The organism is Acrocarpospora corrugata (assembly GCF_009687845.1).
Classification (GTDB): Bacteria; Actinomycetota; Actinomycetes; order Streptosporangiales; family Streptosporangiaceae; genus Acrocarpospora; species Acrocarpospora corrugata.
This window is the reverse complement of the sequence record NZ_BLAD01000093.1, coordinates 1-53,060: the sequence shown is the minus strand read 5'-3', so window position 1 is coordinate 53,060 and position 53,060 is coordinate 1. Positions and strand designations below refer to the sequence as shown.

Here is a 53,060-nt window from a genome sequence, read left to right as displayed (position 1 = left end):
TGCGGATCGCGGTGACCACCGAGCCCTGGTCGGGGGTGGGCGTGGACGGCGAAGTGGCCGCCGCGACCATCCAGGCCGCGGGCACGCTGGAGCGGCTCGGCCACACCGTCACCACCTCCCGGCCCGAACTCGACTGGGAGGACGTGCTGGCGAGCACGGTCATGGAGGGAGTCGCGATCGGCTCGCTGATGTTAAGGGCGCCCCGGCAACCCGACCCGGCCGCGCTGGAGGCGGTCTCCCGGGAGCTGCTGCGGGTGGCGGGCGAGTACACCGCGCTCGACATGATGGCCGGATTCGACGCCCAGAACCGGGTGACCCGCTCGGTGGCCGGATTCTTCACCGGACACGACCTGCTGGTCACCCCGACCCTCGGGCAGCTGCCCGCGCCGCACGGCACGCTGCGCTACGACGACCCCGGCCACACCCTGCGTTCGTGGCTGGACTCGCTGTTCGAGTACGGCCCGTTCACCATGGTGTTCAACGTCTCCGGCCACCCGGCGATCAGCCTGCCGCTGGGCCACAGCCAGAGCGGACTCCCGATCGGCGTGCAGCTCATCGCCGGGTACGGCCGTGAGGACCTGCTCTTCCAGGTCGCCGCCCAACTGGAACAGGCGACGCCCTGGAAGCAGCGGACCCCCGGGTTCTTCGTCGGCTAGGCCTTGATCGGGAGAGCCTTCTGATGCTCTGCCAGCGCCAGGCCGGTCGCGGTGGCGGCCGTGGCGCTGCCCAGGGCGATCAGCCAGCCCAGCGGCCCGATGGGCCGGCAGCCGAACACGGTGCTCACCCCGGGAATGGAGACGATCAGCCCGAGACCGGCCAGCGAGACGGCGGCCGCGGCCAGGACGGTGCGGTCGCCGCGGCTCACCGCCATCGTCTGCATCAGCTGCGCCGACACCAGCGCGACCAGGGCGATCGTGCTGGTGTTCCAGCGCGGGCCGGTCATGCCGTCCAGCAGGGCGGCGAGGGTGGCCGCCGCGGCGGTGACGCCCGCGCGGAGCACGATGTCGCGGCCCAGCGGCTCGCCCAGGGACGACTCGGGGCCTTCGGCGAGCAGCTGCTCGGCGCTGGTCCCGGCCGGGGGCCGCACCGCCACCGCCAGCGCGGGCAGCATGTCGGTGAGCAGGTTGATCAGCAGCAGCTGGCGGGCGTTCAGGGCCGCCGCGCCGCCCAGGGCGCCCGCTCCGACGGTGTAGGCGACCTCGCCGAGGTTCCCGCCGAGCAGGATGGCCAGGGCGTCGCGCACCGAGGTCCACATGGCGCGGCCCTCGGCGATCGCGTCGGTGATGGTCTCGATCCGGTCGTCGGTCACCACCACGTCGGCCGCGCCGCGGGCGGCCGGCGTCGCGTCCGCGCCCAGGGCGATGCCCACGTCGGCGAGGCGGATGGCCGGGGCGTCGTTGGCGCCGTCGCCGGTGACCGCGACCACCCGGCCGCTGTCGCGGAACGCCTTGACGATGCGTGCCTTCTGGGCGGGGGTGGTCCGGGCGAACACCGCGACGTGCGGCAGCACCGCGGCCAGCTCCCGGTCCTGGAGCGCGTCGAGTTCGGCGCCGGTCAGGATCCGCCCGCCGTTGAGCGCGTTGAGCTCGGCGGCGATCGCCTCGGCGGTGCTGGGGTGGTCCCCGGTGACGATGACGTGCCGTACCCCGGCCTGCTGCAGGCGGGCGACCCCCAGCGCGGCGGTGGCCCGGACCGGATCGGCCAGGGCGACCAGGCCGAGCATGGTCAGGCCGTCGATGCGCGCCTCGTCCAGGTCGCGGCGGTCGGAGGCGGGCCGCTCGGCGACGGCGAGCACCCGGTAGCCCTGGCGGGCCAGGCGATCCACCTGCTGGTAGAGCTCTTCGCGGGTCTTGTCCTCCAGCGGCTGCTCGGCGCCGTCGATCAGCCAGCGCGCGCACCGCTCCAGCACGATCTCGGGCGCGCCCTTCACGCTCAGCAGCTGGCCGCCGGGGGCCTGGCCGAGCGCGGCGTGGTAGCCGCGTCCGGGTTCGAACGGCAGCTCGTCTACCAGCCGCCAGTCGCCGGTGCCGACGTCGGCGCGGGCCGCGCCGTCCACCACGGCCCGGTCGGTCGGGTGCGGCAGCGCCTCCCCGGGCGTCGGGCAGGCCCGTACGGCCGTGACCAGCACGCGGAGCAGCTCAGGGGAGAGCCGGCTGACCGGGCACTCGACCCGCCCGTCACTGACCCTGCGCAACCGGATGCGCCCCTCGGTGAGGGTGCCGGTCTTGTCGAAGCACAGCACGTCCACCCGGCCCAGCGTCTCGATCGTGCCGGGATTGCGTACCAGCACCCCGCGCTTGGACAGCCGTTTCGCCGACGCCAGCTCGGCCACCGAGGCGACGAACGGCAGCCCCTCCGGCACCGCGGCCACCGCCAGGCTCACCGCCTGCCCCAGCGCCGGGCCGAGTGTCTGCCCGCGCAGCAGGTTCAGCAGGATCAGCACGCCCCCCGCGCCGACCGACAACGGCAGGATGCGCTGGGTGAGCTCGCGCAGCCGGGCCTCCACCCCGCCGGTCGGCGGGCCCTCCGCGGCCGTCCGGGCGCTGCGTCCCGCCTCGGTCGCCGCCCCGACGGCCACGACCACGCAGATCGCGGATCCGGCGGCGACGGTCGTCCCCTGGTACACCATGGACCGCCGGTCGGCCACGGACTGGGCGGCCACCGGCTGGGCGGTCTTGAGCACCGGCAGCGACTCCCCGGTCAGGGAGGATTCGTCCACCTCCAGGTTGTCGGCCTGAATCAGGCGGCAGTCGGCCGGTACGGCGTCGCCCGCCACCAGTTCGATCACGTCCCCGGGGACCAGGTTCTCCGCCTCGGTCTCCAGCATCCTGTCCTCGCGGCGGAGCCGGGTCCGTACGGCGGTGGCGGCCAGCAGGTCGTCCAGCGCGCGATCGGCGCCCTGCCGCTGCATGCCGCCGATCAGCGCGTTCACGCCGAGCACGCCCCCGATGAGCGCGGCGTCCGCCACCGAGCCCACCACGGCAGACACGCCCGCCCCGGCCGCCAGGACCGGCGTGAGCGGATTGGCCAGCTCCTCGCAGAACGCCCGGAACAGCCCCGGACGGGCCTCGGTGGCCGGGGCGGCGACCCGGCGGCGTTCGGCCTCGCCCTCGGCGAGCCCCTGCGGGGTGGTGCGCAGGCGGTCGAGCACGGCCCGTACGGGCATGGCGTGCCAGGCGGTGGGGTCCTCCGGGATCGGCGCGGGACGGCGCAGCGTGGTCCGGGCCGTCCACAGGCCCACCCCGAGGGCGATTCCGGCCGCCAGGTTGACCGTCGCGTAGGCCGAGCGCCCGTCGACGGGCGTCGCCAGCGCCAGCAGCACCGCGCAGCAGGAGCCGGCGAACGCGAGCTGGGCGCTGCGCCTGCTGGTGGTCCTGGCCGCGCCGGCCGCGCCGACCAGCAGCACCGCTCCGGCCAGGTCGCAGCTCACATCGGCGGTCCAGCGGCGGCGCTGCCCCGACTCGATGCCGATGCCCAGGTCCGCGGCGGCCAGGGCCGCCTTGCCCGCGGCGGAGACGACCGCGACGCCGTGCCCGGCCACCTGGAGCGCGCGCACCTCCGCGGCGAGCCGCCGGCCGCCGGCCACGGCGCCGGCCACGCCGAGGCGGCGCCCCACGTCCTGCGGCCCGCCGGCCAGCAGGACGGTGCCCGCCGATTCGGCCGCCTCGATCAGCGGCCTGGCCAGCGGATGCAGCTCGGCGATCATGGTCACCTGGGCGACGGGGCGCCCGTCCCGGGTGAGGGTGAGCGTGCCGTCGGCCTTGCCGTCCGGCTCGACGGTCCAGGCCGCCTGCTCGCGCCGCTGCCATGGATCGGCCGGGTCGACCAGTTCGTGGGCGACCGCGTGCACTTCGGCGGCGTCGAGGTCCGGCCTCTCGGCCGCCTCGATGTGGTGGATCGTCCAGCGTCCGGACATCAGCGCGTCCGCGTCGACGACCACGGTGTCGATCCGGTCCAGGCGGCGCAGCGCGCGGTGGTTGAGCACCAGCACGTCCCGCCCGGCCAGGCCGCGGCCGAGTTCGGCGCCGAAGGCGTCTCGGCCCAGCCGCGCGGCCTTCGGCGCGGCAGCCGCCAGCAGGGCCAGTTCGCGGCCCCGGAAGCGGCCGAGGGCGGCGGTCAGTCCGTAGGCCCCCAGCCCGAGGGGTACGGCCCGGTCGCAGTAGCGCTCGATCGGGCCGGGCGGGAGCGGGACCGGGCGCTGGAGCCGTACGCATGGCTGGGACCGGTGTGAGCCGGTGCCGGCCGCCCTGGTCCAGGCGTGGTGGTGGGCACGGGACTCGGCCAGCAGCAGGCCGGCGCCGGCGGTGTCGATGAGCTGGCCCAGGGGGCGGAACGACAGCACATTGGCGAGGGTGGTCGAGATCCCGAACAGGGCGTCGGCGGAGGGCTCGTCGAGCCGCTCGGCCACCAGGTTCCGCAGCCACGGGTAGGAGTCGGCCAGCGAGACCAGCAGGGGTACGGCCGGCGGCAGCCCCCGTAGCCCGGTCACCCGGCCGGCCGCCGACACGCCGAGCCCGGCCAGCCGTACCCCGAATCCGAGCTTGGCCGCGGGCACGTCCGGCAGGGTCACCCCGCTGGCGTACGGCGCGGAGCCAAGATCGTGCTCGCTCTCGGTCTCCTCGATCAACGAGATCAGATCGTCCTCGTCGAGCGCCTCGCCCGCCAGGTAGACGTATCCGAGCGACCGGTTGACCTCGGTCCGCGTCACTCCGTGGATCTTCGCGAGACGTCGTTCGAGGGTCTCGGCCGCGGCCTCCATGCCGGGCAGGTGCAATCCCCGCACCTCGACGCAGAGACCGCTCGTCCCGGCCGGCCAGGTACGCCGCCGGGATCGTCGGCTTGGCGCCGCGAGAGTCTCCGCGATCTTGCCGGTTTCGCCCCGGACCAGCCCAGGAACCGGGAAAGATCTAATCATTCCGGTGGCCAGAGTCAGTATCTGCCCGAACATGCCGTGATCCCCCAATAGACGCCAGACGCCGTTTCGGGGGGAGGATTCAGGCTCTGATGTTAGCCGTGTGGTGATCAGCGGGGCGGTCGACCCGGCACGAAACCGTCAGAGTTAACGCAATGATGACACTTGTCACCCATGGCCTTGAAGCGGACATCAGGCGGTGGCGAATCCACCCTGGGGGGTGAGCCGCCGTACGGCGACCTGGATCACGACCCTGATCAGGTGGGCGACGAGCGCCTCGACGGCGAGGACGGCCGCCTTGGTGAGCAACGAACTGAGAAAAGCGGGCATTGGTACCTCCACAGATGATTTACCATTTTCTACCATAATCCACCCTTACCAGCACAAACTTCACGCTTTGTACATCCGGTGAACTTTCAGTGACCTCTGGGTTGATGGCCTGGCCGGGCCGTCAGAGTCATTGAACCCTGACATTTCGGCATATATGGCATCAAAAACCATGATGATCATGCTTCTGCCTGGTTGGGCGGGGAATGATCGAAAAGATCGAAGTTCCTGTGGGGGCACGCCCGAACATGGACGGGGAGTCCCCCGCACGTGTCCCCGTCCCTGAATAGATGGGGGAGGAAGGGATCTATGACTGTCACCGAAACCAAGAAGACCTTGGACAAGCAGTCCCAGGACGACCTGTTCGAGGTGAACCTGCCGATGATGAGCCTTCAGGTGCACCGGCCGCACATGCAGCTGCCGCACCCGGGCAAGGCGGAGGCCCAGCAGGCGATGCGTACGGCGAAGTCGATGATGCCCACGTCGGAGCGGATCGTCTACTACGGCGGACTGGGCGCGCTCGCCGTCCTCGGCGTGATCGAATGGCCCATCGCGGCCGCGATCGGGATTGGAACGATGGTCGCATCCCACGCCAGAGCCGCCGTCAAGACCACCAAGCCGACCCCGGCCGCCGACGCGAAGCCGGCCCGAGCCGCCGCCGCCAAGACGGCCAGGGCCCAGGCGGCCGACGCCAAGATGGCCAGGCCGGCCCCGAAGCGGGCACCCACCAGGCCGAGGGCCGGCGCGGCTCGCGGCCGCAAGCAGGCCTGACCCGAAACCGGGTCAGCCTCGGCCACGAGTGCCGACTGCCAGATACAACGCGGCGGCGATGATCGTCCACGCCGTGCCGGCGATCGCCAGGACGAGCGGAGCGGGCAGTCGGCCGGCCAGCGCCCAGACGCACCCGGCGAAGGCGATCATCCCCGCCGCGCCCAGCATCGCGCCCCGGGCGTCCTGGGCGGCCGGACCACGCCGGTGCTCCTCCTTCTCGATGAGGGTCAGCGTGGCGGCCAGGATGGCGGGAAAGGCCAGGAACACGGTCGCCGTCGTGCAGCACCGTGACGGTCATCCCGGCGATGGCCACAGCGGGAGCGGCGGCGAAAATACCGGCGAACCGCTTCGGCGTCACCGTTTCCCCGATCAAGGCGAAGGCCATCACGAGTAGTCCCCCCCAGCAGCCCCCGACCCAAATGACCCACACTTGGCTCATCGGCGTCCTCCCGCGGCGTGAATACGGGGGAATGCGGCGTCGTCCAGCGCCTTTCGGAAGGTCGATCGACAACTCATCATGTGACTGCCCTTCAGCGCGGATCAGGCAAACCCCGCAGCAGGGCAGGGACCGGCAAAGGTCCCGCTGTCGGGCCAACCCAACCCTTCTGCTCGCCTGCGGCGTTGTAACGGGCGAGAGGAGACAGGGTGAATCGCAATGACAGCTTTCGTGAGTTCGTGGACAAGCATCAGCAGTCGCTGATGCGTACGGCCTACCTGCTCACGGGCGATGCCCACCTGGCCGAGGACCTGCTGCAGAGCGTCCTGGCCAGGCTGGTCGGGCGATGGCCGAAGGTGGTCCGGCTGGACCACCCGGAGGCGTACGCGCGGAAGGCGCTGCTCAACCAGCACATCTCCTGGCGGCGACGGCTGAGGACGGGCGAGTTACCGAGCGCGGACCCGCCTCAGGACGGCACGTACTGGGTCGAGGATCGCACCGTCGCGCGGATCGTCGTACGGCAGGCGCTGATGCGGCTCGCGCCCCGGCAACGCGCGGTGATCGTCCTGCGCTTCTACGAGGACCGTACCGAACGGGAGACCGCCGACCTGCTCGGCTGCTCCCTGGGAACGGTCAAGAGCCAGACCCACGACGCGCTCGCGCGGCTGCGCGAACTCGCCCCCGAGTTGGCGCCCAAGTTCGCCGAGCTGGAGAGCCGGACCGAGATTGAGGAGGCACGCCGATGACCTGGCTGCGGGGGGTACTCGATGACATCGCGGGTGAGGCCCCTCGGGTGGATCTCGCCGAGGAGGCGCTCAGAATGCACGAACGCCGGCGCCGGACCAGCGCCGCGCTCATCGCGGCGGCCACGGTCGTCGTCGTGGTGGTCGGCGCGACGGCGACGGTCCGGCTGCTGCCGGTCGAGACCGAGCGGCCCGCCGCGCCGAACAAGCCGGAGAAGGTGTCCGAGTTACCCGCGAAGGGGGTCGGGCCGTTGAGTCACGCGTACCGGACCTTCTGCCATCCGGTCAGCGGGAAGACCCCGGACGACTGCCGGGACGGGCGGTGGCGGGTGGTCACGCAGGACGGGCAGACCTACCACCTCAGCGCGGCGGCGGGGAACGGCACGGTGGCCATCACCACGGACGGGCGCAAGATCGCCTACTATCTGACGAAATCGCGGACCTTCCAGGTCAGGGATCTGGCCTCCGGGGCGGAGACGGTGGCGCCGGTCAGGATTCCGCCGGCCTGGCTGGGCTCGGTCCCGCGCCTGCTGCTGTCCGACGACGGCCGATTCCTGGCCTTCACCAAGAAGCCCGCCCTGGACGACCCGGCCATGCTCATCGACCTGCGGGAGCAGATGACACGCCCGCTGCCCAACGGCTGGGTCCCGGTGGGCCTGTCCGCGGACGGCAGCGCCATCACCTTGATGGACTACTCGCCGAAGTCGCGGCTGCGGACGATGACCCGGCTGTGGACGACCGCCACCGCGGGCAACAGCTCCACGGTCGACATCCGCGGGAGCTATCTTCTGGGTCCGCCGGCGCCCGGCCGGACGATGATCGCGGCGCTGGAGAACCGGCTCACGATGACCGACAGTTGCGTGCCGGCGCCGCTGGTCCAGTTCGACGTGACGACCGGGAAGGTTCTGCGCAAGGTCGCCCTGCGGGGCGTGCCGATGAATACCCACAGAGTCTTCCTGCGCGGCTGGCTGAGCCCGACTGAGATCACCGCTGTCGCGATGCCCCTCCCGGCGTGTACGAAACCGGGGCCGGACGTTCCCAACGACGACATCGGGCCCTCAGAGGATCCGCCGTACCAGACGATCACCTCCTATGCGGTGGATGTGCAGACCGGCAAGGCGCGCAAACTACCCGCCACCTATTCGGCCCAGGGCACCTTCGACCTGGTCCTCCCCGGGCCGCCCGGCTCGATCTGAAACAGGGGCCGGCCCCGGACTTCCGTCCGGGGCCGTCAGGTTCAGACCTTCACGCAGATGACGTACGCGTGGATTTCGGATGAGGTGTACAGCGGCCTGGCGGTGATCCACCACGCGTCGGCCTGGTCTCCCTCGGACGCGACGCGCTGGCCGCCGTCGTGGGAGATGGCCGGGGAGGACATGTTGAAGACCCACTCGGTCGCGACGACTCCGTTGAAACCGCCACCGGTGGCGACCTCGCCGGGCTTGCAGCGGGCCACCGCGTCACCGGTGTGGCCGGTGTCGCTCGGTTCGATCCGCACCGTTTCGCCCTTCCGTACGACGGGCACGCCCGCCGCCGCACCGGCCGGGCCCCGCGGCCCCTCGGGACCCGCCGGGCCGGTCGGACCCTGGGCGCCCGCCGGGCCGGACTGATTCCAGGTGATCGGGTTCTCCAGGGCCAGGCAGCGCTGGTTCCTGGCGGGGTCGATCATCCGCAGGCTCCCGGTCAGCTTGCCGACGCAGCCGTGGAACTCGCCGGCCACCACTGCCGCGTACGCGGCTCCGCCGCCGAGAATGAGGGTGGTCGTGGCGGCCAGCACACCCAGAGTCATCTTTGATGGCATTTATCCTCCAGAAGTCTTCTAGAGGATCTATCTCCCATCGGTGCGGCACATGAGTACCCGGCTACTCATTCAGCAGGTGCTGGAGGTGAGCTGTTCGGGCACGGGCGTGCCCAGGTATTCCAGCAGCGCGGCGACCTCCCGGTCCAGTTCGACCCCGACGGCGGAGATCTCGGCGCGGCCGAAGCCGCCGAAGTGGGTGCTGGGCTGGTCGATGATGAAACGGGTAACCCCGTCCCCGTCCTCGCAGATCGTGGTGCGCAGCGGCGCGTAGAGCATGACGGCCGGGTCGTGGCGGAACATGCGCTCGGCGATCGTGTGGTTGCCCATCAGGTACTGCACGCTGCGCCAGCGGTCGCCGGCCAGGCGGAGCAGGGCGGTGTTGTCGAAGCTCCAGTAGATGATGAAGCCATGCGGGGCATTCGCGGCGGTGGCGCCGAGCACGGTCCCCCAGTCGGCCTCGTCCCGCATCAGCCGCTCGAACAGCGCCGTGTCCAGGGCCGGGACCGCGCGTTCGTATCTCTCCCGGAACTCGTCGAACGACGCGCCCGTGTCGACGATCAGCCGATGGACCTCGTACGCGACGTCGGCGACGTGGTCGGTCTGCACAGCCATCGGGATACTCCCTCCGGTGAGCGAGCCGGTTCCTATTCACGTTACCGGACATATCGGACATGGTTCAGGTGGGCAGCGGCCGGTCGTGCACCACGTGTTTCATCACCAGGGTGGAGTTCAGCCGCTGCACGCCCGGCAGCGCGGACAGGACGTCGTCCTCCAGTTCCTGGTAGGCGGTGAGATCGGCGGTGACGATGCGAAGCAGGTAGTCCGGATCGCCGAACAGCCGCTGCGCCTGGACCACCTCCGGCACCCGGGCCACCTGCTCCTCGAACCCCAGCAGCGTCTCGCGGTCCTCCTGGCGCATGGTGACGAACACCAGCGCCTGGAAGGTCAGGCCGACCGCCGTGGCGTCCACGATCGCCCGGTAGCCGCGGATCGTCCCGTTGCGCTCCAGTTCCCGCAGGCGGCGGTGGCACGGCGAGACGCTCAGGCCCACCCGCGCCGCCAGTTCGGTGATGGTCAGGCGGCCGTCCTCCTGGAGGACAGCAAGAATCTTCCGGTCGATCGAGTCCATGTGGAAGATTCTTCCATCCTGGCGCTCTGGCGGGGTGAAAGTTGGAAGCACTTTTGGGCTGATCGACCCTATTGTTCCGTTCATGGCCGTCAGTTCCGTACTCGCCTTCTGGGTGGTCGCCCTCCTGCTCATCGTGGTGCCGGGCGCCGACTGGGCGTTCACCATCAGCGCGGGGCTGCGCGGCCGGTCGGTGTATCCGGCGGTGAGCGGGCTGGTCGCCGGGTACGCCGCGGTCACCCTCGTCGTCGCGGCCGGCGTCGGCGCGCTGGTCGCCGCGAATCCGGCCGTCCTGACCGGTCTCACGTTGATCGGGGGGCTCTATCTGATCTGGCACGGCGTGACGACCTTCGCCCGCCTCGCCGTACCCGCCGCCACGGCCGAAGACCCGGCCGGCACCGACTGGAACATCTTCCTGCGCGGGGTCGGCGTCAGCGGCCTCAACCCCAAAGGGCTGCTGATCTTCCTGGCCCTGCTCCCCCAGTTCACCGACCCGCGCGCCGCCTGGCCGATCGCCGCCCAGATCGGCGTGCTGGGCCTGGCGTTCATGGCCACCTGCGGCCTGTTCTACGCCGGCGTCGGCCAGCTGACCCGAACCCTCCTGCACGGGCGCCCCGCCGCCGCCCGCCTGATCGGCCGCCTGTCCGGCGCCGCCATGATCGGCATCGGCGCCTGGTTGCTGCTGACCAACCAGGGTTAGCGCCCGGCTGCGCGTGCCTCCCGGGTTCCGGGGTGGTTGGCCCGGATGTTCTGGGCCAGCCAGGCCCGCCAGTCGGTGACGGTGCTCGCGAAGAAGGTGTTCACGATTCGACGACCTCCAGGTAGTGCTTGTTGTACATGACGCCGAGGATGTTGCCGAAGGGGTCGACCACGGAGGCGGTGACGAAGCCGGGGCCGTGCTCGGTCGGCTTCTGGTGCTCGGCCGCGCCCATGGACAGCAGGTGGTCGAAGGTGGCCTGCAGGTCGTCGACGTGCCAGTAGATCATCGCGCCGCCCGCGCCGGACCGGCCGGGCGGGGCGAAGCGGCTGTCGATGATGCCGAGTTCGTGCTGGTAGTCGCCGATGCGGAACTCGATATAGACGGGTGTGCCCTCGGCTGGGCGGGCGAAGTACGGCTCCAGGCCGAGCAGTTCGGTGTACCAGCGCCGGGCGGCGGTGATGTCGTCGGCGAAGAAGTTGACGGTGGTGAGTCCTCGCAGCATCGCGCTGTTCCTTTCTTCGGTCAGTGACAGTTCCATCCTCTGACCTAAAGTGCTCATCAACTGAGCACTTTTCCAGGGAGACTTGGCACATGCGCGCTGACCGTCTTGTCGCCGCCCTGCTGCTCATGCAGAACCGCGGGCGGGTGACCGCCGCCGAGCTGGCCGAGGAGCTGGAGGTGTCCGTCGCCACCGCCCGCCGCGACCTGGAGGCGATGTCCGCCGCCGGGATTGCGGTGTATCCGCAGCCAGGACGTGGCGGCGGCTGGTCGCTGGTCGGAGGTGCCCGTACCGATCTCAGTGGTCTGTCGGCGACCGAGGCGCAGGCGTTGTTCCTGCTCGTCGGCCCGGCCGCGGCCGTCTCCGGTGAGGCCAGGGCGGCGCTGCGCAAGCTCGTCCGGGCGCTGCCGCAGACCTTCCGGGCCGACGCCGAGGCCGCGGCCGGCGCCACCATGGTCGATCCCACCCGCTGGGGTGAGCGTGATCGTGACCGGCCCGGGCTCGTCGACCTGCTGCAGGCCGCCGTGGTCCGCCGCGGAAAGGTACGCCTGACCTACACCAGCGGCGCCAGGGAGCGGACCGAACGCCTGGTCGACCCGTGGGGCTTGGTCGACAAGGACGACATCTGGTATCTGATCGCCGGGACCGAACGCGGGCAGCGGACCTTCCGGGTCGACCGGATCGCCGAAGCCGAGCTGACCGATGAGCCTGCCGAGCGGCCGGACGACTTCGCCCTCGCGGCCGCGTGGGAACGGGTCGTCGGCGAGGTCGAGGAGAAGCGGTCGCGGACGTGGGCGATCGTGCTCATCGAGGCCCGGTTCGTGCCGGTGCTGCGGAACCAGTTCGGGCGGCACTGCCACGTCGAGGGTGAGCTCGACGATGGGCGGGCCCGGGTCCGGCTCGCGTCGCCGACTCCGCTGGACGTCGCCAGGAACCTGGCAGGCTGGGGGGCGATGGTCGAGGTGGTGGAGCCACGATCCGTACAGGCCGAGCTGGCCAGGATCGGCGCCGAACTGGCCGGCCGCTATGCGGCCGTCACGGCCGGCCCCGCCACTCGATGACCAGGACTGTGGCGTCGTCCTCCAGCTGTCCGTCGTGGTAGGCCAGAACGTTGTGGATCAGGCGGCGGAGCGTCTCCGCGACGGGCAGGCCGTCCGCGTTGTGCCGGATGACGAACTCGACGAAGCGGGCCAGACCGAACTCGCGGCCACGGGGGCTGCCCGCCTCGGGGATGCCGTCGGTGTAGAGGAGCAGGCGGTCGCCAGGTTCCAGTTGCTCGCGGCACAGCGTGACCGGCAGGCCGAGATCCATGGCGAGCGGATGCGAAGGCGGGCAGGCCAGCATCCCGATCCAGCGGCCGCCGCGGATCAGCACCGGCGGGTGATGCCCCCGGTTGACCCAGGTGAGCAGGCCCGACTCCAGGTGCAGCTCGGCCAGGATCGCGGTGACATACCGGGTGCCCGGCCCGAACTCCTCGATCAGCACCCGCTCGGCTCCCTCACTGGTCGCCACCAGGTCGGCGCCCTGCCTGCGGAAGTTGCGGCAGGCGGCCACCGCCAGGTTGGCGGTCAGCCCGGCCGCCGTGTCATGACCCATCGCATCAAATATCCCCAGATGTACGGATCCTCCGGCGAGGGCGTAGTCGAAGGCGTCGCCACCCACCTCGTACGCCGGTTCGAGCGCCGCGCCGATCACCACCTGGGGGTTGGCGAAGTTGAGCGGCGGCATCAGGTTCCACTGCATCTCGGCGGCGACGTTCATCGGGCGGGTCCGGATCAGGCGGGCGTAGATGTCGCTGTGCGAACGCTTGCTGACGATCAGCAGCGAGACGAGCGCGGCCAGGTCGCGCAGGTCGCCCGGGGCGACGTCGATGGCGAGGGGCGCGCTGGCCCGCAGGACCCCGAAACGTTCTGTTCCGTTCAGCAGCGGCACCCACCAGTGGGTCTGTTCGGCGTCGGCGCAGCTCAGGGTGCGCGTCTCGCGGAAGGAGCGGCCGGCCAGGGTCGAGTCGACACCGAATTCGGCGATCTTCTCGTCGGGTTCTTCGCCCGGCGTGGGCAGGAGTCGCAGCACGGTCTGCTGGAGGTCGGCGATGTAGATCAGGATCTCGGTCATCCCGGCGTGGGCGGCCTGCTCGGCGACCAGGGCCGGCAGCTGGTCCATCGAGGCCAGGTGGCCGGCTTCCAGGAGGCCGGTCAGCACCCGTACGGATCCGGCGGTCATCGTCCTGCGGCTGTCTGCATGTGGATCGCTCACTTTCGACTCCCCCGGTTCGTACCCCCGGCCACCTGCCGCAACGTCCACGCCGGGGAAAGATCGCTACAATGCAGTCATGAAGGCCGCTGTTCGCACCAGATATGGCCCGCCGGAAGTGGTCGGTGTCGCGGACGTGCCGAAACCGGCGGTCAAAGAGAACGAACTGCTCGTCAAAGTCCACGCGACCACCGTCAATCGCACCGACTGCGCGTTACGCGCCGCCAAGCCTTTCCTGTGGAGACTCCTCACCGGGCTGATCAGACCGAGAATACGAATCCTCGGCAATGAGTTCGCGGGCGAAGTCGCGGCGGTCGGCGGCGGCGTCACGTCCTTCAAAGTCGGCGACCGGGTGTTCGGCTACAACGACGGCAAATTCGGAGCCCAGGCCGAATACATGCCGATCCCGCAGACCGGCACACTCGCGCTCATGCCCGAGGGCTCCACCTACCACGGTCGGCAAGAGCACGTTCGGCCGCTGCAAACACCTGCTGAAACCACGCGGAATCTACATCTCGACGGACCTGGGCCCCTGGTCGCAGAATATCCTCCTGGCCCTCACCACCCCGCTCCTGGGCGGCAGGAAGGTCCTGTTCCCGATCCCGAAGAATGACGCGGCGACGGCGCGCTATTTCAAGGAACTGATCGCGTCCGGCGAATTCAAGCCGGTCATCGACCGGCGATACCCCCTGGACGACATCGTCGACGCCTTCCGCTACGTCGAGACGGGCCAGAAAACAGGAAACGTCGTCATCACCGTCGAACATTCAAACTAGCCCCAGGAAGGTCACACGATGCGGGCAACCACGGACGCCGACGTCCGCCGGGTGTTCGACCGGATCGCCGATCGGTACGACGACCAGATGCGGATCTGGGAGCGGCGCCTGTTTCCGGGAAGCCGGGAGTGGGCCGTCGGCCAGGCGCGCGGCCACACCGTCGAGATCGCCGTCGGCACCGGACTCAACCTGCCCCTGTACGGCCCCGACGTCACGGTCGTCGGAATCGAGCTGTCCGAGCGCATGCTGGAACTGGCGCGGCGGCGGGTCGCGCGGACCGGCCTCGGTGAGCGGGTGGAACTACGGCAGGGCGACGTACAGCACCTGGAGTTGCCCGACGCCGGCGCCGACACCGTCCTGTCCACGTTCACCATGTGCACCATCCCGGACCCGGCCGCCGCCGCCCGCGAGGCCTACCGCGTGCTCAAACCCGGCGGCCGGTTCGTCCTGGCCGAGCACGGCCCGTCCAGCAACCCGATCATCCGGGCCGCGATGCGGCTGGCGGAACCGGCGTTCGTCCGCTTCGAAGCCGACTACCTCACCCGCGATCCCCGGCCATACCTGGAACAGGCCGGCTTCCAGATCGAGTCGGTGGCCAGGACGACCCGCGGCATCAGCTTCCGGGTGCTGGCCGTCCGGCCCTGACCGCTACTCGGTGCGCAGCCCGTCCGGGCGCATCATCCGCCACAGCGCGGGCAGGCTCAGCGCCGTGACCAGCACCACCACCCCGGCCGCCACCGCGCCGATCAGGCCGATGCTCCCCCAGTCCACCCGGACCGGCCGGTTCACCATCGCCATCAGCACCGCGCCGAGCCCGATCCCGGTGCCGACGGCCAGCGCCAGCCCGAGCCCCACCGGAACGGCGGTCTGAAACAGCACCGACCAGCTCAACGTGCTCCGCCGGGCGCCGAACGCGACCAGGATGGCGAGCAGCCGTTTCCGGTCCCGCAACTGCTCCAGCGTGGACACCAGAATGCTGGCCCCGATGAGCAGCATGGTCAGGATCGCCCCGAGGTAGAGCCCGCGCCGGATGGTCGTGAACCGGGTCGATTCCTGCCGGTCCGTCAACTGGTAGATCGACATGCTCGTGCTGATCCCGGCGGCGGTGTTGCGCGCGTACTCGATGGCGTCCGGCCGCGCCGGGTCGAGCCCGACATAGATCTCGGTACGGCCGGCCCGCAGGTCACCGGCGGGCAACGCCCCCGGGGTCGCCAGGATCGCCGGCATGTTGCCCATCGGGTCAGGCCGCACGGCGACCGTCGGCGCCGTCGCCGGCACAGTCCACCGGCGCGCGTCCGGATCCTCGGAGTCCCCGAACAAGACCTCCTCGCCGGGACCGGGCCACTCGCCCGGCTCCCCGGACGGCTGCCTGACGAAGACGTCGCCGTCGGCGCACCGGCCGAGGTCGGCCAGTTCCAGCAGTGCGGCGCAGCCGGCGATCAGCACGGTGCCGGCGGCCGGTGGGACATCGGGGCCGGCCGGTGTGGTGGTGCCGGTCGCGTAGACGGTGGTGTAGCTGGTCACCGACCGGACTCCGGCGGTGTCCCGGAATCGGGCGGCGATCGCCTCGGAGGCGGCGTGGCCGGCCGGGTTGCGGAGCGAGAACTGGAGGTCGGCCCGGTTCGGGTCCTGGCCGGTGCTGGTGGTGTATCCGGCGCCGATGCCGGCGAAGACCATCTGCAGGGCGATCGCGCCGGCCGAGGCCACCGCGATCCCGCTGACCACCCGGGCCGAGGTGCCGCTGCTCAGCTGGAGCCGGCGGGTGGCGAGCTGCCAGGGCACGGCTCCGCCGCGCAGCCGGGCGACGACCGCCTCGACCAGCCAGGGCAGCAGCGCGGCCACGCCGAGCAGCAGCAGGACCACACCCCCGGCGACCTGGTATTCGTTGGCGGCCGGACCGGTCTGGCTGACTCCGCCGATCAGTGGCGTGAGCAGGGCGAGCCCCAGGGCCGAGGGCGCGAGCCGCCACCACAGCCGTCGCCGGGTGGCGCCGGCGTGCCGTACCACGCCCAGCGGTTCGATGACGACCCGGCGCAGGGCGAGCAGCGTGACGGCCACCGCGGCGGCCGGCACGGTGAGCGCGATGAGCAGGGCGAGCCCGAGCGTCGGCTGGACGTCGGCGGCGAACACGGTCATGTCGGAGATGGTGAACAGTTCGACGAGCTGCCGGCCGGCCAGGAAGACGACCGCGCCGACGCCCAGCCCGAGCAGCGTGCCCAGCAGCGTCTCGCCGGCGGCGATCCTGCGCGTCATGGCCCCGTCGGCGCCGACCAGTCGCAGTGCGGCCAGCCGCCGGTCCCGCCGGTCGCCGCCGAACCGGACCGCCGCGCCGATGAACACCGCCACGGGCAGCAGCAGGACGACGAAAATGATCACGATGAGTATCAGCAGGACGGGATCGAATCCCTCACGCTCGTACTGCGACCCGAAGCCGTCGATCCGCCGGGCGCCGCCGTCCCCGGCCGTGATCGTGTCGCTGCCGAGGTAGAAGGCGTACTCCAGCGGCCCGCCCAGACCCTGGTCGCCGATCGTGCCGACGATCGTGCCGCCCAGCCGCTCGCGCAGCAGCGCTCCTTCCGGGGCGGCCAGCAGTTTCCCGAGCTCTGGCGAGACCACCAGTTCGCCCGATCCGGGCAGCTTCGCGACGCCCGGCGGCCGGGGCGCGGCCGGCCCCTCAGCTCGCAGGACCCGCCCGCGGATGCCGCGGTCGTGGTAGGTGGTGTCGAAATCCGAGACCAGCAGAGTACGGTCGCCAGGCTTGATCTCGCTTTGGCTGAGACGCAGATCGTCGCGAGCCGAGATGCGCTCGGTCCGGGACGCCAGGATGTTCGGCACGGCCGCGGAAAGCAGCAGCAGCGCCACGCCCAGCCCGACGCCGACGGCGGTCAGCGTGGTCCGCGTCCAACTCTCCCGGCCACCCGACAGCGCCAGCCGACCCCCGAGCGCCAGATCCGCGAACCACCGCCGGACACCGACCCGTCCCGGGGCCGTCAAGCCACGGCCCAACTCATCGGCTCCCCCGAGGTTCTTCGGGCCAATGCCCGGTTCGTCGGTGTCCCCGAGGCTCTCCGGGCCGGTCATCGGTTCATCAGCTCTACCTCGCGGGTGCGCCCGTCGCGCACCACGACCTCCCGGTCGGAGTACGCCGCGACGCGCGCCTCGTGCGTCACCAGGACCACGGCGGCGCCGGTGTCCCGGGCGGCCTCGGTGAGCAGCTTCATGACGCGTTCGCCGTTGAGCGAGTCGAGCGCGCCGGTCGGTTCGTCGGCGAACACCACCCGGGGGGCGGTGACCAGCGCCCGGGCCACCGCGACCCGCTGCCCCTGCCCGCCGGAGATCTCGCCGGGCCGCTTGTGCGCGACGTCGCCGACCTCCAGCCGGTCCAGCCAGGAGGCAGCCCTCCGCTCGGCCTCGCGCCGTTTGTGCCCGTCCAGCCGCAACGGCAGCGCGACGTTCTCCAGGCAGCTCAGTTCAGGCACGAGCTGGCCGAACTGGAACACGAACCCGAATTCGCCGCGCCGCAGCGCGCTGCGCGTGGCGTCGGACATGCCGGACAGCTCCCGGCCGCGGTAGACGATCCGGCCGGAGTCCGGCGTGGTGATCCCGGCGATGCAGTGCAACAGGGTTGATTTGCCGGAGCCGGAGGGTCCCATGATGGCGACGACCTCACCGGCGGCGATCTCCAGGGACGCCCCGTCGAGCGCCGGCGTCGGCCCGAACGCCTTGTGCAGGTCGATGGCCGAGATCAGCGCGTCTCTGGGCGCGGTCATGCGGAGACCTCCTTGGCGAGCTGGTCCAGGCGGGCGGCGGTGAGTTCGAGCCAGCGCAGGTCGGCCTCCAGATGGAACAGCGCGTAGTCGCAGATCAGCTGGTCGGGGAAGTCGCCGGTGGACTTGCGCCGGGTCAGCTCGCGCATCAGGCGCAGGTGCTCGGCCCGCTGGGTGTCCAGGATGTCGGCGGCCGGGCGTCCGGTCAGCAGCGCCAGCACGACCTTCGAGTACAGCGTGTTCTGCAGGTACAGATCAGGCTTCTCGGGCTGGGTCAGCCAGCGTTGCACGTCGGTGACGCCGGCGTCGGTGATCGCATACCGCTTGCGCTCCGGGCCACCGCCCGGCTCGATGCCGTGCACCTCGATCAGGCCGCTCTTGAGCAGCCGGGACAGGGTCGCGTAGACCTGCCCGTAGGCCAGCGCCCTCCCCTGACCGAACCGTTCGTCATATGCCCGCTTGAGGTCGTAGCCGTGCCGCGGACGCGACTCCAGCAACCCCAGGAAGGTCTCTCCGATAGCCATGCACGGCATACTACACGCATGTATACACCCCATGTATACATGCGGCGTGTAGATCATCTACGCAGGTCAGAGTCGCCTCACCAGCCGAGAGCCCATCAGCCCTGCGCCCACCACCGCGACCCCCAGGCAGATCGACAGGCCGGTCGCCAGCGCGAAGCCGTCCAGCCAGCCGGCGCTCCACAGGTAGAAGGGCAGCATGATCGCCAGATAGGCGCCGGCAGCGGTGCCGACGCCGATCACCCACACCCGATACGGCGTCCCGTGCCGCATGCCGACCACGATCACGCCTGCCAGCCCGGCGGGCACCATACCCATGCCGAGAAGCATCAAGGCCGGGTCGACCAGTTTCTCCGGCCCCGACATGTACAGGAGGGGAACCCGCTCCGCCTCTGCTCCCCGGCGGAACAGCCAGACCCCCACCCACGTCAGCAGCCCGGCCGCGGCGAAGTCGAGCCGGCGCACCCCGAACAGGAGCGTCACCAGCCCCGCCGCCAAGGCGGCCAGCAGCGCCGCCGCAGGAATGAAATCGTCATATCTCCCCGGCGCGGACAGCGGCGCCGCCTTCGCGGCGTCGAATCCGACCCCGGCCCAGCCCAGCCGCCGCCAGACACCCGAAACGTCCCGAAGAGCGATCCCGTCCGCCCCATTGGCGACGACCACGAGATGCCCGCCGGAAACCTGCTGCACCGCGACGGCCAGCGATTCGACGGCCTCCACATCCTCGGGACGTTCCGGCGGGTACGCCACCGCCAGCCGGCCCTGGTCGCCGGGCGAGACCTCCCACGACGTCACCCACCGCCCGTTCCTGGACTCCTCGACCTTGAGCCTGCCGGGCACGATCCGGTAGCAGCGGTCCGGCACGCAGGCCGACGTCCTCGCGGGCATCAGCGGAACGCCCCAGTCGCGCCACGATCTCCCGCCGTCCTCAGAGACGAAGCCTTGTACCGAATGGCCGTATCCGACGCCGCCGCGGACCGCGACCACGATCCTTTCGTCGGCCACCGCGACCGCGAAGGCGCTGTACGGCCGGAAGACCCCGGGCCCTGAGGTCGCGGCCACGGCCAGCACGGTGCAGGGAATCACGACCACGACCCTCGCCAGCCGTTCCGCTCCCGGGCCGGGATGGTTCCAGATCCACCACGCGCCGTACAGGGCGGGCAAGGCGAGCAGGTCGGTCGGATCGGCCAGGACCTGGGACGGACCCCAGACCAGCGTCCACCCCTCAGAGGCGAAGGCGGCCCCCGCGGCGGTGGTCTTCACCAGCGTGAACGCCACACCGGTGACGAGCACGGACACCCACGGACGACGGAGGACCAGGTTGAGCAGCGGCGGAGCGACGACCAGCCCGGCGAAGTCACTGAGCTTCCCGGTCACCGCGCCCGGCCAGGCCGCCTTCAGCACGTGGTCGTTGAGCAGCAGGACCGCCACGGCGGCGATGGTCAGCGGGTGACCGATCCAGCTCAGGGCGGATTTCCTCATACCTGGAGAGACAGGACGGGAACCCGCATAGTTCACACCCACCCGGATTCGTGATCAGACGTTCACCCCGGCAGCGAGCCTGGCGTCCCGTAGCCGCAGGCGCGGATGAGCGACCGCATCTCGGGCGGATCGAGCAACTGACGCATAGAGCCGGGTAGAGCATCCCATTCGTGCACATCACGGGGAAGGTGCGCGAAATCCTCGCCGACGTGCAGGCGCTTGGCGAACACCTCCGGGTCGAAGGCCGCCGCGTCCAGGCCGGCATGCCGGGCGATGAGCTCGGACGTCCCGTCGGGATCGGCGACCAGGTCCTCGTACCGCAGGCGCAGCACCGGCAGGCCGTCGTGCGCCTGGGCCACGAAGTCCTCCGCCACCCGCTGCCAGTTCTCCACCGCCCCCTCGGTCAGTGCGCGAGTCCAGCGGCCCTCGGTGATGCGCTCCCATTCGTCCAGGCTCCGCAGGACATCGTGCGGGTCGCGGATCAGCAGGATGACGGCCAGTCCTGGGTAGATCACTTGCAGGCGCCGGGCGTCGTCCAGGGTGTAGCGCACCTCCTTCAGGCCCCAGATGGGGCGGCCGAGGCGGGCTGCTGGCTCGACGTACAGTGCGTCGACGAAGCGGCGCACAGCGTTCAGGATCAGGTCGCGGTCGGGCGTGAGGTTGGCCATCCAGCCCTGGTACGAATGCTGCGAGAACTCCGCGCGCCCCTGCACGCCGAGCTCCTCCGACCACGACATCATGCCGTCGGCGGCTTCGAGGACCCGGCCCAGCTGCCCGCCGTTCTCCCCCCAGATGAGGACCTCCGGATGGGAGGTCAGCAGGCGCTGCAGGAGGGTGCTCCCGCAGCGCTGCCCGGCGGAGAGGATGAGCAGCGGCAGATGCGGTGAGGTCATGGCCTTCCCCCCGGGAACTCGGGCCCGCCGATTCTCTCCTCACGGACCGGAGAATCGACGGCCGCGTATCTTCCGGCTCTGCCGGATCGGCGACCGGAAACAATCACGCTCAGCTTCGTCGCTGCCGCGGCAATTGCCAAGCGGGCACGAGCAGGATGATCGGAATCGCCGTCACCACCGCCAGCGCGATCGACTGACTGATCGCGTCCACCGGCGGAAAATGCTGCAGGTGCAGGACATGAAAAATCATGTGCGGCACCCCGGCCACGATGTCCGCCACCAGCGCCGTGAGCACGATGCGCCGCTCCATGAACACCGCGGCCGCCCCGACCACCACGACCATGGCCAGATTCAATCCCCCGAAGTCCCGCAGCAGATGCTCGTTGTACGGCGGCAACAGCGCCACCCACGAATGCCCCGGCAGCGGAAAGCTGTCATAGAAGGAACGCGCCAGCAGCAACGGCCACACACCGAGCACGAAGTGATAGAGAAACAGGACGGCCAACCCGATCCGAAGCCACCTGCGCGCAGTCATGATCATCGCCTCCCCGGCGTTTCGGTGAGGAATTGCCTGACCACGGATGCGACTCCCCCAGGATTCCTGCTGCTATGACCGGACTCCCGCGCCGTATGTGACAGTTCTGCCCTCTATCGGCAAAGCCGGCGTAGAACTCGGGTCCGCGCCTGGGCAATTTCCCCGGTTCAGCCGGCTGCGAGCCAGTCCGTGTACCGCGTCGGCGCGATGTGGGCGTCCGCCGGAGCAGTGATGTCGCCCTTGACCTCGGCGAACATGCCCGCGGTGTCGTCCACGACGACGGAACGGCTGTCACCCTTGGCCTCCAGGGTGATCCTGCCGAGATCGTCGAGGGTGAAGACCTCGGGCCCGGCGACGTTGCGGATGCCGTTCAGCGGCGCGTCCGCGGCGACCTCCGAGACGGCGGCGGCGACGTCCGCGGCGGCGATCGGCTGAATCGGCGTGCGCGGCAGGCGCACCCTCTCCCCGTCGGCGGTCCAGGACAGCACCGCGCCGATGAACTCCATGAACTGGGTGGCGCGCACGATCGAGAACGGCACCCCACCGGCCCGCAGCACGTCCTCCTGAAGCACCTTCGCCCGGTAGTAGACGAGCTCGGGCACCTGGTCGACGCCGACGATGGACAGGATGACGAAGTGCCCGACACCGGCCTTCGCGCTCGCGCCGAGCAGGTTGTCCATCGAGGTCTGGAAGAAGGCGGGCGAGGCGTCGTCGAAGGTCGGGGAATTGGTGAGGTTGACCACGACATCGGCGCCCGCCACCGCGTCGTCCACGCCCACGCCGGTGATGACGTCCACGCCCGTGGACAGGGCGTGCGGCACGGCCTCGTGCCCCGCCGCGACGAGATTCTTCACGACCTGCGAGCCGATCAGACCGGTCCCGCCGATAACTGCGATCTTCATGATGAGCCTCTCCCTCGGATTCGGACAACCTGCCCTCAATATACTCGGACAATATGTGTCCGAGTAAAGGGGGTGCGGATAGAGTCGCAGGATGAAGATGTCTGGAGGGGTGGAGTGGGCGCTGCACTGCTGCGTCGTACTCACCTCCGTGGCAGAGCCCGTACCGGCCGCCCGACTGGCGGAGCTGCACGACGTGTCACCCACCTACCTGGCCAAACAGCTCCAGGCGCTGTCCCGGGCCGGCCTCGTGCACTCGGTGCAGGGAAAATCGGGCGGCTACGTGCTGTCCCGCCCCCCGGCGACGATCACAGTCCTCGACGTCGTCGAAGCCGTCGACGGCCCCGACCCGGCCTTCATCTGCACGGAGATCCGCCAGCGCGGCCCCCTGGCGACCCCGGCTGACTCCTGCCTGACGCCCTGCCCGATCTCCCGCGCCATGGCCGCCGCCGAGTCGGCACGGCGCGCCGCGCTGAACTCCGTGAGCATCGCCGACCTCGCCGAACAGGTCGAACTCAACAGCGGCGCAGGCACCCTGAACGGCGTCGGCACCTGGCTCGGCGCCGACCGTTAAGCACTGAAACGTTCACCGAACGCGGCCCGGTTGACGGAATCCTCCGACCGATCCCAGACCGCGAACACCACCCGTTCAAACACCTCCGCGAACGCGCCACCCACCGTGAGATGGACATGGAAGGCCTCGGCAACCTCACGCGGATCATTACGGAACACCCCGCACCCCCACGCGCCGAGAACCAGCCGCCGCGCGCCATGATGGGCGGCCACGGCCAGAACCCGCTCCGCGCGCTGATGGAGCGCCCCCCGGATCCGCTCCCGCAAACCCGGATCACGCCGCAACGCCTGCCCGGCATTCGGCGCCGGAGAGGTCAAGAACGAGACGGGGTACGGCTCCCGCAGCAACCGCCCGTCATCCCCACGGTGCACCGGAACATCCGGCGACCAGATAACCCGGTGACTGTAGAGCAGATCAGCGGAAGCACGGTGCGCTTCGTAATAGTCAGGAGCCCGCAGCAGGCAGGGATACAGCAGCGCGTTGCGGCAGAGGTCCTCTTCCTGGGCCTTGGCACCCCCGAAATAGCCACCTCCCGGATTACGAGCCGAAGCGAAGTTCAGAACGGCGATCCGCCCACCCCCGACGAGGTGCAGCCGTCGCGCGGCCTGAAGGCTATTCTCACCGGTCACCTGAAAAGACGTCCGCAGACCGACCGTCGGGCGGGGCGCATCAAGGAACCCGTCCGGTGAATAACTCACGGTGCCGGCGACCGCCGCCTCCACCGCCGAGCCAACGACGACGAGGACGCCATCGTCGGTCCGGTACTCCCCCTCGGCGACGATCTGCGCGTTGACCGCCGCAATCCCCCGCAATCTTCTGCTCACGGCTCCGCATGCTAGGCCGCGATCATCCCACCGGCCGAACGGTTTTCCCGCGGCTACCGGCCTCCGGGGAGGATGAGTACCGAAAATTACACGAAGCCGACCGGGCTGGACAGGAAGCGGGCAGGTATCGCGCATCTCTGCTTAGAAGCAGCACTTCTGCAGGGCGTGCACGGTGGCGGTGATCCTCAGCATGCTCGCTGAGATCGCCACCGCCACCGGCCACGACGCGGCCGAGGGCACGGTGGTGACGGCGGCGAGCATGACCGCGTCCAAAGCGATGAGAGCGGCCGCCCCGGCCAGCGTCGCCGTCCGGGTCCGCCGATAGGCACGCTTCTCCCTGACCACCGCCAGCAGGGTGCCGGCGACCGTGACGAGGACCACGCCGTACCCGATCCGGACGGATAGCGGAATCGGCCAATTCCACATCTGGGCGGAGACCAGGCCCAGGCCCCAGACCGCTCCCATCATGGGACCGGTGGCCAGCAGGATCACCGCCATTCGCCGCCACGGGGAGTCGCGGAAGAAGGCGGCCGTGACCGTGTCCGCGTCACCGAACTCGGCGATCGCCGCCCGCGCGGCCGCCTCAGGGTCGCCCAACCTCGTGAGTTGGGATCGGTAGGTCTCCTGGAGGCCGTCGGCCAGCTCCTCGACCACCTGCGCCGGGAGTCTTGCGGACAGGATGCCGAGCTGGGCGGCGATCAGGTCGTGGTCGGCCACGGCCGTGTCCGGAGTGCGGCGGTGACGGCGCCGGCGAACTCCTGCCAGCGGTCGCGCTCGCCGCTGAGCGCTTCGCGTCCATCGCTGGTGAGTTCGTAGGTACGGCGGCGGCGTCCGCCCACGACCGACCAGGTTCCGGTGATCAGCCCGGCCTGCTCCAGCCGGTGCAGCGCGGGGTAAATAGTGCCGCTGGGCAGGTCGATGCGCCCCTCGGTCGATTCGCGCAAGGCCTCCTTGACCGCGTAGCCGTGCTGCGGTCCCTCTTCCAGCGCCGCCAGCAGCAGGCCGTCCAGGTGCCCTTTGAGCGCCTCTGCCCTCATAGGTAGTAACGCTATACCGGGCCTTCCGGTGAGACAACTATCGGAGTAGCGTCGCTATATATAGCAATGCTACTTATGAAGGCTCAGGGTGGATGAGATCGAGGTCTTCGGCTTCCCCGTGCCCGATTCGGGTCCGCTCTTTTTCACCGCCCTGGCCTTCCACATCGTGGCGGGTCTGACGTGCGTGGCGTGCGGACCCGGGGCCGCTTTGTCCCGCAAGGGCGCCGTGGGGCATCGGCGATTCGGCCGGATCTACCTGTGGAGTCTTGGGGTGGTGTTCGCGTCCATGACGGTTTTGTCGGTGATCCGCTGGCGGGAGAACGCCCATCTGTTCGCCATCGGCTCCTTCGCCTTCACTGTCGGCCTGATCGGCTACCTGAACAGGCGGCGGCAGCCGTACCTCCATGTCACCGGCATGGGCTTGTCCTACGTCGCCCTGCTCACCGGGTTCTACGTGGACAACGGCGCGAACCTGCCGCTCTGGGACCGGCTGCCTACCTGGAGCTACTGGGTGCTGCCCAGCCTGATCGGCCTTCCACTGATCTTTCGCGCCGTCATGCGTCGAACTGGCGGCCCACGTGGGTTGCCCAGCTTTCGGCGGCCTCGCCGCCGGTGCTCATCATGACGTCCTACGCGGCGTCGGCGGACGCCCACCACTTCACCGCCTGACTCGCTACGGTCTCCGAACACGCCTTGATTCGGTATCCATCTAAATTGACAGGACTCGAATCAATGAGGCATGCTGCCCTCAGCTTGATTAGACGAATCTCTAATCAGCCGGGGCGCGCCGGACGGCCTGCCCCGCAGTCGGCCGGTGGCCGACCCGACGTCAGTTGATCGTGAGGAGAACAGCCATGAGTGGATGCTGCGGCCCCAACACCGCCGAGCTCGAACCCGCCGCCTCGGCCGCTTCGGATGGCGGCCTGGAGCAGCTGCCGGTGGTGGTGATCGGCGCCGGGCCGGTCGGGCTGGCCGCCGCCGCGCACCTGGCCGAACGTGGCCTGGACTTCCTGGTTCTGGAAGCGGGAAACCAGGCCGGCGCGTCGGTCGCCCAGTGGGGGCATGTCCGCGTCTTCAGCCCCTGGAAGTACAACATCGACGCCGCCGCCCGCCGCCTGCTGGAAGCCGGCGGCTGGAGCGCCCCCGATCCCGACTGGCTGCCCACCGGCGCCGAACTCATCGACGGCTACCTCGCCCCGCTTGGCAAGCTCCTCGGCCCCGCGGTCCGGTTCGGCGTGAAGGTCACCGCGATCAGCCGCCTCGGCTACGACCGCGTCCGCACCAACGGCCGCGACCAGGCCCCCTTCCTCATCAGGACCGGCTCCGGCGAGGAACTGCGGGCGCGGGCGATCATCGACGCCTCCGGCACCTACACCAGCCCCAACGTGCTCGGCGCCAGCGGTCTGCCCGCCTACGGCGAGAGTGAGGTGTCCATCGATGATGCATTGCCCGACGTGCTCGGAGCCGACCGCGACCGCTACGCGGGCAAACACACCCTGGTCGTCGGCGCGGGCCATTCCGCCGCCACCACGCTGCTGGCCCTGGCCCAGCTCGAAGGAGCCCAGATCACCTGGGCGATCCGCGCCGGCAGCGCAGGCCGTACCTACGGGGGAGGCGCCGCCGACGCGCTGCCCGCGCGTGGTGCGCTCGGCACCCGCCTGCGGGCGCATGTCGAGTCCGGCCGCATCACGCTCCTGAACGGGTTCTTCACCCACCGGCTCACGCCCACCGGGCGGGGCGTCGAGGTGGTCAGCCGCGACCCCTCCGGCGCCGAGCAGGCCATCACCGTCGACCAGGTCATCTCCGCCACCGGATACCGGCCCGACCACTCCATCGCCTCCGAACTGCGCCTCGATCTGGATCCGATCCTCGGCTCCACCCGGGCGCTGGCCCCGCTGATCGATCCCAACGAGCATTCCTGCGGCACCGTCCCCGCCCACGGCGTCGACGAGCTGTCCCATCCCGAGCCCGGCTACTATGCCGTCGGCGTCAAGAGCTACGGCCGCGCCCCGACCTTCCTGATGGCCACCGGGTACGAGCAGGTCCGCTCCGTGGCGGCCGCGCTGGCCGGTGACTGGGAAGCCGCCCGCGACGTGCAGCTCGACCTGCCCGAGACGGGAGTGTGCTCCTCCGGCCTGGCCGAGGCACAGGAGCAGCGGGTGGGCCTGGCCACCGGCATCAGCGGCGGCCTGCTCGCCGCCCCGCTGCCCCTGGTCACCGTCGGCGGTGGCAACTGCTGCGGCTGAAAAGAGGAGAGACGGAGATGTCGGGTTCCACCGCCGAGACCGCCGTCCCTGAGGCAAGGGGCGGCGGGCTGCCGCGTCCCGGCCACGGCTGGCCGATGGTCGCGGCGCTGGCCGTCACCCAGACCATCGGGTACGGGGTCCTCTATTACGCCTTCTCCGTCTTCCTCGCTCCCATGGCAGCCGACCTGCACGCCAGCGCCCCGCAGATCGCCGCCGCCCTCACCATCTCGATCCTGATCGCCGCCCTGTGCGCGCCGCCGGCCGGCCGCTGGCTGGACGCCCGCGGCGGCCGCGGGCTGATGACGGCCGGGTCGATCCTCGGTACGTCCGCCGTGCTGGCCTGGTCGCAGGTGGAGAACCTGCCGCAGCTGTACGCGGTGTCGGCCGTCATCGGCGTCGCCTGCGCGATGGTGCTGTACGAGTCGGCCTTCGCCGTCATCGTCGCCTGGTTCGACGGCAACGGGCGCGGCCGGGCGAACGCGCTGCTGGCGGTCACCATCGTCGCGGGCTTCGCCTCGGCGATCTTCCTGCCGCTGACCGGCCTGCTGGTCGAGTGGTACGGCTGGCGCCAGGCCCTGATCATCCTGGCCCTGGTCTACGGCCTCACCGCCATCCCGCTGCACGCGCTCGTACTGCGCCGCCGTACCCATCCCCGGCCGCGCGGCGAGCGGGACGGGATCGTCAAAGCCGCCACCCGGGCACGGCCGTTCTGGCTGCTGGTGATCGCCTTCACCGCCAACGGCGGCGCGGTGTCGGTGATGTCGGTCCTGCTCATCAGCTACCTCATCCGCCTCGGGCACTCACCCGTCCTGGCCGCCACCCTGGCCGGCCTGCTGGGCGTGCTGTCGGTGACCGGACGGCTGATCACCACCGGCCTGCAGCGCCGCCTGCCCGCCGCCCTCATCGCCGCCGCGATCTTCGCCCTGCAGGGCGTCGCCGTCCTGCTGCTCCCCCCGTTCGGACGGAGCGTGCCGGGAGCTGTCGGCTGCGTACTGCTGTTCGGGCTCGGCTTCGGCATCGCCTCCATCACCCTGCCCCACCTGCTCACCGACCGGTACGGCACCGCCGCCTACGCCACCCTGTCCGGCCGGATCGCGGTCTTCTCCGTCGCCGACAAGGCGCTGGCTCCACTCGGCGCGGTCGCGCTGGCCCAGGCGGCGGGTTACACCTGGGTGATGGGCGCGGTGGCAACGGCCTGCGCGATCGCCGCGTTGGCCCTGTTGGCCTACCATCGCCTATAATTTAGACAGATATCGAAGTAAGGGGTGTTCGCCATGGCAGACGTCACCATCGCCTGCTGCGCGCCGATCGCGCGCGAACCGCTGTCGGAATCGGCCGCCGCCGAGATGGCCACCCTGCTCAAGGCGGTCGCCGATCCGGTACGGCTCCGCCTGCTGTCGATGATCGGCTCCCACGCGGGCGGCGAGACCTGCGTCTGCGACCTGACCGACGCCTTCAACCTGACCGCCCCCACGATCTCCCACCACCTGAAGGTCCTGCGCACCGCCGGACTCATCGACTCCGAACGCCGGGGCACCTGGGTCTACTACTGGATCGTCCCGGCCGTGGTCGCCAAGCTGGGCGCCCTGTTCACCCCGCTGGCCGAGCCCGCGTCCGCCGGGCCGGTCGACGTCGGGCTCGTCACCGTCTGATCGTCGATCCCGGCAGCGGATCGGCCTCCCGGGCCATCAGTGGCGCAAGACCTGAGCCATGGCTCGGCCACGGTGGTGCGGCTTGCTGGCGGGGCCTTCTAGGTCAGTTCCTTGATGAGCTTTTCGATGCGGGCGTGGATCTCATCGCGGATCGGCCGGACCGCGTCGATGCCCTGACCGGCGGGGTCTTCCAGTTTCCAGTCCTCATAACGTTTGCCGGGGAAGATCGGGCAGGCGTCTCCGCAGCCCATGGTGATGACCACGTCGGAGGCCTCCACCGCCTCGACGGTGAGGACCTTGGGCTGCTCGGCGGTGATGTCGATGCCGACCTCGCGCATGGCCGCGATGGCGGCCGGGTTGATGGACTCGGCCGGGGCCGAACCCGCCGAGCGGACCTGGATGCGGTCACCGGCCAGGTGGGTGAGCCATCCGGCGGCCATCTGCGAGCGCCCGGCGTTGTGGACGCAGACGAACAGAACGCTGGGCTTGTCGCTCATGCGAACAGATCCTTTCCTCGCGCGGATATTCCTGTGGAATCACAGCGGATGTGGGCTACAGCGGAACAGGCTGTTTGAGCTCTGCGACCAACTGGCGTACCTGGGTGTCGATGCGGTCCCTGATCGCCCGGACCTCATCGATCGGACGGTCGCGGGGGTCGGGCAGGTCCCAGTCCAGGTAGCGTCTGCCCGGGTGGACCGGGCAGGCGTCCGCGCAGCCCAGGGTGACCACCACGTCGGCGGCCTGGACGACGTCGTCGGTCAGCGGCTTGGGGAACTCCATCGCCGGAAACAGGCCGACCTCGGCCAGCGCCTGAACGACCGGGGGGTGGATGGTGGCGGCGGGCCGGGAACCGGCGGTCCGTACGTGCAGCCAGTCCCCGCCGTACTTGCGGGTGAAGGCGGCGGCCATCTGGGAGCGGCCGGCGTTGCCGCCGCACACGTACAGCACCTCCACCTCCAGCTTGGGGATGTACCCCTTCACCTGGGCCAGCGCGGTGAGCCGCTCGGTGGCGAATCGCTGGGTCAGGATATGCAGGTGCGCCATGACCCGGGCGTCCTGTCGCAGACCGCGGTAGGAGTCGTGCACGTAGCCTCTGATCGTCTCGGTGCAGAACCGCCCCGCGAAACGGGTGCTGAGCTGATCGACGATCCGGTTCAGCAGCGGGTCGCCGGCCAGGTGGCCGTCAGCGGCGGGGATGGCAGTCACGGGTGCGTTCCGGAGATGTCGTGGTCAGGTCGTGGTCAGGAGGCGGGGACGTGGAGCTCGTCCAGGAGGGCGCGGACGCGGCGTTCGATCTCATCGCGGATCGGCCGTACATCCTCGGCGCTCTTGCCCGCGGGGTCGTCCAGTTCCCAGTCCAGGTAGCGCTTGCCGGGGTAGATGGGGCAGGCGTCGCCGCAGCCCATGGTGACCACCACGTCGGCGGCACGGATGATCTCCTCGGTCCACGGCTTCGGGAACTCTTTCGAGATGTCGATGCCGCGTTCGGCCATGCTGGCCACGGCGGCGGGGTTGATCTCGCCGGCGAACTCCGACCCGCCCGACCAGGCCACCGCGCGGTCTGCGGCCAGGTGGGCGAAGAAGCCCATGGCCATCTGGCTGCGTCCGGCGTTGTGCACGCATAGGAACAGCACGATCGGGAGGCCGTCGTCAGCGCTGCCTTCTACCCGGGCCAGGGCGGTCAGGCGCTGGCGGGCGAAGCGTTCGGCCAGCAGCGGCAGGAAGGTGGGGATGACGGCCTTCTCGGCGAACTGGTCGTAGCTGGTGTGCAGGAAACGTTCGATGGTCTCGGTGCTGAAGGTGCCGGTGAACTGGTCGCCGAGGTTACGGGCGGCCGTGAGCAGGGCGTGCTGCTGGTCGACGCTCAGGCCGGCACGCTGGTAGGTCTCGGGCATGACTTACTCCTGCGGGGATTGGATGGCGGGGGCCAGCCGGTCGATGCGGCCGGTGATGTCGGTGAAGGCGTGTTCGAAGGCGGCGTCGGTGTCTGCGCGGACGGGGTCGGGGATCGACCAGTGCAGGCGGTCGCGGTCGCCGAGTTGTTCGTGGGCGCTGTCGCAGACGGCCACGACCAGGTCATCGGGCCGCAGCACGTCGTGGAGGTGGGTGGTTCGGGCCGTGTCCAGGTTCAGCCCATGGCGGCGGGCGAGCTCGACCGCCTGCGGATTGACCCGCTGGGCCGGAACCGTACCGGCCGAGGCGGCGGGCACCGCGCTGCGCCGCCGCCACAGGGCCGCCGCGAGCTGGGAGCGGGCGGAGTTGTGGGTGCACACGAACACCACCCGGGGAGCCCGCCGCAGCGGGGCGGGCAGCAGCCGGTCCAGGCTGCCCGGCATCAGCCGCAGATAGGTGCGGCGCCGGTCGCCTTCCGAGCGGTGCCGCTCGACCACGCCCGCCTCGTGCAGGATCTTCATGTGATGGGCGAACAGGTTGGTGGCCAGGCCCAGTTCCTGGCCGAGCTCGCCCGGCGATGCGTCGCCCAGAGCGAGCCGGTCCACGATCGACAGCCGCGCGGGGTCCCCGAGCGCGGCGTGCACCCGGGCCCGCGCCGCCACCGCCTCAATCCAGTCAGCGTCCATTGACTCAATATTCGCTGACTGGATTTGAACGCGTCAAACGGCGATCTGGTGGCGGGCAGGTGAACGGATCAGCGACCGGCCGCCGAATCCCCCATCACCGGCTCCGGCACATCAGCGCCCGGACGGCCGAACAGCCCCTGGACCAGCAGGAAGCCGACGACCCCGCCGACCAGCTGGGCGAGTACGAAGCCGGGGACGGAGGCGGGGGCGATCCCGGCGAAGGTGTCGGAGAAGGCGCGGCCGATGGTGACGGCCGGGTTGGCGAAGCTGGTGGAGGAAGTGAACCAGTAGGCCGCGCCGATGTAGGCGGCCACCGCCATCGGCGCTACAGCCGTACGGCCGGAACGGGTGAGCGCGAAGATCACCAGGATCAGGCCCGCCGTCGCGACCACCTCGCCCAGCCACAAAGCCGCGCTGGACCGCTCGGTCACCGACCAGGTGACGACCGGCTCGGCGAACATGGCGTTGGCCAGCATCGCGCCGCCGATCGCCCCCAGCACCTGGGCCAGGACATAGCCGCCCAGCTCGCGAACCGACAGGCCGTTTCCGCTCTGGCGTCCCTGCCACCAGTCGGCCATCGACACCACCGGGTTGAAGTGCGCGCCCGACACCGGCCCGAGGACCACGATCAGCACGGCCAGACCGAACACCGTGGCCGTGGAATTCTCCAGTAACTGCAGGCCGATCTGACCCGGGGACAGGGTCTGGGCCATGATGCCCGAGCCCACGACCACGGCCACCAGCAGGCCCGTACCCAGAAATTCGGCCAGCAGCCGGCGGGACAGAGAGATCACCGGTTCACCTGCTCGGGTGCGGCCAGTAGGCCCGAGAGGTCGATGAGCGTCTGGGGTACCAGGCGGTAGTACACCCAGGAGGCGCGGCGCTCGCTGGTGAGCAGGCCCACCTCCTTGAGCACCTTCAGGTGGTGGCTGATGGTCGGCTGCGAGAGCGTGAAGGCGGCGGTCAGATCGCATACGCACGCCTCACCGTTTTCATGCGCGGCCACGATCGACAGAATGCGCAGCCGCACCGGGTCACCGAGCGCCTTGAACACCCGCGACAGCTCGGCCGACCGCTGGTCGTCCAGCGGTTCGCGGGCCAGCGGCGAGCAGCAGGCCAGCGGGGGGAGATCCTTCACGACACGTCCTTATCGAGATCAATCGATATCAATGAGCATCTATTTTGACACAATCGATCTCGAAGCGGCGGCGTGCCCTCAGGGACCGGTGCGCCGTTCCAGCAGCAGGACGTCGCGCCAAAGGCCGTGGTGGCGGCCGATGCGTTCGCGGGTGCCGACCACGCGGAAGCCGAGCGCCTGGTGCAGGGACAGGCTCGCGAGATTCTCCGGGAAGATCCCCGTCTGGATCGTCCAGATCCCGGCGTCCTGGCAGGCGGCGATGAAGGCGGTCAGCAGGGCCCGGCCGATGCCGTGGGCCTGGCAGGCCGGGTGGACGTAGAGGCTGTGCTCGACCACCCCGGCGTACACCGGGCGAGCCGAGACCGGCGCGGCGGCCACCCAGCCGACAACCTCACCATCGCCGCCCGTCTCGGTGTCGACGGCCACATACCGCGGCCGGGCCAGCTTGCCCGCCAGGAAGGCATCCCAGCCGGGAGCCACGGTTTCGAAGCTGGCCTGGCCGGTGTCCAGGCCGGCCTGGTAGATGGCCAGCACCTGCCCGGCGTCGGCGTCGCGCATCGGGCGGATCTCCAGACCGGGCGAGATGGCGGGCTTGCGCGCCTGGATGATCGCCGAATGCACGCCGTCGCCGTGGTCGGCGGTCTTGGTGATGCTCGCGCCGACGAATCCGGCCGCCAGCAGCAGATCACGATACTTCTGAACGGTGAGGGACCCGGCGACGCAGCCGATCCGTCGCTCGGCCGCCGCCCGGCGTTCGTCGTCCAGGGCGGTGTCGCTGACCACGTCGCTGACGCCGAACCGGCCGCCGGGCTTCAAGACCCGGTACGCCTCGGCCAGCACGGCCGCCTTGTCGCTGGACAGGTTGATCACGCAGTTGGAGATGACGACGTCCACCGCCCGCTCCGGCAGCGGGACGGCCTCGATGCTGCCGTGCAGGAACTCGGTGTTGCCCGCGCCGGCCTCCCGCGCGTTGCGCCGGGCCAGCTCGACCATGTCGGGGCTGGCGTCCAGGCCGTATACCTTGCCGTACGGGCCGACCCGGCGCGCCGACAGCAGCACGTCGATGCCACCACCCGAGCCCAGATCCAGCACGCTCTCCCCGGCGCGCAGTTCGGCCACGGCGACCGGATTGCCGCAACCGAGACTGGCCCGCAACGCCCCATCGGGCAGCTGCGAGGTGTCCTCGTAACCGACGGTCCCGAACCCGCCCTGCGCGAACTCCTCGGCCGAGCAGTCGACCACGCTCGCACCGTCCAGTGCGGCACGGGCCAGGGCGGAGTAGCGGGCGATGACCTTCTCGTGTGCCATCTCTTGTGCCATGGCGTCTTCCTCACTCACAGGTGGGTGTGACGGGAACGGGGTTGCCCATCACCACGTCGGCGGCGGTGGGGAAGCAGCTCACGCATTCTCCGTTGATCCGGTACAGGCCGGCGGTGCCCCGCCGCTCCACCAGCACGAACCGCACATCGGCAAGGATCTTCAGATGGTGGGAGACCGTCGACTGCCCGACCCCCGACGCGGCGACGATCTCGCCGACGGTCATCGGCTCCCGCCTCCTGGCCAGCAGGGAGACGATCTGGATCCGGGTGGCGTCGGCCAGCGCCTTGAACCAGCTCGCGTACTCCACGGCCTCGGCTCGGCCCAGCGGCCCTATCGACTCATTCATCGTTAATCGACAATAATAGATGGAATCTCGCGAGTCAAAATCCATCGCGCCGGAGGGAACATCCAAGGGACCTCGGCCAAGGTGCCGAGCATCCGCACAGTGCCTTACGGGCGGAGTGAGCCCCCGGTCAGCCGATTCGGAGTGGGAGGGTGCGTGGTCCGCGGACCTGGCCGGTGGCCCAGGTCACCGCGGCGGGGTCGGCGAGGCTGAAGTCCGGAAAGCGTTCCAGCCAGACCTCCAGGGCGATCCGCAGCTCCATCCGCGCCAGATGGGAGCCAGCGCACCGGTGGATGCCGAGACCGAACGCGGCATGCCGGTTGATCTCGCGGTCGATGACGACTTCGCCGGCCCGGTCGAACTGGGCCGGATCGCGGTTGGCCGCGGGGAACGACAGCAGGATCCAGTCGTCGGCCTTCATGTCGACGCCGTTCCAGTGCATGTCCGCCTTGACCAGGCGGGCCATCGTGACCGGCGCGTACGCGCGAAGCAGTTCCTCGATCGCGGTCGGCAGCAGGCCGGGCTCGGCGACCAGGCGCTCGCGGTCGGCCGGCGTCTTCGCCAGGTGCCACAGGGACGCGCCGATCGCGCTCCAGGTCGTGTCGATACCGGCGATGAGCAGCAGGGACATCGTGCCGGCGACGTGGGTCGGCGCGAGCTTCTGGCCGTACAACTCGATATTGATGAGGTAGGTGGTCAGGTCGTCGCGCGGGTTGTCGACATGGTCGCGGATCTGCGTGAGCAGGTAGTCGAACAGCTTCTGGATCCGGGGGACGCGCTCCTCGGGCGGGGCGTTGACGCCTTCGAGCGCGTGCTCGACGAACTCGCGGAACTGCGGGCCGTCCTCCGGCGGGAAGCCGAGCATGTCGGCGATGACGCGCATCGGAATGTGCTGGGCGTAGTCGCGGGCGGCGTCGATGACCGGCTGCCCCTGCAACTCGTCGATGAGCGCGTGGCAGAACGCCCGCGTCGCCTGCTCCTGCTTGGCCACCTCGGTCTTGGTGAACGCCGGGAGCAGGAGCTTGCGCGCGTCGTGGTGGAAGGGCGGGTCGGAGGAGATCGGCGGCACCCCGCCCACCGGCGCGAGTTCGAGCGGCGGCCGGACATTGCTCATGATGATCGCCCGCGACGAGAACCGGTCGGTGTCGTACGCGATCGCCGCGACGTCCTCATAGCGCGTCGGCAGCCAGCCGCCCCCGAACCGCTCGGTGTGCGCGATCGGGCACCGCTCCCGCAACTCATCCTGAATGAGGTACGGATCGGCGGCCCACTCCGGCTCGGCATGGGAGAAGTCGGTCGCCCAGTCGGAGACGGGCCCGGTGATGATCGCACTGCGCGGGTCGATCACCCGGTCCCGCACCGTCTCCATGAGGTCCTGCTCGAAACGGTCGTCGACGGTCATGTGCTGCCTCCCTAGAGGATCTCGATCGCTCTTTCCGGACAGTTGGCCAGGATCAGTCGCGCCGTCTGCTCCTCGCCGGGCGGCACGACGCCGTCGCCGAGGACCTGGCCGTAACCTTCTTCGTCGTCGCCGAACAGGCCGGGGGCGAGGTCGTAGCAGCGGCCGTGTCCCTGGCAGCGCTCGGCGTTGATCTTTACTTTCACTGCGGGGCTCCCCTCGGTGCGGTGGTCTCGGCAGGGGCGAGGGCGGTGACGAAACGGGTGAGCAGCGCGGCCCACTCGTCCTCGTCGACCTCGTGCAGGCTGGGCGGGATGAGCGCACTGCCCATCGCGAGCAGCAGGCAGAAATGGGCCAGCGCGTCCGCCGACAGCCCGTCGTCCAGTTCGCCGCCGTGCTGGGCGGCGCGGACGAGCCCGGCGAGCCACCCGGCCCGATGCCCGATATAACCGCCCATCGGCCGGGCCACGTCCTCGTCCCGCCGGGCCGCGACGAGCGCCTCCACGATGAGGTAGCCGTTGTCGTCGCGCCGGCGCGGGAGCCGCCGCCCGGCGACGAGCAGCAGATCCGCGATCGGCTGATCCGGGTCGGCGGCGAACAGGTCGGCCAGCAGCCGCGGCCCGTGCGCGCTCAACGCGGCCACCAGGAGTTCGCCCTTCGACCCGAAGTGCGCGTAGAGCGCGCCGTTACTCACTCCCGCGGCGGCGGCGATGTCGGTCACCCGCGTGCCGTCGTAGCCGCGCTGAGCGAAAGCCTCGGCTGCCGCTGTCAGCAGCCGCTCACGGGTTTCTGCGGCGGTGACGCCCGCGATACGCCCCATGCACGAATTAAAAGAGCGTTCATTTGATGTGTCAACAGCTGCCTTCCCGGATTCCTCAACGTCTGGCGACGTTCGAGTTGGCAGTACGGAACAGGAACTGGCAGTGGATATGGCAGTGACGCCGATACGACGGGTGTCCCGGACTGGTGGAGGAGGGGCATGGGAGTCTGGCCTCGGCGGCTGGCGTTGGTGGTCTCTCCTGCGCCTGGCGAGTCGTTCGCGTCGTGGGTCGATCGCATGGCGGTGCTGGCCGGGCAGGTTGTATCCGCCCTGAATCCGTGTCGGCGGGCTTGTATGTCGGGTCGCTGAGAAACCCAACACCCGCATCGAAGATGCTTGGGCGAAGTCCCGGCCGCCCCGTCTCCGCTGGGCGGAGGGAGCGCGAGGCAGGTAGTTGTTGGGCTATCAACCCGGCGGGCATCGTAGTTCGCTCACCCGAACCGCGTTCGGATCGCGCTATCACGTTGAATGCCGTTCGGCCGCTGCTTTGACATCCGTCTATTTGATAGTGCGCAGGTCAGCGGTGGGTGCCGCTATCAAATAGCGCGGCGCCAGACACTCTTTGTCTGGCGCGTCTCAAGTTGATTGTGCGCCCCCGTAGTTGATAGTGAAATGACAGTACGGGGGGTGTAGTTGATAGCGTAGCCCGCTCCTGCGGGGCTGGACAGTGACGTAAAGGTCCGCAAGCATGTGCCGAAGATCATGCAGTGGAGCAAGGGGCAACTAGTTTGACCAATGCCTATGGTTGGCGCAATAACAGGGAAACCGAGGAGCTGGAATGGCGTTATATACCGCCCTGCGTACGGTGTCAGTCCAGGTATCCCGATATGCTCCCCCGTAGCAATCCGGGAGGTGCGTTCGATGGTGAGTAGACTCGTCGAAGCCGAGTTGAGTCGTTACGACTGGGCACAACTTTACACATGTGGAGGCACGGCTGAACAAGTTCCCGCGGCCGTTCGCGGCATGCTGGAGAGTGTCTCCGGGGATGAGGTAGATCGGTACTACTGGCGGCTGGAGAACCGCGTCGTAGTCCAGCAAGCGCTCTACAGCTCCGCCCCGGCCGTCATCGGTGCTCTACTCGCTGGCCTGGCTGACGACATTGCTTTTCCGGCCAGGGTTGGCGCTCTCGAGTTGCTTTATCAAATCGCGTCCGGCGAATCCGGCCCAGAGGCGGTAGTAGAGGGAAAACCAAATCTCGGTCACGAGTGTCGGACATTGGTTCGCAAGGGCTTATGGATTATTTATCGGCAGCTTTTCATCGGACCCGGTGATGCCGCGTCCGATCTGCTCGAAGTTATCGAAACGGACGTTGACAGGCTAGAGAAAATGCGCGAGATTGCCAAATTTAAGAAGCGATAGCAATTACCTGGCGCCAGATCGGCCGAATTGTCCGCGTGAGCCTGACCTGTCCTGACCAGCGTCGGGGAGTGGGTCACGAAGGCCTTCGCCGGCGGCCGCGGGCGAGCGCTGCGCGCAGCTCAGCCAGGGCGGTGATGACGGGGAGGAACGCGCGCAGCAGTGCTACTGGCGTCGCCCTCTCCCACCCAGAGGTCATCACTGTGAGGCGAATCGGGGACTGGACCATCACGATCGAGGACTGCGGCTGGCGCGCGCAGTGGAAGGCTCTGTCCGACCTGTCTCGCGACGGCCGTCCCTGCGTATCGCGACGCCGCCTTCCAGGTGATCAGGCTTGCGGCGTACGAGCCGTGGTTGACGGGGACGCTGGTCTACTCCGAGCCGTTCTGGCGTCACGACCCCGTCGGAGTCCGCGACCCAGACGTCTGACTGTGCCAGCGACGCAGGGCCTGAGCCGTTACCGGTTCCGGAGGTACATCCCGCAGTTCCCGGAGCAGCGTTGTCCGGAGGTCGGGTCCGCGGCGGTGATTGCCAGCCGGTTGCCGGTGAGAACGTACCGTTTGGACATGTCATCGGTGCTGCTGCCTGAGTGGCTCCTCGGGCATCGTGTGCAACAGTTCGATGGCTTGCGGGCTCAGTTTCTCAACTATCGGTCGTACCGACTCGGGTATGAGATGGGCTTGAGCCGGGTCACCGATGGCGCGTCCGATCCGGACAGCCTGGGCATGGCGCTGCTCAATCGGAACATCTCCCAAGCTGAACTCCAGGTACTCGTGGGTCAGAATCGCCTGCGCCCTTACGTCGAAGGATTTGGTCCGGTTCAGCTCCGGCCAGTTCTCGACATTCTCGTAGAGCGCGGCGTCGAGATTGACTCCCTCGCCCAATTCATTGCTGCCCATGGTCTTGCCTTGCGGGTTGAATCCGCGTCCTCTGAGGTCGGGGTATTCGCCGCCCACGGTGCCGGAGGGGCCACGGCCTTTGATGCCCACCTGTTCCTGGGGAATGCCGAGCCTCCGCGCCACGGATTCGGCCTGAGCGGCTGCCCTGCTTTGTTCGACGGGGGACATGGGTTGGGTGCGAAACTCCGGTCCGCCGCTCATCGCCCCGGGCTTCGCGCCGCCCTTCGGAGCGCCGCCCGTTGGCGCGCGACCCTCCGGTAGGACCCCCCTGACGCCCTTCGCCAGCGCGATCGCGGAGCCGATGGCGAGCCCCGCGTTGACCACGCCCTCCCCCAGTTTCTCCCCGGCTCCCCCGGCGTCACCGCGCTTTGCCGCCGAGACGGAGTCGGCCAGGTTCTCCCCTGCTTTCGCCGCGAGTTGGAAAGGGCCGGCGACCACTCCGAGAGCGACCAGACCCTTGGCTTTGGCGTCGGATATCAGCTCCTGGGCGTGTTCCTGCGCTGCTTCGGGACGAACCTCGGCGATGGGGAGGACGGTCTTTTCCGGAGGCGGCCGCATGATCGTCCCCACGGCCTCGGCCGAGCCCAGGACGAATTCCTTGGCCGCCTTGTACTCGCCCTTCACAATGCCTACCCCGAACCGTCCGGCCTTGGCGAGGAAGCCGTCCTGACTCGGCGGCTTGTCCTCATTTCCATCCGGGTCCACCAGGCGGATTGGATTGTTCCGAACAAAGGCGTAGAGCTGGCTGGCGCCGCGCACAGGGTCGCAGCTCGTCCAGCGTCCGAGCCACGGGGAACAGTAGCGGGCTCCGTAATAGGCGAGTCCGGTTTCCTCGTCCCGTTCCTTTCCGGTGTACCGATAGCGCTTGGGGGTCTCGGTCTGGCTGCGGACGGCCTGGTAGGTGGTGCTGCCATAGGGGGTGTATTCCTCATACGAGATGATCTGCGCCTGATCGTCAAGTTCCAGGCCGGCCGAGCCGAGGTGATTGCCGAACTGGTACCGGATCAGTTGCCGGGGTCCTGGGTCGTTGGCCCGCGGGTCGAGTGTGCGCGTCTCCACCAAGGCGATGCGCTGCCGGCCATCCGCCACGTGCAGCGTCTCGCGTTCCAGCGTGGGTGTGTGGGCGGCCATGGCGCCATCGTGCTTGCGGAAGATCTCGAAGCCGCCGAGGTAGATGCGCTCTTCGGTGAGGCCCGGCGCCTTCTCCCATACTTTGCGTACGCGCTGGCCTGAGGCGTCGTAGACGTAGCAGGCCGCGCCGCCGGCCAGGTCGGTCTGGCGTAGCTGGTCCTTGTAGTCCCAGTGCATGTTGGGTCCGGGCTGTCCGCCGCCCAGGTGCGGCATCCGGACCAGGTTGCCGTGATCGTCGTGTTGGTACGGCTCGATCTGGAGCGGGCTGAGATTGGTGCGGCTGAGGCGGTTGCTGGTCGTCGGCAGAGGGCCGGGGATCAGGCTGGGTTCGAGGTAGTCGTAGGTACGCGTCCAGCCGGGATGTGCCGGGTCGCTGCCACGGTGCCGCATTTGCAGGAAGTTGCCGACGGCGTCGTACACATAGCGCTCGGTGTAGGCGCCCATGGCGTTGCCGTCGCCGGGGTGGTCGAGTCGTGCGGGGAAGGCGTTGAAGCCGTCCGGTGCCGTCGGCGGTTTGCGTTCGCCGCTCGCCAGTTGGCCCAGATGCTCGCGGCCGGTGGCCTGGATGAGCCGGTAGACGGCGTCGTAGACGTAGTCGTTGCTCGGTTCGACGCGTTGGTTCCTGAAGTAGATGGTCTGCTGGGCGTCGTCCTGGATGTGGGTGATGTTGCCGGCGGGGTCGTAGGTGTAGCGCAGGTTCTGCAGCCCTGGGTCGTCGCGGCGCGTGAGCAGCTGAGTGAGCCGGAATGTGAGCGGGTCGTAGCTGTAGGAGGTGCCGGCGCCGTTCTTGTACGCGATGTGCAGGCGCTGGCCCTTGGCGTTGTAGCCGATACCGGCGACGCCCACCGGCGACGGCGCTTCGGAGCCGGGGTCGAGGAGCGCGGTGGGTTCGGCGGCGCGCTCCAGCCACACGTCCACTCGTTCCAGCAGGTTGGCTTCGTTGAAGACCGGCTGGATGACGTTCCGCTTGGGGGCGGTGTCACTGTGCGGGGCGATGGACTGGATGGGGCGGTTGAGCGCGTCGTAGCGGGTGCCGCTCTCGAAGCTCTCGTCGTCGAGCTCCGGATTCAGCCGCCAGTCGGGGATGGCCGTGTAGTCGCTGACCAGGCAGCGGGTGCCGTACAGCAGGTTGCCCTTGAAGTCGTAGGTCTCGGTGGGGTCGCCGTTGGTGTCCAGCCGCGCGTTGGTGGCGACTCCGGCGGAGTCGAAGTGCCGGTAGATGCGGGTACGCAGGTTGAGCGCTTCGGCGTTGGCCTGACCTTCGCCGTACTCGATCTTGTCGACCAGGACGTCGCGGTTCAGGGTGCGCGGATCGGAAGCCGCCGTGGTGCCGCGTACGGTCTGCTCGGTTGGGCGCCGCAGTTCGTCGTAGGTGGTCGTGAAGTTGTGGCCGCGGCTGTCCCAGGCGCGGATCGGCTTGCCGGCCACGTCGTTCACCATCCAGCGTGCGCCGGCCTCCATGCTGAGCTGGTGGAGGGGGTTGCCCAGCATGTCGTAGGCGTACCTCATGATGACGCGGCCGAGGGAGTCGCGCACTTCGCGTTGGTTGCCTTCGATGTCCAGCTCGACGCGGGTGGCGAAGCTGTCCTGGCTGCCGTCGAGGTCGTGGCCGGGGCAGACGACGCGGTTGCGCGCCACGGTCAGGAACGGGCGGCCGAGCGCGTCGAAATGCCCGGTGGTGGGCGTGTCGGCGTGTGCTTCGGCGCGCAGGGCGGCATTGCGCTCGTCCGGCCCGAGCTCGCCGCCGATGCGCTGGGCGTGCCAGCTCTGCCAGGTGGAGGGCTGCGTCCTGAAGTATTCAGTGACGTAGCCGCCTATGTCGGGGTCGGTGCGCGGGTCGCCCACGACGCAGGTGTCGTTGACGTCGTAGCTGGTCTGCTGCCAGGGATCGAACAGCACCTTCTCGTAGGTGTGGTTCGGGTGCAGCGTGGCGATGACGCGCCCGGCCGGGTCGTAGAACAGCACGGGGCTGACGCCGACCGTGACGCCGAACTCGAAGTCATGCGTGGCGCTGAAGAAGGGCTCGTACTGGCGGACCGGCTTGCCCTTGTTGTTGAAGATGGTCCAGCCGTTGCCGACCCAGCGTGGACTGGCGTCGAGTGGTCCCGGCTCGGCCTGGATCTTCTTCTGGATCTCGCGGCCGAAGCCGTCGGAGTAGGAGAAGCTGAGCTGGATCTTCAGGCCCTGCGGCGGCAGTGGCGCGCTGACGTGCGTTTCGCGGGCGAGCGTGGCGGACCAAGCTGGTCGCCATTTCGTCGGGTCGTCGGGGTTGGCCTGCCGAGTACGGCGGAATCGGTCGAGGTCGTAGATGACGCGCGTGGTGGCATCTTGCAGCAGCGCCGTACTCGCGAGTGGATCGGCCGCGGCGAAGAAGCGGTCGAGCTCGACGGGGGTGAGGTCGGTGCCGAGACCGTTGACCGTGTCGCCTTCCACCAGCGCGGGCAGTGGCTTGCCCATCAGTGCGGTGCCCGCCACCAGGCCCAGCGTGTCGAAGACGATCTCGGTCCGGTTGCGGTTCGGGTCGCTGACCAGACGTGGCTGCAGCACGCGGTAGTCGTTGGCCGCCACGGTGACGCGGTTGCCGAGTGGGTCGCGGGTTTCGACCGTCAACAGGTCGTAGACGTCGAAGTCGACGAGCGTGTCCTGGCCGAAGGGGTCGCGGTAGCGCCGGGGACGGAAGAAATGCTGCCGGGCCTGAGCCAGCTCGTTGGCGGGATCGGTGCTGTGAAAGGACCGTCCCGAGGGGATCCACCAATGATCGTCCGGATCGCTCGCGGGAAAGCGGCCGTCCGCCTTGAGGGTCTGGCTCTGCAGGTAGCCGCCCTGGCCGGAGAGCACCGCCGCGGGCTCGGGCAGCAAGGGCTCGGTCGGCTGTCGCTGGAAGACCCGCGCGAGCAGGCCGGGGGTGAGGGCGAGCCGGTAGCTCTCGCCGGGCAGGGCGAGTGGCTGCACCTCACCGAAGGGCAGGAGGCCGGCGAGATCGTCGCTGCGATAGAGGATACGCAGCCACTCGATGGGACGGCGGCGCTGGTCGCCGGTGGCGGTGTCCTCGTAGGCGACCTCGGGAGCGGTGAACTTGTGCCGCAGGCGATCCGGTTCGACCAGATCGGAGGCCTGATAACGGCCGGCCGGCCCGGTGGCTGGGTAGCCCGTCAGCTCGAAGGTGAGTGCCTCGCAGGGCAGGGGGTTGCGATGCGTGTCGGGCGAATCGATGGCGTTGCTGACGCGGTTTTCGGTATAGGTGAGCAGCGGGGTGGTCTGCTTGGCCTGATCGGTCGCGGGCAGCCCGGTCAGCCCGGGATTGGGCACCAGTCGCGCCTCAATGGTGCGAACCTGGGTGCGGCGTCCGTAGCCGATGGCGGCTTGCTTGAGCACGTTGCCGTAGTCGTCGACCTCCAGCGTCAGCGCGTGCTGGATCCGCGGATCGGCCGCGTCGCGCTCGTAGTGGTAGCTGATCACCTCGCGCGCATGGGTGAAGAAGACGGCGCGGCGATTGGCGCCCCGGGGCTGCAGGGCGCGAACGGTGAAGTTCTGCTCGGTCACGGTGTACGGCGTGCGGGAACGCTGGGGCTGTTCCGGTCCGGCGTCGTCGGCATAGACCTCCTGGCGCAGCATCGACCCCTTGAGGGCGCGGCAAGCTTCGCGCGTCAGTCCAGCCGGGAGCACGGTGTCCGGCAGCAGAAGATCGCGAGCTTCGGCGTCGGTCAGACCCGGTTCGCGGAAATATTCGCCGAGGTAATCGAAGACCTGATCAACGCCGGTGTGGAACCAGGTCTTGGTGTGGATTGGAGGCACGTGGGATGCGGCCGCGATGTTGTCACCGCCGGCCAGGGCCGCGAACTGTTCCGTGTCCCACTGCTCGACCATGCCGAAACCGCGGAACTCGCGCTCCACACCGTCGAAGTAACCGTGGTGGTAGGCGTATCGGGTGACGAAACGATTGTGGCTGACCTGGTCGATGGTCTCGACGCGCTCGACCACGTGCACCGGGAACGGCAGTCGAGTGATCCAGGGTTTTCCGTCGCGTTTGTCCTGCAGGTAGAACTGGGTCGAGGGGGCGTAGTCGATCCTGGTCTCAGCGCCCAGGTTGTTGATCGCCTTGACCAGTAGATGCGGCTTACGGCCGCCCATCAGGTTGACGTAGCGCATCGGCCGCCCCGCCTCGCCCGGCAGGGGCGAGGACCACACCAGGCAGGCGGTGCCGTTGCCGAGCAGATCGGTGGGCACGATGTTGGCCAGGTCATCGACGCGGGGAAACGCCTTCAGCGGATACGGCTGGCTCCAGCTGTTGCCCGACTGGTTGAAGTACAGGCGCACACCATCGCGGTGCAGGTAGATGATGTCGGCGGTGCCGCTGCCGTCGATGTCGGCCAGGCGGATGCGCTTGTGGTCGAACTGGTCCGGGTGGTCGAACCAGGGCGCATTGTCCATCGTCACCTTGGCGCCGAAGTGGCCGTAGCCCAGGTTCGGCCAGTAGCAGACTTCGCCGTTGCGGATACGCACGATGTCGGTCAGGCCGTCGCTGGAGAGGTCGGCCAGGTAGATGGATTGCGTGCCGTCGGCGAAGACGATCCGCGGGCCCTTCTCCTCATCGAGTGCCTGCGCGACGCGTCTGGCCGGGCCGAAGCCGTTCTCGGCCAGCGAGGCGTGCCAGACGAAGGCGTCGTCTTCGGTGATGAGCACGTCGGCGCGGCCGTCGCCGTCCAGGTCGACGAACTTGAGGTTCGGGTCGCTGAAGTCGCGGTTCGGATGGGAGGTGAAGGGGCGGAAGGACTGCCAGCCATTGGCGTCGTCGTGTTCGTACAGGCCGGGGATCGGGCCTGTCGTGACGACGACGTCGGGCCGGCCGTCGCCAGCCAGGTCCATGAGCTCCGCCCCGTCGCTCAGGGCCATGCTGGGCTTGAGGAGGACGGTTTCGAGCGGAGCCAGCCGGGCCTTCACCGCCTCGCTGCCGTCGGGCAGCTTCGCCGGGATGGAGCTCAGGTTGCGCTTGTAGAACCAGGCGTCGGCCTGCTCGGTGAGGATGCCTGGGATGCCCTCGCCGTGCAGGTCAGTCCAGCGGTAGGCAGTGCCGTCCAGACCAACGGGGAGGTTCTCCACGCTCTGCGGATCCACCTCCTCCACCGTTTCCCGCACGGTGGGTTCGGTGTACTCGTACTCGATGGGTGGCAGGCTGCGCTGGTCGTAGCCGCCGTTGTCGCGGCGGTAGCTGGTCTGGGTGACGGATCGCAGGAAGGTATGGACGGGATTGCGGACGTCGGTGGGGTCGACTTCATCGGAGTAGGCGAAGTCCATCGAGCGCACCAGGCAGTCGCGGCCCACCCCGGCTTCAGCTGGGAAGTGGTGGAACATCAGGACGCGCTGGCAGGTCCGGTAGGTGCGGACCTCGAAGCCGGCGCGATAGGAAGAAAATGGATCCTTGCGTGCGGGCCAGGCGCCCGGGTCGTCGGGGGTCGGCGTGTTGGCGTCATGGTCTCCGTAATCGAAGGCGACCTCAAAGTGCCAGGCGTCGCTTCCATCTGGGGGTCCGGCGTCATTCAACGAAGGGAAGTAAGGCGAACGATTGCCGTAGCGGATGCGTTTGAGATAACGCTGGGCGGTACGGGAGGCATCCGTGCGGTTGCCTTCATGGGCCTTGGCAATCGGATTACCGGATGCGTCTTCGAATATTCGCGCGGAGTCTTCGGACTTGTAGCCGTAGACGATCACGTTGCCCTTGTCGTCGTGGCTCTGGCAGATCAGCCAGCTGAAGATGCGGCTCTGGTCGGCGAGGCGGCTGTCGGCGGTCTTGCCGTACCAGGTGGTGATGTTGTCGCTGGAGATCGAGCGCCAGAACACGTCGGTGATGTCGGCGGTATTCGTCCAGCGCTCGATACGGGCGAAGAGGCCCTCGATACGCGGGCGGTATCGGTCGATCCGGTAGCTGGATCCGTTCACCGTTCGCGGCGGCAGGTTCTCCCGTTCCCACTCGCCCGGTGCGTTCTGAACGAGCACCGGCACCAGATCTTCGGCACCGGAGAGAATGAAGACGTCCGATTCAACGGCGTCGTGGTATCGCGGCAGGCCTTGGTCGGTCTTGCGGGTGATCGAGGGAAGGGACAGGCTCCAGCCGAAGCCGAACGGGCCGTTACCGGCGCCGGAGTCATAGGACAGGGCCAGCTGCGGGCCGAAGCCCGAACGGCCTGGGCTGGTGGCGATGGGCACCGACATCGAACCGGTGCCGGTGACCGGGTTCGCGGCGAACTTCTCGCCGATACCGCGAATCGCCCCGCCGCCTTTGGGCAACTGAATCGATGGAGCGCGAGAGCCGGTGCCGCTCGCGGCATAGAACTGGTTGCCCATTATGGCCATCCTCGATTCAACGGTCCCCTGATCCACTTGTACGTGTCCGACACGTACCGAACAAGTGACACGCCAAAACGAAATTCAAATAGTGACTAATCCTCCCACAAAGGATAAAACGCCACGATAATACCTATAAAGAACTGGGATAGGCGCGGAGGGTGTCGAGTACTTCGGGATCAGTCAAGCAGAATCTGAACGTACCCGTCGCTTCCGTGCACGCGGATCCGCTGCCCGTCGGGAATCAGCTGGGTGGCATCTACCACACTGACGACAGCCGGCAGGCCGTACTCCCGTGCGATCACCGCGCCGTGTGTCATCAATCCTCCGACCTCCGTCACCAGGCCTGCGATGGCGACGAAGAGAGGCGTCCAGCTCGGGTCCGTGTGAGCCGTGACGAGGATGTCACCCGGTTCGAGATCAGCCTGGGCCATGTCCAGGATGACGCGGGCGCGCCCTTCGACGGTCCCAGCGGAGACCGGTAGGCCGATCAGGGCGCCGGCCGGCACGTCGTCGCGTCGGTATGCCCCGGCGATGGCCTCGCCGTCAGATGTGAGCACCCGGGGCGGCGTGAGCGCGTGGTATGACCGGAACGCGTCCTTGCGCTGCTGAATCAGCTTGTCATCCACCCGGTTCGAGCGCACGACGTCGTGGAACTCCTGGAACGTGAGGTAGAAGACGTCCTCCTTCTCGGTGAGCACGTTGGCCTGCACGAGGCGCTCGGCCTCTGCCAGCAAGGCCTGCTTGTAGACGAAGTAGCGGCTGACGATGCCGTACTTCGGGTACTCCCGGTAGCCGATGAAGGTCCGGACCCGGTCGATCATCTGCTTGGTCTGGTTGGCCCTGTGCTCCCCGTCCGGCAGGGCCCGCAGGTGTTCGAGCACCTCCTGCGCCTTCTTCTGCGCCTCCTGCCGTCCTTGCTCGAAGCGCCGCTTGGCGGTGCCCGGCTCGAAGTTCCTGACGTTGTCGAGGATCACGGACACGAGCGTGGTGGGGCGTTCGCGCCAACGCGGCCTCGTGATGTCGATCTCGCCGACGCAACGCATGCCGTACCGGTCGAGGTAGGCCTCGATGGCGTGGCGCGCTTCGGTCCCGCCTGCGAACTTCGGCAGCGCGTCCAGGAAGCCGTCGTCCTGGACACCCTGCAGGAACGCCACCACCTCCGGATGCGGGCGGATCACGTCGGCGACGTCGAGCAGCGCCAGTCCCATCTCCGACGTGATGTTGCCGGGGGCGGACAGCGTGAGGGTGTCGGCCGCGTTCTTCTCGCCCAGCCATTCCTGCAGCTGGTCGTTGAGCCACCAGGTGGCCTCCATCCCCGCCATGATCGCCTGCATGTTCAATGGATCACCGAGGGCTCGCTTGTGCTCCTGGAATGCCTCCAGCAGGAAGTCGAACAGCGCCGGTCCGGTCTTCGTCCGGATGTCGCGCCGCAGGGCGGCGATGGAGGCCTGGCTGCGCTCGATCAGCTCGGTGACGGTGGCCGGATCGGTCTCGATCGGGGCGGACGCGCCGCTGGCCGGCGGCCCGCCGGGACCTGCCTCCGGGAGCGTCGGGACGAAGTCGTGGCGGTCGAGGACGGTCTCCAGCGCGTCCCTGGTCAGCGGATCGGATCTCCCCACCATCTCCAGGAGGGCGGCGCGGCTCGCGGGCGAGGCCAGGCGCCGGGTGGCGTCGACGAACAGCCTCCCGCCGGCCTCGTGCATCGGCGCCATGGCCGTCAGCTGCCACATGGAAAGCCCCAGTGGCTTCATGGGGTCGGTCATCATCTGCTGATGGCCAACGGAGAGGTAGACGTGGTTCTCCCGGTCGAGGGCCGCCGGGATGGGAAACAGCGTGGTGATCGGCCGGCTCTGCACGATCGTGAAGTCATCCTCGACCAGGCACCATTCGATGTCCTGCGGGCGGCCGAAATGCGCTTCGATTCGCCGCCCGAGCTGCACGAGCCGCACGACCTGCGCATCCGTCAGAGTCGGCTGCTCCTGCCGCTGCGGGTCGATCGCCACTTCCTGCGTCCCGCCGGCCGGCAGGGCGTGAACGGCACGCTGTTTGGCGGCGACCGCCGCGGCGACGATCTCGCCGTCGCGCACCTTGAAGACGTCCGGGTTCACCAGGCCGGAAACCAGGGCCTCTCCGAGGCCGAAGCCGGCTTCCACGGTGGCGATCTTCCGGTTGCCCGTGACGGGGTCGGCCGTGAACAGGATGCCGGCCGCATCCGGGAAGACCATCTGCTGCACGACCACGGCCATGTGGACCGTAGGGTGGTCGATGCCGTTCCGCAGGCGGTAGGTCACGGCCCGCTCGGTGAACAGCGACGCCCAGCACCGGCTGACGTGTTGGAGGATCGCCGCCGGTCCCACGACGTTCAGATACGTGTCCTGCTGGCCGGCGAAGGATGCCGTCGGCAGGTCCTCTGCCGTCGCGCTGGATCGCACGGCGTAGGCGGCTTGCTCGCCGAGCGCGCGGGTGATCGCCGCCGCCAGATCGCCCGGGACGGCAATCCCTTCGATGGTCCGGCGGATCTCCGCGCTGAGCGTGCGGATCGCCTCCCGGTCATCCGGGTTCAGGCGCGACAGCTGATCGAGCCGATCGTCGATCGACGGCGCTTCCGCCATGATCCGCCGGAAGGCGGCCGTCGTTACGCAAAACCCGGCCGGCACACGGATGCCTTCGATCCGCGATAGCCCGCCCAGGTGCGCGGCCTTGCCGCCAACGACCGCGACCTGCCTCTCGTCAACCTCTTGAAGATCCAACACGTACTGCTCGATCATTGCGATACCTCCGAAGCGGCCGTGCTCCGTTGCCCTGCACCGGCCGGTCGAATCGCCGGCGCCTCGAGCTGTGCCGAACCTCTTTTTGGGCACGTCCTCATGTCTGGTCGCGCCCCCCATTTCCTCGTTGGTGCTGTGTCCGGCCGCCGATTCTGCGGCAAGACCCGGGTCTTGCCGCAAGCCCCCCTGCGCGCTATACGTTGGAAGTGGCAAGGAGGCAGACCTTCTTGCCTTCTCTTTCGTCGTCCGCCGCGGCTGAGATCCTCGACCGCCTGGAGCGTGCCGGCCCCCCGCGACCGCCGCAGCACCCTGGCACTCTCAGACGCCGGTGGCCACGGCCGCATCGCCCGGGTGAGCTTGGCCAGCGCGATCGTCGGTCAGCTCATCATCGCCGCGGCCGAGGTGATCTGGCCGGGCAACCTCGGCGACGTACGCTGTTCAGCGTCTCCCCGATCCTGATTGGGACCGGCCTGGTCACCGTCGGCGTGGCCATCATCCGCGCGGGAGTCTGGGCCCGGCCGTCCCGGTTCCTGCCGCTCACGCTCGGCCTGTACACCATCCTGGTGCTGATCCCGGTAATGATCGCCTCGGGCGGCCCGCCAGGGGTCCCCGTAGTACTCGCCGAAATCGGGCGGATATGGCGCTGACCAGCGATGATCCGACCGGGCAGGCGGCACGATCACCGGGTGGTCATGCGGTCTGCGAGTTCGTCGGCGCTGGGTGTCCAGGTACCGCGCCGGGCCTCGATGCCGTCGAGTCGGCGCTGGGTGCCTTCTTTGCTGGGCTTGAGGTAGCGCTGGAGGGTCCGGCGGTCTTCGTGGCCGGAGAGGTTCATCAGGTCGGCTTCGGTGGCGCCGTCCTCGCCGGCGTGGGTGAGTCGGGAGTGGCGCAGGTCGTGCAGTTTCCAGCCGTCGGTGGCGGCGCCGAGGTGGCGTTCGGCGGTGCGGTAGGTCATGCGTCGGCGGCGGCTGGCCGGGTCGACGTCACGTACGGGCGCGGTGCCGTCGTCAGGGGCGACGCGCGCGGACAGGAAGATCGGCCCGCGGGCGCGGCGGCCGAGGAGCTGGCCGAGCATCCGGGCGGTGCGGATGTCGTAGAGCAGCTCGTCGGCTTTGCCACACTGTGATCAGACAAAGGCCCCATCGTCGACGAGTCCAGTGCGCGGGCCGCCGTCACCGGAGTCACCGCGGAATGAGCACCCCGACCAGCTGAACACCAACGCGGCAACGCGAACCCCACCGCCCCGCCGGCGTTGCCGGCGGGGCATCTTCATGCCCGAAGAACATCGTCACGATCAACGACGCTGTCGTCCCTCATCTCCAGCAAGTCGGTCAACAGCTCACTCGGAACGCAAGGAAGGGCCCGGGGAAGGTTCCCTCATAGCCGAGGGTCACGGTGAGCACGCCAGGAAGGATTTGGACCTGGTCTCACGAGCCGAGCATCTGGCCAGTGCTCATCGCCTCGTCTCGTATCGGGTCAGCACCACGCCGCCGGGAAACGTCCGCGTCTCCACCAGGTTCAGGTTCACCCAGCTGTCCAGGGCCGTGAAGAACGGCGTGCCGCCGCCCAGCAAGGCCGGTGCGGTGACCAGCACGTACTCGTCGATCAGCCCGGCCCGCATGGCCGCTGCGGCAAGTGTGGCGCCGCAGATGTCCATGGGGCCGCCGTCTTCGGCCCTGAGCCGGGCGATCTCGGTGACCGCGTCGCCGGTGACCAGGCGGGTGTTCCAGTCGACCTTGTCGATCGTCGAGGAGAACACCACCTTCGGCATGTCCCGCCAGCGGCGGGCGTACTCGATCTGCGCCGGTGTGGCACTGGGCTGCTGGTCGGCGGTCGGCCAGTGGGAGCTCATCGCCTCCCACAGTTTGCGCCCGTACAGCGCCAGGCTGGTCGCCCCCACCCGGTCGGACCACCACTGGAACAGCTCGTCGCTCGGTACGCTCCAGCCGAGGTCGTCGCCGGGCGCGGCGATGTAGCCGTCCAGGCTCAGGTTCATGCCGAAGATCAGTTTCCGCATCGTGCCAGCCTCTCGTGAGTCGATCTCACACGTACAGACGGGCGCGGCGCGGTAACCTAATCGGTGCGCGATCTGCGTCCGCAGGTAGTCCTCGCGTTCCGGACTCAGCACGGCGTACTTGGCTGGGCTCGAGCGCTACCCACCGGATCTCGACTTCACCCTCGTACGGGCAGCGGTGCACCCATGACCAGCTCTCCCCGACCGCTGCTGCCATCTGCCCGGACGGGAAAGCCTTCCACCGTACGCATACCTCCCACTGTGCACCCTCCCCCAGCCGGAGAGTCCAGCGCTTGACCCTCTCCCCGGGGAAGAACCCATGGTCAACGCGTGGAAACCACTGACTGGAACCACGCCACCCACATCGCCAAGGACGAGCTTCCCCCCGCGATCACCACCTATCTCGCCGCTCAGCACGCGCGTGACCTCGACGTCGCGATGGCGTACTACACCGACACCTCGACCGTGATCGACGACGGCCGCACGTACACCGGCCGCCGGGAGATCCGCGACTGGCTGGCCCAGTCGTCCTCGGAGTACACCTACACCATCGACCTCATCGCCGCAGCCAAGATCGACGACCGGCGCTACGACGCCGTCCACCACCTGGAGGGCGACTTCCCCGGCGGCACCGTCGACCTGCACTTCCGCTTCCACCTGGACAACGACAAGATCACCACTCTGGTGATCGAGCCATAACCCGCTCACCCAGCGCGGCCACAGCACTCGCGAGGTGGGCACCCGCCCCTGGCTGTCGAGCCCGTGTTTCTGCTGGGCAGCGCAGCGCAAGCCGTACGGCAGAAGCGCCGTGGTCAGCTGCCTGGTGAGGAAACGTTCGAAGATCTGGGCCATGCTGAGGATGAACCCGTCGATCCGCACGGCCTGCGGACCCTCCTGCTGAAGGGATGATCCCGACAGCAGCAGCTCGGCCGGCCGGAGCGCGGGCAGGTGGCGCTCGTTGAGCCGGTTGAGCCGCCACGGTGGGAGCGGCGCGCCTGGACGGACGGGGACCACGCCGACCAGGCGCGCGCTCAGGTGGATCATTAGCCGTTCCAACGCACCGCTCAGGCTGTCAGCGGATAAATGCACAACCACCCCGTGCTCTTTGGAGCGGTCGGTGCAGGCGCCAACTGCGATTCTCAACGCGATACGAACAGCCACTCGCCTGCGGCACATCCCGCTCAGGCACGATCTGAAGGACCGACACCCGTGTTCCGCAAAGCACTCATCGCCGGCCTCGCCACCGTCGCGGCAGCAACCCTGACCGCCACCCCCGCGAGCGCGGCGGCGTACACCTACCCCGACACCCACTACCACGAGGCGAACGAACTCGCCGGCAACCTCAACGCGATCGCCTGGCCCAGCCAGTCGGCCCTCAACACCTACTCCAACTCGACCCCCCTGCTCACCTGGGGCACCAACGGGATCCCCATTAGCTATCACAACCGGAGCCGCTGCGCGTCGTTCCTGACCGAGGTCCTCAAGCACACCTACTCCTGGGCCACGCCGAGCTACTTCCAGGCGTCCTACGGCAGCACCAGCCCATACGCCGCCGACTACTACGACACCATCAAGGGGGCGTCCGTCTCCGACCACTACGCCCGCATCGGAAGCTTCAGCATCCTCCGCCAGGGCGACATCATCGCCATCAAGTACCTCGACGGCGGCAGCGGCGGCAGCGGCGAGACCACCGGCCACGTCATGATCGTCCAGGACAAGCACCTGTACGACCGCGACGGCAACCCGGCCACCACCGAGTGGGCCGTACGCGTGATCGACAGCACCAGCAACCCGCACGGAGCCGCGCAGACCGCCGGCGCCAACTCCTCCTACATGGCGTACCCGGACACGCGGGCGGTCCCCGACTACGACGGGATCGACGAGGGCGAGGAGTACAACGGCGCGGGCCGTGGCTGGATCTTCGTCCAGACCGTGGACAATCGGCCGACCGGCTACTGGTGGGGCGTGAACGAGCGCACCTTCTACCCGGTGTCCAGCCGCCCGATGGCTTTGGGCCGAATCGTGGAGTAGGAATCGTAGCCTCCGACGCGGATGCGGCAGGTCACCCGCGGGCGGACCTGCCAACCATCCTCGATGGGTGCGGATCCTTTCCAGGGAGCTTCTGAGCTGGTGGTTCGGGGCTGGTGGGGTTGTCTCGTGTCTTCTACCGTTCC

General features: G+C 69.1%; 52 protein-coding genes and 2 pseudogenes. 19 read left to right on the top strand and 35 right to left on the bottom strand.

Annotated elements, in window-relative coordinates:
- Positions 1 to 656 (top strand): amidase family protein (locus Acor_RS35545; protein ID WP_246239552.1); only part of this gene is annotated, 656 nt, incomplete at its 5' end.
- On the opposite strand, the gene Acor_RS35540 is transcribed toward Acor_RS35545, so the two are convergent.
- Positions 653 to 4,948 (bottom strand): cation-translocating P-type ATPase, encoded by a 4,296-nt coding sequence (locus Acor_RS35540; protein WP_218034683.1) that lies wholly within the window; start codon positions 4,946 to 4,948, stop codon positions 653 to 655. The two genes, Acor_RS35545 and Acor_RS35540, sit on opposite strands and share 4 nt — an antisense overlap.
- 156 nt (positions 4,949 to 5,104) lie before the next feature.
- Positions 5,105 to 5,242: a hypothetical protein gene (locus Acor_RS35535; protein ID WP_155341160.1), complete on the bottom strand. Its 138-nt coding sequence runs from the start codon at positions 5,240 to 5,242 to the stop codon at positions 5,105 to 5,107.
- 306 nt (positions 5,243 to 5,548) lie between these two features.
- Here Acor_RS35535 and Acor_RS45050 point away from each other — a divergent pair, with 306 nt between their 5' ends.
- Positions 5,549 to 6,010: a hypothetical protein gene (locus Acor_RS45050; RefSeq protein WP_155341159.1), complete on the top strand. Its 462-nt coding sequence runs from the start codon at positions 5,549 to 5,551 to the stop codon at positions 6,008 to 6,010.
- 12 nt (positions 6,011 to 6,022) lie between these two features.
- Here the strand turns inward: Acor_RS45050 and Acor_RS45045 are convergent, their stop codons facing one another.
- Both Acor_RS45045 and Acor_RS46525 read right to left on the bottom strand, forming a co-directional pair.
- On the bottom strand, positions 6,023 to 6,277 hold the full coding sequence (locus tag Acor_RS45045) for a hypothetical protein (RefSeq protein ID WP_155341158.1): 255 nt from the start codon (positions 6,275 to 6,277) through the stop codon (positions 6,023 to 6,025).
- A 58-nt stretch (positions 6,278 to 6,335) separates the two neighbouring features.
- Positions 6,336 to 6,395, bottom strand: a pseudogene (locus Acor_RS46525) (hypothetical protein); the annotation flags it as partial.
- A 260-nt stretch (positions 6,396 to 6,655) separates the two neighbouring features.
- Between Acor_RS46525 and Acor_RS35515 the strand changes: the two are divergent.
- Together Acor_RS35515 and Acor_RS35510 are read left to right on the top strand one after the other, a co-directional pair.
- A complete protein-coding gene (locus Acor_RS35515; RefSeq protein ID WP_155341157.1) occupies positions 6,656 to 7,192 on the top strand; it encodes a SigE family RNA polymerase sigma factor in 537 nt (178 codons plus the stop codon).
- The gene (locus tag Acor_RS35510) at positions 7,189 to 8,385 is read left to right on the top strand and encodes a hypothetical protein (RefSeq protein ID WP_155341156.1); all 1,197 of its coding nucleotides are present in this window, start codon (positions 7,189 to 7,191) and stop codon (positions 8,383 to 8,385) included. Before Acor_RS35515 ends, Acor_RS35510 begins: the two co-directional genes overlap by 4 nt.
- Positions 8,386 to 8,426: 41 nt before the next feature.
- On the opposite strand, the gene Acor_RS42865 is transcribed toward Acor_RS35510, so the two are convergent.
- From Acor_RS42865 to Acor_RS35495, 3 genes are all read right to left on the bottom strand, one after another.
- On the bottom strand, positions 8,427 to 8,990 hold the full coding sequence (locus Acor_RS42865) for a collagen-like protein (protein WP_174876240.1): 564 nt from the start codon (positions 8,988 to 8,990) through the stop codon (positions 8,427 to 8,429).
- A gap of 69 nt (positions 8,991 to 9,059) precedes the next feature.
- Complete coding sequence (locus tag Acor_RS35500; protein ID WP_155341155.1) at positions 9,060 to 9,602, bottom strand: DUF302 domain-containing protein; 543 nt, start codon at positions 9,600 to 9,602, stop codon at positions 9,060 to 9,062.
- 64 nt (positions 9,603 to 9,666) lie between these two features.
- On the bottom strand, positions 9,667 to 10,119 hold the full coding sequence (locus Acor_RS35495) for an Lrp/AsnC family transcriptional regulator (protein ID WP_155341154.1): 453 nt from the start codon (positions 10,117 to 10,119) through the stop codon (positions 9,667 to 9,669).
- 82 nt (positions 10,120 to 10,201) lie between these two features.
- Between Acor_RS35495 and Acor_RS35490 the strand changes: the two genes are divergently transcribed.
- Positions 10,202 to 10,816: a LysE family translocator gene (locus Acor_RS35490; protein ID WP_155341153.1), complete on the top strand. Its 615-nt coding sequence runs from the start codon at positions 10,202 to 10,204 to the stop codon at positions 10,814 to 10,816.
- Positions 10,817 to 10,916: 100 nt separating this feature from the next.
- Here Acor_RS35490 and Acor_RS35485 read toward each other — a convergent pair whose 3' ends face one another.
- The gene (locus tag Acor_RS35485; protein WP_155341152.1) at positions 10,917 to 11,318 is read right to left on the bottom strand and encodes a VOC family protein; all 402 of its coding nucleotides are present in this window, start codon (positions 11,316 to 11,318) and stop codon (positions 10,917 to 10,919) included.
- Positions 11,319 to 11,407: 89 nt separating this feature from the next.
- Here Acor_RS35485 and Acor_RS35480 point away from each other — a divergent pair, with 89 nt between their 5' ends.
- Positions 11,408 to 12,376 (top strand): helix-turn-helix transcriptional regulator, encoded by a 969-nt coding sequence (locus Acor_RS35480; RefSeq protein ID WP_155341151.1) that lies wholly within the window; start codon positions 11,408 to 11,410, stop codon positions 12,374 to 12,376.
- Here Acor_RS35480 and Acor_RS35475 read toward each other — a convergent pair.
- Complete coding sequence (locus Acor_RS35475) at positions 12,351 to 13,571, bottom strand: PP2C family protein-serine/threonine phosphatase (protein ID WP_308805709.1); 1,221 nt, start codon at positions 13,569 to 13,571, stop codon at positions 12,351 to 12,353. The genes Acor_RS35480 and Acor_RS35475 overlap by 26 nt on opposite strands.
- A gap of 76 nt (positions 13,572 to 13,647) precedes the next feature.
- Between Acor_RS35475 and Acor_RS45040 the strand changes: the two genes are divergently transcribed.
- The 3 genes from Acor_RS45040 to Acor_RS35465 are packed head-to-tail and all read left to right on the top strand — an operon-like array spanning position 13,648 to position 14,989.
- Positions 13,648 to 14,181: an alcohol dehydrogenase catalytic domain-containing protein gene (locus tag Acor_RS45040; RefSeq protein ID WP_246239550.1), complete on the top strand. Its 534-nt coding sequence runs from the start codon at positions 13,648 to 13,650 to the stop codon at positions 14,179 to 14,181.
- Complete coding sequence (locus tag Acor_RS46520; protein ID WP_422664856.1) at positions 14,075 to 14,344, top strand: zinc-binding dehydrogenase; 270 nt, start codon at positions 14,075 to 14,077, stop codon at positions 14,342 to 14,344. Before Acor_RS45040 ends, Acor_RS46520 begins: the two co-directional genes overlap by 107 nt.
- Before the next feature lie 18 nt (positions 14,345 to 14,362).
- A complete protein-coding gene (locus Acor_RS35465; RefSeq protein ID WP_155341150.1) occupies positions 14,363 to 14,989 on the top strand; it encodes a class I SAM-dependent methyltransferase in 627 nt (208 codons plus the stop codon).
- Positions 14,990 to 14,992: 3 nt separating this feature from the next.
- Here the strand turns inward: Acor_RS35465 and Acor_RS35460 are convergent, their stop codons facing one another.
- From Acor_RS35460 to Acor_RS35430, 7 genes are all read right to left on the bottom strand, one after another.
- Positions 14,993 to 17,425 (bottom strand): ABC transporter permease, encoded by a 2,433-nt coding sequence (locus Acor_RS35460; RefSeq protein ID WP_155341149.1) that lies wholly within the window; start codon positions 17,423 to 17,425, stop codon positions 14,993 to 14,995.
- Entirely contained in the window at positions 17,422 to 18,114 is a 693-nt protein-coding gene (locus tag Acor_RS35455; protein ID WP_155341148.1) for an ABC transporter ATP-binding protein, read from the bottom strand. Before Acor_RS35455 ends, Acor_RS35460 begins: the two co-directional genes overlap by 4 nt.
- Positions 18,111 to 18,635: a PadR family transcriptional regulator gene (locus Acor_RS35450; RefSeq protein ID WP_155341147.1), complete on the bottom strand. Its 525-nt coding sequence runs from the start codon at positions 18,633 to 18,635 to the stop codon at positions 18,111 to 18,113. Before Acor_RS35450 ends, Acor_RS35455 begins: the two co-directional genes overlap by 4 nt.
- Before the next feature lie 66 nt (positions 18,636 to 18,701).
- The gene (locus tag Acor_RS42860; protein WP_174876239.1) at positions 18,702 to 20,114 is read right to left on the bottom strand and encodes a hypothetical protein; all 1,413 of its coding nucleotides are present in this window, start codon (positions 20,112 to 20,114) and stop codon (positions 18,702 to 18,704) included.
- A gap of 62 nt (positions 20,115 to 20,176) precedes the next feature.
- On the bottom strand, positions 20,177 to 21,007 hold the full coding sequence (locus tag Acor_RS35440) for a sulfotransferase family protein (RefSeq protein ID WP_155341146.1): 831 nt from the start codon (positions 21,005 to 21,007) through the stop codon (positions 20,177 to 20,179).
- Between the two features lie 109 nt (positions 21,008 to 21,116).
- On the bottom strand, positions 21,117 to 21,542 hold the full coding sequence (locus Acor_RS35435) for a hypothetical protein (protein ID WP_155341145.1): 426 nt from the start codon (positions 21,540 to 21,542) through the stop codon (positions 21,117 to 21,119).
- A 167-nt stretch (positions 21,543 to 21,709) separates the two neighbouring features.
- The gene (locus Acor_RS35430) at positions 21,710 to 22,444 is read right to left on the bottom strand and encodes an SDR family oxidoreductase (protein WP_155341144.1); all 735 of its coding nucleotides are present in this window, start codon (positions 22,442 to 22,444) and stop codon (positions 21,710 to 21,712) included.
- A gap of 91 nt (positions 22,445 to 22,535) precedes the next feature.
- Here Acor_RS35430 and Acor_RS35425 point away from each other — a divergent pair, with 91 nt between their 5' ends.
- Positions 22,536 to 23,015 (top strand): RrF2 family transcriptional regulator, encoded by a 480-nt coding sequence (locus tag Acor_RS35425; protein WP_155341143.1) that lies wholly within the window; start codon positions 22,536 to 22,538, stop codon positions 23,013 to 23,015.
- Here Acor_RS35425 and Acor_RS35420 read toward each other — a convergent pair.
- The 3 genes from Acor_RS35420 to Acor_RS35410 form a co-directional block, all read right to left on the bottom strand.
- Complete coding sequence (locus Acor_RS35420; RefSeq protein WP_170317238.1) at positions 23,012 to 23,839, bottom strand: TIGR02452 family protein; 828 nt, start codon at positions 23,837 to 23,839, stop codon at positions 23,012 to 23,014. The genes Acor_RS35425 and Acor_RS35420 overlap by 4 nt on opposite strands.
- 141 nt (positions 23,840 to 23,980) lie before the next feature.
- The gene (locus Acor_RS35415) at positions 23,981 to 24,556 is read right to left on the bottom strand and encodes a hypothetical protein (RefSeq protein ID WP_155341141.1); all 576 of its coding nucleotides are present in this window, start codon (positions 24,554 to 24,556) and stop codon (positions 23,981 to 23,983) included.
- On the bottom strand, positions 24,538 to 24,876 hold the full coding sequence (locus Acor_RS35410; RefSeq protein WP_155341140.1) for a PadR family transcriptional regulator: 339 nt from the start codon (positions 24,874 to 24,876) through the stop codon (positions 24,538 to 24,540). The genes Acor_RS35415 and Acor_RS35410 overlap by 19 nt, the downstream gene beginning before the upstream one ends.
- Positions 24,877 to 24,964: 88 nt before the next feature.
- Between Acor_RS35410 and Acor_RS35405 the strand changes: the two genes are divergently transcribed.
- The 4 genes from Acor_RS35405 (at position 24,965) to Acor_RS35390 (ending at position 28,774) form a co-directional block, all read left to right on the top strand.
- Positions 24,965 to 25,501, top strand: a complete 537-nt coding sequence (locus Acor_RS35405) for a DUF2306 domain-containing protein (protein WP_155341139.1) — start codon at positions 24,965 to 24,967, stop codon at positions 25,499 to 25,501.
- Between the two features lie 229 nt (positions 25,502 to 25,730).
- A complete protein-coding gene (locus tag Acor_RS35400) occupies positions 25,731 to 27,122 on the top strand; it encodes an FAD-dependent oxidoreductase (RefSeq protein WP_155341138.1) in 1,392 nt (463 codons plus the stop codon).
- A gap of 17 nt (positions 27,123 to 27,139) precedes the next feature.
- Positions 27,140 to 28,363 (top strand): MFS transporter, encoded by a 1,224-nt coding sequence (locus Acor_RS35395; RefSeq protein ID WP_155341137.1) that lies wholly within the window; start codon positions 27,140 to 27,142, stop codon positions 28,361 to 28,363.
- Positions 28,364 to 28,396: 33 nt separating this feature from the next.
- Positions 28,397 to 28,774 (top strand): ArsR/SmtB family transcription factor, encoded by a 378-nt coding sequence (locus tag Acor_RS35390; protein WP_155341136.1) that lies wholly within the window; start codon positions 28,397 to 28,399, stop codon positions 28,772 to 28,774.
- Between the two features lie 98 nt (positions 28,775 to 28,872).
- Here Acor_RS35390 and Acor_RS35385 read toward each other — a convergent pair whose 3' ends face one another.
- The 11 genes from Acor_RS35385 to Acor_RS35335 form a co-directional block, all read right to left on the bottom strand.
- A complete protein-coding gene (locus Acor_RS35385) occupies positions 28,873 to 29,271 on the bottom strand; it encodes an arsenate reductase ArsC (RefSeq protein WP_155341135.1) in 399 nt (132 codons plus the stop codon).
- A gap of 55 nt (positions 29,272 to 29,326) precedes the next feature.
- Positions 29,327 to 29,980 (bottom strand): arsenate reductase/protein-tyrosine-phosphatase family protein, encoded by a 654-nt coding sequence (locus Acor_RS45730; protein ID WP_155341134.1) that lies wholly within the window; start codon positions 29,978 to 29,980, stop codon positions 29,327 to 29,329.
- A 35-nt stretch (positions 29,981 to 30,015) separates the two neighbouring features.
- Positions 30,016 to 30,669 (bottom strand): arsenate reductase ArsC, encoded by a 654-nt coding sequence (locus Acor_RS45035; RefSeq protein WP_155341133.1) that lies wholly within the window; start codon positions 30,667 to 30,669, stop codon positions 30,016 to 30,018.
- A gap of 3 nt (positions 30,670 to 30,672) precedes the next feature.
- Positions 30,673 to 31,353 (bottom strand): arsenate reductase/protein-tyrosine-phosphatase family protein, encoded by a 681-nt coding sequence (locus Acor_RS35370; protein WP_155341132.1) that lies wholly within the window; start codon positions 31,351 to 31,353, stop codon positions 30,673 to 30,675.
- A gap of 68 nt (positions 31,354 to 31,421) precedes the next feature.
- The gene (locus Acor_RS35365) at positions 31,422 to 32,147 is read right to left on the bottom strand and encodes an MIP/aquaporin family protein (protein ID WP_218034681.1); all 726 of its coding nucleotides are present in this window, start codon (positions 32,145 to 32,147) and stop codon (positions 31,422 to 31,424) included.
- On the bottom strand, positions 32,144 to 32,491 hold the full coding sequence (locus tag Acor_RS35360) for an ArsR/SmtB family transcription factor (protein WP_155341131.1): 348 nt from the start codon (positions 32,489 to 32,491) through the stop codon (positions 32,144 to 32,146). The genes Acor_RS35365 and Acor_RS35360 overlap by 4 nt, the downstream gene beginning before the upstream one ends.
- Before the next feature lie 78 nt (positions 32,492 to 32,569).
- Positions 32,570 to 33,811 (bottom strand): GNAT family N-acetyltransferase, encoded by a 1,242-nt coding sequence (locus tag Acor_RS35355; RefSeq protein ID WP_218034680.1) that lies wholly within the window; start codon positions 33,809 to 33,811, stop codon positions 32,570 to 32,572.
- Between the two features lie 10 nt (positions 33,812 to 33,821).
- Positions 33,822 to 34,157 carry an ArsR/SmtB family transcription factor gene (locus tag Acor_RS35350; RefSeq protein WP_155341130.1) on the bottom strand — a complete coding sequence of 112 codons (336 nt, stop codon included), beginning with the start codon at positions 34,155 to 34,157 and terminating at the stop codon, positions 33,822 to 33,824.
- Positions 34,158 to 34,284: 127 nt separating this feature from the next.
- Positions 34,285 to 35,556, bottom strand: a complete 1,272-nt coding sequence (locus Acor_RS35345; protein ID WP_155341129.1) for a cytochrome P450 — start codon at positions 35,554 to 35,556, stop codon at positions 34,285 to 34,287.
- 11 nt (positions 35,557 to 35,567) lie between these two features.
- The gene (locus Acor_RS35340) at positions 35,568 to 35,759 is read right to left on the bottom strand and encodes a ferredoxin (RefSeq protein WP_155341128.1); all 192 of its coding nucleotides are present in this window, start codon (positions 35,757 to 35,759) and stop codon (positions 35,568 to 35,570) included.
- Positions 35,756 to 36,373, bottom strand: coding sequence for a TetR/AcrR family transcriptional regulator (locus Acor_RS35335; RefSeq protein WP_155341127.1), 618 nt, complete (start codon positions 36,371 to 36,373; stop codon positions 35,756 to 35,758). Before Acor_RS35335 ends, Acor_RS35340 begins: the two co-directional genes overlap by 4 nt.
- 861 nt (positions 36,374 to 37,234) lie before the next feature.
- On the opposite strand from Acor_RS35335, the gene Acor_RS35330 reads away from it, so the two are divergent.
- Entirely contained in the window at positions 37,235 to 37,732 is a 498-nt protein-coding gene (locus tag Acor_RS35330) for a hypothetical protein (RefSeq protein WP_155341126.1), read from the top strand.
- Between the two features lie 566 nt (positions 37,733 to 38,298).
- On the opposite strand, the gene Acor_RS35325 is transcribed toward Acor_RS35330, so the two are convergent.
- Together Acor_RS35325 and rph are read right to left on the bottom strand one after the other, a co-directional pair.
- Entirely contained in the window at positions 38,299 to 46,101 is a 7,803-nt protein-coding gene (locus Acor_RS35325) for a SpvB/TcaC N-terminal domain-containing protein (RefSeq protein WP_170317237.1), read from the bottom strand.
- A 179-nt stretch (positions 46,102 to 46,280) separates the two neighbouring features.
- Entirely contained in the window at positions 46,281 to 48,872 is a 2,592-nt protein-coding gene (gene rph, locus Acor_RS35320) for a rifamycin-inactivating phosphotransferase (RefSeq protein ID WP_155341124.1), read from the bottom strand.
- A gap of 279 nt (positions 48,873 to 49,151) precedes the next feature.
- Between rph and Acor_RS43645 the strand changes: the two genes are divergently transcribed.
- Both Acor_RS43645 and Acor_RS35315 read left to right on the top strand, forming a co-directional pair.
- Positions 49,152 to 49,331: a hypothetical protein gene (locus Acor_RS43645; protein ID WP_218034679.1), complete on the top strand. Its 180-nt coding sequence runs from the start codon at positions 49,152 to 49,154 to the stop codon at positions 49,329 to 49,331.
- Between the two features lie 26 nt (positions 49,332 to 49,357).
- Positions 49,358 to 49,519 (top strand): hypothetical protein, encoded by a 162-nt coding sequence (locus Acor_RS35315; protein ID WP_155341123.1) that lies wholly within the window; start codon positions 49,358 to 49,360, stop codon positions 49,517 to 49,519.
- A gap of 32 nt (positions 49,520 to 49,551) precedes the next feature.
- On the opposite strand, the gene Acor_RS35310 is transcribed toward Acor_RS35315, so the two are convergent.
- Positions 49,552 to 49,947, bottom strand: a complete 396-nt coding sequence (locus tag Acor_RS35310; protein WP_155341122.1) for a tyrosine-type recombinase/integrase — start codon at positions 49,945 to 49,947, stop codon at positions 49,552 to 49,554.
- 378 nt (positions 49,948 to 50,325) lie between these two features.
- Entirely contained in the window at positions 50,326 to 50,889 is a 564-nt protein-coding gene (locus Acor_RS35305) for a dihydrofolate reductase family protein (RefSeq protein WP_155341121.1), read from the bottom strand.
- Positions 50,890 to 51,216: 327 nt separating this feature from the next.
- Here Acor_RS35305 and Acor_RS35300 point away from each other — a divergent pair, with 327 nt between their 5' ends.
- Positions 51,217 to 51,585 carry a nuclear transport factor 2 family protein gene (locus tag Acor_RS35300; protein ID WP_218034678.1) on the top strand — a complete coding sequence of 123 codons (369 nt, stop codon included), beginning with the start codon at positions 51,217 to 51,219 and terminating at the stop codon, positions 51,583 to 51,585.
- Positions 51,586 to 51,666: 81 nt separating this feature from the next.
- On the opposite strand, the pseudogene Acor_RS46515 reads toward Acor_RS35300, so the two are convergent.
- Positions 51,667 to 51,930 (bottom strand): annotated as a pseudogene (locus tag Acor_RS46515) (5-methylcytosine restriction system specificity protein McrC); the annotation flags it as partial.
- A gap of 165 nt (positions 51,931 to 52,095) precedes the next feature.
- On the opposite strand from Acor_RS46515, the gene Acor_RS35295 reads away from it, so the two are divergent.
- Positions 52,096 to 52,917, top strand: a complete 822-nt coding sequence (locus tag Acor_RS35295) for a hypothetical protein (protein WP_155341120.1) — start codon at positions 52,096 to 52,098, stop codon at positions 52,915 to 52,917.
- Positions 52,918 to 53,060 lie beyond the last annotated feature (143 nt).

Coding starts and splice junctions, on each gene's coding strand:
- Acor_RS35540 (WP_218034683.1), bottom strand. CDS start 4,948: ATGTTCGGGCAGATACTGACTCTGGCCACCGGAATGATTAGATCTTTC.
- Acor_RS35535 (WP_155341160.1), bottom strand. CDS start 5,242: ATGCCCGCTTTTCTCAGTTCGTTGCTCACCAAGGCGGCCGTCCTCGCC.
- Acor_RS45050 (WP_155341159.1), top strand. CDS start 5,549: ATGACTGTCACCGAAACCAAGAAGACCTTGGACAAGCAGTCCCAGGAC.
- Acor_RS35510 (WP_155341156.1), top strand. CDS start 7,189: ATGACCTGGCTGCGGGGGGTACTCGATGACATCGCGGGTGAGGCCCCT.
- Acor_RS42865 (WP_174876240.1), bottom strand. CDS start 8,990: ATGCCATCAAAGATGACTCTGGGTGTGCTGGCCGCCACGACCACCCTC.
- Acor_RS35500 (WP_155341155.1), bottom strand. CDS start 9,602: ATGGCTGTGCAGACCGACCACGTCGCCGACGTCGCGTACGAGGTCCAT.
- Acor_RS35495 (WP_155341154.1), bottom strand. CDS start 10,119: ATGGACTCGATCGACCGGAAGATTCTTGCTGTCCTCCAGGAGGACGGC.
- Acor_RS35490 (WP_155341153.1), top strand. CDS start 10,202: ATGGCCGTCAGTTCCGTACTCGCCTTCTGGGTGGTCGCCCTCCTGCTC.
- Acor_RS35485 (WP_155341152.1), bottom strand. CDS start 11,318: ATGCTGCGAGGACTCACCACCGTCAACTTCTTCGCCGACGACATCACC.
- Acor_RS35480 (WP_155341151.1), top strand. CDS start 11,408: ATGCGCGCTGACCGTCTTGTCGCCGCCCTGCTGCTCATGCAGAACCGC.
- Acor_RS45040 (WP_246239550.1), top strand. CDS start 13,648: ATGAAGGCCGCTGTTCGCACCAGATATGGCCCGCCGGAAGTGGTCGGT.
- Acor_RS35465 (WP_155341150.1), top strand. CDS start 14,363: ATGCGGGCAACCACGGACGCCGACGTCCGCCGGGTGTTCGACCGGATC.
- Acor_RS35460 (WP_155341149.1), bottom strand. CDS start 17,425: ATGACCGGCCCGGAGAGCCTCGGGGACACCGACGAACCGGGCATTGGC.
- Acor_RS35455 (WP_155341148.1), bottom strand. CDS start 18,114: ATGACCGCGCCCAGAGACGCGCTGATCTCGGCCATCGACCTGCACAAG.
- Acor_RS35450 (WP_155341147.1), bottom strand. CDS start 18,635: ATGGCTATCGGAGAGACCTTCCTGGGGTTGCTGGAGTCGCGTCCGCGG.
- Acor_RS42860 (WP_174876239.1), bottom strand. CDS start 20,114: ATGAGGAAATCCGCCCTGAGCTGGATCGGTCACCCGCTGACCATCGCC.
- Acor_RS35440 (WP_155341146.1), bottom strand. CDS start 21,007: ATGACCTCACCGCATCTGCCGCTGCTCATCCTCTCCGCCGGGCAGCGC.
- Acor_RS35435 (WP_155341145.1), bottom strand. CDS start 21,542: ATGACTGCGCGCAGGTGGCTTCGGATCGGGTTGGCCGTCCTGTTTCTC.
- Acor_RS35430 (WP_155341144.1), bottom strand. CDS start 22,444: ATGAAGATCGCAGTTATCGGCGGGACCGGTCTGATCGGCTCGCAGGTC.
- Acor_RS35425 (WP_155341143.1), top strand. CDS start 22,536: ATGAAGATGTCTGGAGGGGTGGAGTGGGCGCTGCACTGCTGCGTCGTA.
- Acor_RS35410 (WP_155341140.1), bottom strand. CDS start 24,876: ATGAGGGCAGAGGCGCTCAAAGGGCACCTGGACGGCCTGCTGCTGGCG.
- Acor_RS35400 (WP_155341138.1), top strand. CDS start 25,731: ATGAGTGGATGCTGCGGCCCCAACACCGCCGAGCTCGAACCCGCCGCC.
- Acor_RS35395 (WP_155341137.1), top strand. CDS start 27,140: ATGTCGGGTTCCACCGCCGAGACCGCCGTCCCTGAGGCAAGGGGCGGC.
- Acor_RS35390 (WP_155341136.1), top strand. CDS start 28,397: ATGGCAGACGTCACCATCGCCTGCTGCGCGCCGATCGCGCGCGAACCG.
- Acor_RS35385 (WP_155341135.1), bottom strand. CDS start 29,271: ATGAGCGACAAGCCCAGCGTTCTGTTCGTCTGCGTCCACAACGCCGGG.
- Acor_RS45035 (WP_155341133.1), bottom strand. CDS start 30,669: ATGCCCGAGACCTACCAGCGTGCCGGCCTGAGCGTCGACCAGCAGCAC.
- Acor_RS35370 (WP_155341132.1), bottom strand. CDS start 31,353: ATGGACGCTGACTGGATTGAGGCGGTGGCGGCGCGGGCCCGGGTGCAC.
- Acor_RS35355 (WP_218034680.1), bottom strand. CDS start 33,811: ATGGCACAAGAGATGGCACACGAGAAGGTCATCGCCCGCTACTCCGCC.
- Acor_RS35350 (WP_155341130.1), bottom strand. CDS start 34,157: ATGAATGAGTCGATAGGGCCGCTGGGCCGAGCCGAGGCCGTGGAGTAC.
- Acor_RS35345 (WP_155341129.1), bottom strand. CDS start 35,556: ATGACCGTCGACGACCGTTTCGAGCAGGACCTCATGGAGACGGTGCGG.
- Acor_RS35335 (WP_155341127.1), bottom strand. CDS start 36,373: ATGGGGCGTATCGCGGGCGTCACCGCCGCAGAAACCCGTGAGCGGCTG.
- Acor_RS35330 (WP_155341126.1), top strand. CDS start 37,235: ATGGTGAGTAGACTCGTCGAAGCCGAGTTGAGTCGTTACGACTGGGCA.
- Acor_RS35325 (WP_170317237.1), bottom strand. CDS start 46,101: ATGGGCAACCAGTTCTATGCCGCGAGCGGCACCGGCTCTCGCGCTCCA.
- rph (WP_155341124.1), bottom strand. CDS start 48,872: ATGATCGAGCAGTACGTGTTGGATCTTCAAGAGGTTGACGAGAGGCAG.
- Acor_RS35310 (WP_155341122.1), bottom strand. CDS start 49,947: ATGCTCGGCCAGCTCCTCGGCCGCCGCGCCCGCGGGCCGATCTTCCTG.
- Acor_RS35305 (WP_155341121.1), bottom strand. CDS start 50,889: ATGCGGAAACTGATCTTCGGCATGAACCTGAGCCTGGACGGCTACATC.